Below are 57,671 nucleotides of genomic sequence, written 5' to 3' on the forward strand. Positions count from 1 at the left end.
GCGCTCGACCGTGCCCGCCCGCAGACGGACGGAGACTGATCGGACGGTGGGCCCCCACCGTCCGCCTCTCGAACTCGCCGCCGGTCAGGCCGCGCAGTCCCTGCACACCAGCACTCCACCCGCGTCACTGGCGAGCCGGCTGCGGTGGTGCACCAGGAAACAGCTCGAACACGTGAACTCGTCGGCCTGCTTCGGCACGACCCGCACCGACAGTTCCTCACCGGACAGATCCGCGCCGGGCAGTTCGAACGACTCCGCGGTGTCGGACTCGTCGACGTCGACAACAGCCGACTGAGCCTCGTTGCGTCGCGCCTTCAGTTCCTCCAGCGAATCCTCCGAAACCTCGTCGGACTCTGTTCGCCGCGGTGCGTCGTAGTCAGTTGCCATGTCGCCTTCCCCTCATCTTCTTCCGTGTATCCCGGCCCGTGCGACGCGTCGAACCGAGTGCCGGTCGACCGTCCACACGAAAACCGCCTCGGCGCAGACCACACCCTGCGGCTGCACAACGCTGCAGCGGATGGATACGTGCCCGGATACCAGGCTCCGGAAACATGATCTACGCCTCTTTTGTCATCTTCTGCCGACCCTCGTTCTGCATGCTTTGAACGACTGGGGCCGCCAGACAGTAGCCGAAGGAAGTACAAAAGACGTAACCGAATCGACCGATCGCGCAAATTGTCTGCTAATCGTCACCAACACCACAGCAAGCTGTGACATTCCACAACGGGGACGGGTTCGGGGTTATGACGCCGCAGGGATCTAAGGTAGGTGCCGAACCTGCGCCACGACGTGTGGCCGGGCCCTGTATCGGTGCGCTGGACGGGCGAAACGTTCGAAGCGCAGTTCGTAGGAGAGGTCGAGGCACACTGTGGTTTCACTGATCACCGAAGGCAGCCCGCTCGACGACAAGGGTCGTCCGTTCCGGCGGCGACGGGCGATGCCGATCCTCGTGGTGTTCGCGATCCTCGCCCTGCTCGGAGCCGTCGTGTGGATCGGCGTCCTCGGCGACGACGAGGACCTGGCCGCGACGGTCGACTGCAATCTTCCGCAACCGGCCGCGCAGCCGGTCGATCCCGCAGCCCCGCCGCCGCAGGCGCTGGGCGAGAGGGTCGACGGTTCGACGTTGCGGGACGTGGAGCCCGCCGCGCTGTCCGCCACGAAGGTGCGCGTGTTCAACGCCAACGGCGAGCACGGCCAGGCGGCGCAGGTGGCCGCGCAGCTGAGCGACTACGGGTTCGCGAGCGCACCCGATGTCCAGGCGGGCAACGACCCGATCTACGTCGACCAGAACATGCAGTGCCAGGGGCAGCTGCGGTTCGGCCCGAACGGCGCCGCCGCCGCGAGCGCGCTCTGGCTGGTGGCCCCGTGCGCGGAACTCATCCAGGACACCCGCACCGACGACACGGTCGATCTCGCCCTCGGAACCTATTTCCGCAAGATCTCGCCGAACGCCGACGCCGAGGAGGTTCTGCGGTCCCTGAAGGATCCGCCGTTCGGGACCCAGCCCGCACCTCTCGACATCGATCTCCTGAAGGCGGCGCGTACCGCCCGCTGCTGACCGCCGGTCACTCCTCCGGGATCGCCCTGTCCGCCCCGATCTCGGCGAACAGGGCGTCCAGCGCGTCCGCGATGCCGGGGGCCGCGGCCACCACCACCTCACCGTCCGCACTCGACGTGTGCGGCGACGGGATCCGCACGCGGGCGCCCGCCTCGGTCGCGATCAACGAGCCCGCCGCCCAGTCCCACGGGCTCAGCCCGTGTTCGAAATGGGCGTCGACACGGCCGGCCGCGACCATGCACAGGTCGAGGGCCGCCGAGCCGATCCGGCGGATGTCCCGCACCCTCGGCAGGATGTCGGCAATGAGGGCGCCCTGAACCTTGCGCCGGGCCGCGCCGTATCCGAATCCGGTGGCGAGCAACGCCATCGACACGTCGGTGACGGGGTTGCACCGCAGTGCGCTGACCCGTCCGTCGGCGTCGGTGAGGGTCGCCCCTCCGCCGCGCGCCGCCGCGTACGTCGACCGGGCCGCCACGTCGACCACGACCCCGGCGACGGACACTCCGTCGATCTGGGCGGCCACCGAGACGGCGTACGCGGGCACCCCGTACAGAAAGTTGACGGTGCCGTCGATCGGGTCGACGATCCAGCGCACGCCCGCGACGGAATCGCCCTCTCCCCCACCTTCTTCGCCGAGGATCGCGTCCTCGGAACGAAGCTCCGCGAGGCGGTCGCGGATGACCTGCTCGCTCTCGGTGTCGACGACGGTGACCGGGTCGGTGGGAGTGCTCTTCGACGCCACCGAGTCGCCGGATTCCGCTCGCGTCCCGACGATTCCGAACACCTCGGGCCGCCGTGCCCGGACGTGTGCGGCGGCCTCCTCGGCCACCGTGACGGCGACCTCGAGCAGTCGTCTGGGATCGGTGCCGACGTGGCCGGGCGCGGTGTCTGAACTCTGGGGTGCATGCACACACCCATCGGAACACACTTTCGCTGCCTCACACCACCGCTGACGGTCCGCGCTCCCCTTCCGGCGCCACAGCGTCGTCCGGTGTCATCACCCACCGAACCCGCCTCGACGCACTAGTGTGACGGGCAGCAGAAGCGCGCCCGGAGAACACGTCGTCGTCGACACGGAGGAGCACACGCCATGGCCAAAACGGGGTTCGGTGTCGACGTCGGAGGCAGCGGCGTCAAGGGTGGCGTCGTGGATCTCGAGACCGGAGAACTGATCGGCGACCGCATCAAGCTCCTCACCCCCCATCCGTCCACCCCGGAGGCGGTCGCGAAGACCGTCRCGGAGATCATCCGCCAGGCCGAATGGGACGGACCGGTCGGTATCACTCTGCCGAGCGTCGTCACCGGCGGCGTCGCACGATCCGCCGCGAACATCGACAAGGGGTGGATCGGGACCGACGCGCGCGCGCTGTTCTCGGACGCACTCGGCGGCAGGCGCGTCACCGTCCTCAACGACGCGGACGCGGCGGGGATGGCCGAGGACGCGCTCGGCGCGGGCAAGGACGCGAAGGGGGTCGTCATCCTCCTCACCTTCGGCACGGGCATCGGCTCGGCGATCCTCCACAACGGCGTACTGCTTCCCAACACCGAGTTCGGGCACATGGAGGTCGACGGCAAGGAGGCCGAGCACCGGGCGGCGTCCTCGGTGAAAGAGAAGAAGGATCTGTCGTACAAGGAGTGGGCCGCCGAGGTCAGCCGGGTGCTCACCCGGTTCGAGAACCTCCTGTGGCCGGATTTGTTCATCGCCGGCGGCGGAATCAGCCGCAAACACGAGAAGTGGATCCCCCATCTGACCAACAGGACACCCGTCGTACCTGCTGCGCTGCTCAACACGGCGGGAATCGTCGGTGCAGCGCTCGCGGTCGAAACGGGCATCGCTCCGTAACTATTTCGGATGGGTCGTTACAATGGAAGAGCCCGGCTGCGCGCCGGCGAAACCAGTAGACCTCTCCGCCGGATGACCACTCTGGCGTGACGCCGCACGACACCGTCACGAAAGGGCGTACGTGGCAGCCACCGATACACGTCAGACTGCTGATTCGACTTCAGAGTCAGGACCGGAAGCACCAGTCGCAGCGGCAGCCACCGGCACCGCTCCGGCAGCCGAGGCAGCTCCCGCGAAGAAGGCAGCGGCGAAGAAGGCCCCCGCCAAGAAGGCAGCAGCGAAGAAGGCCCCCGCCAAGAAGGCGGCGGCGAAGAAGGCGGGCGGCAAGAAGGCCACGGCCGGTAAGGGTGCGGACGGCGAGGACCTCGACGAGGATGCCGCCGACATGGAAGACATCGACATCACCGAGGGCGACCTCGCCGAGGTCGAGTCCGATGTCGTGGAGGTCGTCGCAGTCGGCGAGGACGAAGAGACCGAGGAGCCGTCCGAGAAGGACAAGGCGTCCGGCGACTTCGTGTGGGACGAGGAGGAGTCCGAAGCGCTCCGCCAGGCCCGCAAGGACGCCGAGCTGACCGCATCCGCAGACTCCGTCCGCGCCTACCTCAAGCAGATCGGCAAGGTCGCCCTCCTCAACGCCGAAGAGGAGGTCGAGCTCGCCAAGCGGATCGAGGCGGGGCTGTACGCGACCCAGATCATGCAGGAGCTGTCCGACTCCGGCGAGAAGCTCCCCGCCGCCCAGCGCCGGGACATGAGCTGGATCTGCCGCGACGGAAACCGCGCCAAGAACCACCTCCTGGAGGCCAACCTCCGGCTCGTCGTGTCGCTGGCCAAGCGCTACACCGGCCGCGGCATGGCGTTCCTGGACCTGATCCAGGAAGGCAACCTGGGCCTCATTCGTGCCGTCGAGAAGTTCGACTACACCAAGGGCTACAAGTTCTCGACCTACGCCACGTGGTGGATCCGCCAGGCCATCACCCGCGCGATGGCCGACCAGGCCCGCACCATCCGCATCCCGGTGCACATGGTCGAGGTCATCAACAAGCTCGGCCGCATCCAGCGTGAACTCCTGCAGGACCTGGGCCGTGAGCCCACGCCCGAAGAGCTCGCCAAGGAAATGGACATCACGCCCGAGAAGGTGCTGGAGATCCAGCAGTACGCGCGTGAACCCATCTCCCTCGACCAGACCATCGGCGACGAAGGCGACAGTCAGCTCGGCGACTTCATCGAGGACTCCGAGGCCGTCGTGGCCGTCGACGCCGTGTCCTTCACCCTGCTGCAGGACCAGCTCCAGTCGGTGCTCGAGACGCTCTCCGAGCGTGAAGCGGGCGTCGTGCGCCTGCGCTTCGGCCTGACCGACGGGCAGCCCCGCACCCTCGACGAGATCGGACAGGTCTACGGCGTCACGCGTGAGCGCATCCGCCAGATCGAGTCCAAGACCATGTCGAAGCTGCGCCACCCGTCGCGGTCGCAGGTGCTGCGCGACTACCTGGACTGACGCACAGACTGCGATGCCCCCGGACTCCGAGCGAGTCCGGGGGCATCGTCGTTCGTGCGCCGGGGCATCCGGCGGGCACCCGTCACGCGGTGGTGCGAACCCGGATCCAGGCGCCCGCCACCGGTTCGACCACCCGTGCCGCCACCGGGCCGATGACGGCCATCAGGAGCACGTACGCGGTGGCGAGTGCCACGAGTTCGCTCTCCACTGCGCCTGCCGACAACGCCAGCCCGGCGATGACGATCGAGAACTCGCCGCGCGCGATCAACGCGACCCCGGCGCGGGCCCGGCCCAGCCGCCCGACCCCTTGCTGTTTCGCCGCCCACGCACCGGTGACCATCTTCGTCAGCGCGGTGACGACGGCGAGCAGCACGGCCCAGCCGAGGACCGGCGGAATCGCCCGGGGATCGGTGTTGAGCCCGAACACGACGAAGAACATCGCCGCGAACAGATCGCGGAGCGGCTCGAGGACGCGGCTCGCGTTGTGGGCGGTGGTGCCGGAGATCGCGATCCCCAGGAGGAAGGCCCCGACCGCGGCCGAGACCTGCATCGCCGAGCTGATCCCCGCCACCAGAAGCGCGGCACCGAGCAGCTTCAGCAGCAGGGTCTCGCTGTCCGGGCTGTCCAGCAGCGCGGACACGTAGCGGCCGTACCGCAGCGCGATCACGAGGACGACGGAGATCACGACGAGGGAGATGCCCACCGCCTCGAGTCCACCGGCGAAACTGACGCCGGCGAGCAGGGCCGTCAGAATGGGCAGGTACACGGCCATCGCGAGGTCCTCGAACACCAGGATCGACAGCACGACCGGCGTTTCCCGGTTACCGAGCCGTCCCAGGTCGCTCAGCACCTTCGCGATGATGCCCGAGGACGAGATGTAGGTGACACCGGCCATCACGACGGCACCGGTGGTCCCCCACCCCAGCATCAGGGCGACGACCGCTCCGGGCGCGGCGTTCAGGACGGCGTCCACGACACCGGCCATCCACGACCGTCGCAGCCCGGTGACGAGTTCCGATGCGGTGTACTCGAGCCCCAGCAGAAGCAGGAGGAGGACCACCCCGATCTCGCTCGCGAGGTGGCTGAACTCGCTGATGTCGCCGAGGTTGACGAATCCGCCGCTGCCGAAGCAGAGGCCTCCGAGGAGATAGAACGGGATGGGCGACATCCCGAATTGAGCTGCCAGACGGCCCAGCAGGCCGAGCGCGAAGAACACCGCGCCCAGTTCGATGAGCGCGAGCGTGGTGGTGTTCACGGGTCTGTCAGCCGTTGGCCAGGAGCTTGGCTGACGCGTCCAGTCCGTCTGTGGTTCCGACGGCGACCAGCAGGTCGCCGGAGGTGAGCAGGAAGTCGGGCTTCGGTGACGGGTACACCTGGCCCGCCCTCATGACCGCGACGATCGAGACCCCGGTGCGCGTGCGCATCGCGGTGTCGCCGAGCGGGCGGCCGTCGAATCGGGAATCTTCCTTGATGTACAGCTGCTTGGTGCGGATGCCGGGCAGGTCCCGGTGTTCCTCCTCCAGCTGCGCCACCAGTTGCGGCGCTCCCAGCAGATTGCTGAGCACGGCCGCCTCCTCGGTGGTGAGCGGCACGGACGCGGCGCAGGCGTCGGGGTCGTCGGCCTTCGACACGATCAGGTCCGTGCGGCCGTCGCGATGGGTGATGACACCGATGCGGCGACCGGCGGCGAGTTCGAAGTCCTTACGCACCCCGATACCGGGTAGTGGCGTCACTTCAACGTTCATGCCTCCACGGTAGTCCGATGGGGGTGACCAACAGCGGAAGGCTCGCGTCAGCGCCGGGCCGGGAACGTGCCGTCGGCCTCGGGGAGGTACTCCTCGACGGCGGTGACCGCCGTGACGGGCAGCGGCCCGTACAGGTGCGGGAACAGCATCGACGCCGGATCGGCCGGCACGCCCGGCTCCCACTTCACCGGCGCACCGAGCGCGTCGGGGTCGAGTCTCAGGAGGACGAGGTCCGTGCGCCCGGCGAACAACCGGTTGGCGGGCAGATGCACCTGAGCGGGTGTGGAGAGGTGCACGAATCCGTCCGCGGCGTACGCGGCGGGCACGCGAGCGCCTTCGCGTTCCGCGGCGCGCCATTCGTCGCGGCTGCAGATGTGAACGAGTTGGTCTTCGGATTTCACACGGTGAGACTAGCGTCACGGCCGAAATCGAATCAGCTGTCAGCGAACTCGGACCGATCGGTCTGTTCGCATCGGCGCTCGTCACGTCGCTGTCGGCACGTTTCGGGCCGGTTTCGTGTGTGATGCAACACTGAGAAACGCCGTCGGGAACAACGCGTAAACCCCAAACGTCTGACAGAGTAGATCCACCGCGCCACCCCCGACGCGGCGGACCAAGGCCCCAGGCACTCGGCATCAGTCGAAAGCCAGTACGGAGGAGTCATGCCCGGAACACTGACCAGCCCCCCGTTGACCGCAGCCGACCGGTGCGACCGGTGCGGTGCGGGAGCCCGCGTTCGCGCGGTCCTTCCGACCGGAGGAGAGTTGCTCTTCTGCGGTCACCACGCCAACGAGCACGCAGACCGTCTTCGCGAGATGAACGCCACGATCGTGTCCGAAGCCGAAGCTGCAATCTGATACGTCAGCCCGGGTGACCCGTCCCAGGCTCACCTCTTTCAGCAACAAGAGACCGGCGAGTGCAGTGCACTCGCCGGTCTCTTGTGCGTTCGCGTCACGCGGTGACGGGGGTCACCACTGCCGCAGGGTGGAGATCCGCTCGGTGAGCTGCTCGACGGTGGCGATGGCCGTGGGCGGTCCCCCGCAGACCCGGCGGAGTTCGCCGTGGATCGTGCCGTGCGGCTTGCCCGTCCGGTGGTGGTGCATCGCGACGAGACTGTTCAATTCGCGGCGCAGTTGCGCGAGCTGCCCGGCGGCAGCCACCCGGTCCGCGACCTGTGGAACCGGCGTGTGCGCGGGCGCGGGCGCGGCGGGCTCCTGCTTGTCCAGCTGCTCCGACTGACGCTGACGCAGCAGGGCCCGCATCTGATCGGCGTCGAGCAGACCGGGCAGACCCAGGTAGTCGGCCTCCTCGTCGGATCCCGAGAACGTGGCCGTCCCGAAGGACGAGCCGTCGTAGATCACCTGATCGAGCTCGGCATCGGCACCGAGTGAGGTGAACGCCTTCTCCTCCTCGCCGAGTTCGTCCTTCTGCTTGTTCGCGTCGGCGAGCAGGTCGTCGTCGAAGCCGTCCTTCTCCCGGTGCGGCTTGCCGAGCACGTGGTCGCGCTGCGCCTCCAGCTGGCTGGCCAGGTCGAGGAGCACCGGCACCGACGGGAGGAACACGCTCGCGGTCTCACCCTTGCGGCGGGACCGCACGAAACGACCGATCGCCTGCGCGAAATAGAGCGGGGTCGACGCGCTGGTGGCGTACACGCCGACGGCCAGGCGGGGGACGTCGACGCCTTCCGACACCATGCGGACGGCGACCATCCACTTCTGGGTGCTCGCGCCGAACTCGGCGATCCGCTTGGACGCCGTCGGGTCGTCGGAGAGGACCACGACCGGGTCTTCGCCGGTGACCGCCTTCAGGGTCTGCGCGTAGGCACGGGCGACGGTCTGGTCGGTGGCGATCACCAGGCCGCCCGCGTCGGGCATGCCGCCGGTGCGCAACTGTCCGAGGCGGGTGTCGGCGGCGTGCAGGACCGCGGGAATCCAGTCACCCGACGGGTCCAGGGCGGTGCGCCACGCCCGGGCCGTCTGTTCCGCGCTGAGCGGCTCCCCGAGCCGCGCGGAGAACTCCTCGCCCGCATTGTTCCGCCAGCGTGCCTCGCCGGAGTACGCGAGGAACACGACGGGCCGGACGACGCCGTCCGCGAGCGCGTCCGAGTACCCGTAGGAGTGATCCGCCTTCGAGCGCATCAGACCCTCGYKGTCGGGTTCGTACGTCACGAACGGGATCGCGCTGTCGTCGCTGCGGAACGGCGTACCGGTCAGGGCCAGACGGCGGGTGGCGTCACCGAATGCCTCCCGGATGGCGTCACCCCAGCTCTTCGCGTCGCCACCGTGGTGGATCTCGTCGAGGATGACCAGCGTGCGCCGGCTCTCGGTGCGGACCCGGTGCTTGAACGGGTGGGAGGCGACCTGCGCGTACGTCACCACGACACCCTGATAGTCGCTGGACGTCTGCCCGGTCGAGTTCGAGAAGTACGAGTCCAGCGCGATGCCGTTGCGCGCCGCGGACTCCGCCCACTGGTGCTTGAGGTGCTCCGTCGGCGCGACCACCGTCACCTGGTCGACGGTCCGGTCGCGCAGCAACTCCGACGCGACGCGCAGCGCGAAGGTGGTCTTACCGGCGCCCGGCGTCGCGACCGCGAGGAAATCCTGCGGTCCGGTGGACAGGTACTTGGTCAGCGCACGACGCTGCCAGGCGCGCAGCGATCCCGCGGGCCTGGCTGGTTCGGTCTGTGCGAGGTAGGCCTCGGTACCCACGATCTGCGCGGCCTCGGTTTCCACTGTCGGCGCCGACTGGGAGCCCACTGTCTCAGCACTCACGGGCTGCCCTCCGCTGGCATGGCACTGTTTGCTCGCACTCCTCGGTATCGATCGACACATCCGGTCCAGACCCGAAGGCGCTGTCCGTCAAGGAGCCTAGCGCCCGGATCCGACGCGAACCGCATTCGCGAGTTCCGATACTGACAGATTTGTCGCGACACGAGGACAGCAGCGGTGGGCAACCGGGCGTGTCGTCAGGGATGCTGGAAACATCATGACCGAAACACCCTCGACAACACCGCAGAGTGGCGGTGATCCACCCCGGTCCGGGTGGCATCCGCTACGTCGCGCACTGAGCGTGATCGGTCGCACAGCGAGCAAGGCGTGGGACGATTCGATCTTCGGGAAGGCGGCCACGGCGGCCTTCTGGCAGACACTGTCGCTGCCCCCGCTCCTGCTCGGACTCCTCGGCATGCTCGGCTACGTCGGCGGGTGGTTCGGACCCGACACGGTCGACATCATCCAGTCGAAGATCATCAACTTCAGCGGGACCGTGTTCAGCGACAGCGTCGTCGAACAGATCATCCGCCCGACGGTCGGGGACGTCCTCCAACGGGGACGTCCCGAGATCGTGTCCCTGAGTTTCCTGCTGTCCCTCTGGGCGGGCTCGTCGGCCATCTCCACGTTCGTGGACTCGATCGTCGAGGCCCACGGCCAGCAGGAGGCGCGGCACCCCGTGTGGCAGCGCCTGTTCGCGCTGCTGCTCTACGTGATGTTCCTGATTCTCGCCGTGTTCACCCTGCCGCTGGTCGCGCTGGGGCCCACACTCGTCGGGAGGGTGCTCCCGGAGGCGTGGCGCACGATCGGGACGGAGATCGTCGACACGTTCTACTACCCCGGCGTGGGACTGCTGCTCATCGTCGGCCTGACGACGCTGTACAAGGTGGCGCTCCCCCGGTCGCTGCCCTGGCACCGGCTGCTCGGCGGCGCGCTCGTCGCGGGAGTGTTCTTCCTCGGCGCGAGCACCTGCCTGCGCCGCTACCTCTCGTGGGTGGCGGGAACCGGGTACACGTACGGGGCGCTGGCCACGCCGATCGCGTTCCTTCTGTTCACGTTCTTCCTGGGTTTCGCGGTGGTGCTCGGCGCCGAGTTCAACGCCACCGTGCAGGAGTTCTGGCCTGCCAGGGCGACCCGCATCGACCAGATGCGGGACTGGATCGCCGCGCAGGCCGAGAGTTCACCGTCGGCGGGTCCGGTGACCAGCCTCACACGCCGCATCGCCACCGGGCCGATCAAGGTCGTCGGCGACCGCAACCGTCCCGATCCGGCCGGGCAAGGGTCCGGGAACGACGAAAAGCCCGACGGCCCGGTACGAGAATCTCCCGAGCCACCGGGTGTGCGGCGAGCGCCGGCGAAGCCTCAGTCGCCCTTGCGCAATCCTTCGTAGATCTTCTTGCAGTCGGGGCAGACCGGCGATCCCGGCTTCGCGGATTTCGTCACCGGAAACACCTCGCCGCACAACGCGACGACGTGAGTGCCCATGACGGCGCTCTCCGCGATCTTGTTCTTCTTCACGTAATGGAAGAACTTGGGAGTGTCGTCATCGGTCGACTCGTCGGTGGTGACGTCGGGCCGTTCCTTGGTTTGAGTGCTCACCCCTCAATAATGCCGCAACCGGCCAGTGATCCCACCCCCCGTGTGCATTTGCCGCCCGACAGTGGAACAGTGGAGACATGGCACGAAGTGCAGGGTTCGGTGGGTCCCACGACGCCGGCTCACCGAGTAATCCGGTTCTCATCACCGAGGCAGCGCGATCCATCGAGGATCAACACCGTGCCCGTGTCCGCAAGTACCTGCTCATCATGTCGTTCCGGTTCCCGGCGCTGATCTTCGCGGCGGTGGCGTACGGCATCTGGGAGAACCCGTGGATCTCGATGGCGATCATCGGCGTGTCGATCCCGCTGCCGTGGATCGCGGTCCTCATCGCGAACGACCGGCCGCCGCGCACCAAGGACGAGCCCAGCCGGTACGACCACCGCGACTCGCCGTCCACGGCCCTTCCCGCGCCGCCGCACCACACGATCGAGGGCTGACGCCGTCGGGCGTCCTGCAACAATGCACGGGTGAACCGTGACGAACTGCTGTCGATCTGCCCATCTCTGCGTGCGGCCCTCCTCCGCAATCGGTACGACACGGACACCCTGCTCGATGCGCTCGGCCCCGAGGTCCACGCGGCGTTGAGCCGCAACGAACCGGTCCCGGTGCGCCGGGCCAGCGCGTCCTGCGGCGAACTCGGCACCCTGATCCGCCTGTTCCTGCTCACCGACGACTGTCCCGCCGGCGAGGTGGCCGAAGCGCTGGCCCCCCTCGCGGTCGACGACGCCCTCGCCGCAGGCCTGCTCGAATCCGAGGGCGACGTCGTCCGGGCCGCCCTCGACCTGCGGCCGCTGGACATCGGCGGCGGCAACCGCTGGGTGCTCTCCGACCTCGACGGCTCCCTCCGCCCCCGCGAGACGCCCGTCGACCACGTCATCGGCGTCGGGCACGCGTCGCTGTCGCTGCTGCAGGCCACCCCGACCGCACCGGTCGGGACGTTGCTCGACATCGGGACCGGGTGCGGCATCCAGGCCCTGCACGGCGCGTCCTACGCCGACGCGATCACGGCGACGGATCTGAACGTCCGGGCGGTGGACCTGGCGGCCGTCACGGCGGCGCTCAACGAGCAGGAGGTGGAACTGCTCGCCGGGTCGTGGTTCGAGCCGGTCGAGGGCCGCACGTTCGATCAGGTCGTGGCCAATCCGCCGTTCGTCGTGAGCCGCGCCACGGTGGGCCACACCTACCGCGACTCCGGCCTCGACCTCGACGGCGCGAGTGAACTGATGATCTCCCGCGTGGCCGACTACCTCGCGCCCGGCGGCACGGCGGCGCTGCTGGCGTCGTGGATCCACGTCGAGGGCGAGGACTGGCGTGCCCGGGTGGCGTCCTGGCTGCCGGCCCACGGGATCGACGCGTGGGTGGTGCAGCGGGACGTCGCGGACCCGGCCCTGTACGTCGGCACCTGGATGCGGGACGGCGGCCTCGACACCCGCGACCCGGCCACTGCCACGATCGCCGGGGACTGGCTGGACCACCTCGCGAGCGCGGACGTGGAGGGGGTCGGTTTCGGGTTCGTCTACCTGCGCCGGACCGACGCACCCACCGATCTGATGGCGGAAGACCTCACCCACGGCTTCACCGATCCGCTCGGCGCGGAGGCGCTCGCGTACTTCGATCGGGTGGCGTGGCTGCGCGACCACGACGTGCTCACCGCCCGGTTCCGCGTCGAGGAGAGCACCGCCCTGGAGCGGGTGTTCCTGCCCGGCGACGAGGGATGGACGCAGGTGGTCGCCCGGTTGCACCGGGGAAACGGCCCGGCGTGGCAGCACGAGGTCGACGATCTCGTCGCCTCGCTCGTCGCGGGCATGCGCGGCGACGGCCTCGTACTGGGCGAACTGATCGAACTCCTCGCCGCCGCGCACGGGGTCGACGCGGAAGAACTCGCGCAGTCGGCGGTGCCGCTCGTGCACGCCCTCGTCCGGCACGGACTGGTGCTCCCCGCGTAGCCGCCGGGTTCCCGATCCGTCCCCCTTATACGTGTTCTCAGCAACTTCTCAGGACCGAATCGAGGAACCCGCAGGTCACAGCCTCTTCGTAAATTACCGGCCGGGAACTTTCCCGGGCCGTCGGTGCGTTGATCCATATGAGACACCACCGATGAGGAGGCAAGTCATGACAAGCCCCAGCACCACTACTCGCATTCGCCCCAGCGCTGCCGATCTGGACGCCCAGAGCCCCGCTGCCGACCTGGTCCGCGTCTACCTGAACGGCATCGGCCGCACAGCGCTGCTGACGGCCGCAGACGAGGTGGAACTGTCCAAGCGAATCGAGGCTGGGCTGTACGCAGCGCACATCATGGAGACCGGGAAGCGCCTCTCCCCCGCCAAGAAGCGCGACCTCGCGACGGTCGTCCGGGAAGGACAGTCTGCCCGCGCGCACCTCCTCGAGGCCAACCTGCGGCTCGTCGTGTCGCTCGCGAAGCGGTACACCGGTCGCGGCATGCCCCTGCTGGACCTCATCCAGGAGGGCAACCTCGGCCTGATCCGCGCGATGGAGAAGTTCGACTACGCGAAGGGGTTCAAGTTCTCGACGTACGCCACCTGGTGGATTCGTCAGGCGATCACCCGCGGCATGGCCGACCAGAGCCGCACGATCCGGCTCCCAGTGCACCTCGTGGAGCAGGTCAACAAACTGGCCCGCATCAAGCGTGAACTGCATCAGCAACTCGGGCGTGAGGCGACCGACGACGAACTGGCCGAGGAATCGGGAATCCCGGCGCACAAGATCGCGGATCTCCTCGACCACAGCCGCGACCCGGTGAGCCTCGACATGCCGGTCGGCAACGACGAGGAAGCCCCGCTGGGCGACTTCATCGAGGATTCCGAGGCCACGTCCGCGGAGAACGCCGTGATCGCCGGCCTCCTGCACAGCGACGTGCGCACCGTGCTCGCCACCCTTGACGAACGTGAGCAGCAGGTCATCCGCCTGCGTTACGGACTCGACGACGGTCAGCCGCGCACCCTCGACCAGATCGGCAAGCTCTTCGGGCTCTCCCGCGAGCGTGTCCGTCAGATCGAGCGCGAGGTGATGGGCAAGCTGCGCCAGGGCGACCGCGCCGAGCGGCTGCGCTCCTACGCCAGCTGACCCCCAGTCCACCACCGATTCAGCGCCGGTGCCGGTCGTACGCGACCGGCACCGGCGCTGTGCCGTGCGGGGAGCTTCTGTCTGCGGGACCGTGTGTCGGGTCAGCGCAGCCGGCGGGGTCCGAGGTCGGCGACGCTGGGCTCAGGGCCGATCCGCACGCGCGAATCGGTGACCAGCGCGCCCTCGGCGGACGCGAGCACCGGTTCGCAGGCCAGTTCCCGCACCTCCGGCAGGTCGTCGGCGAGAGCGGAGATCCGCTGTACGAGGTCGACGAGGGCCGATTTGTTCACCGGCACCGCGCTGCGGTAGCCGGACAGCAGCGGCGCGGCCTTCGGTGCGTCGATCAGCTCCGCCGCGGCGTCCTCGGTGAGGGGCAGCACCCGGTAGGCGCGGTCACCGAGCAGGTCGGAGATCACGCCGGCGAGCCCGAACGAGATGAGCGAGCCGAACGACGGGTCGTCCTGCACGCCGACGACGCAGCCGATTCCCTTGGTGGCCATCCGCTGCACGTGGAGCAGGGGTTCACCGGATGCGGCGGCGAGGTCGCGGTAGGCCCAGCGGACCGAGTCCGGTCCGACGAGGTCGAGGCGGACGCCGCCGAGGTCGGGCCGGTGCCGCCACTGTTCCCCCGTCGCCTTCACCGCCACCGGGTATCCCAGTTCCTCGGCGGCCTGCACGGCCTCCTCCTCGGTGGTGGCGGACCGGAATTCCACGACGTCCACGCCGTAGCACGCGAGGAGTTGCGACGCCTCGAAGTCCGACAGCCAGCGTCCGGACGACGCCCCGAGCCAGCCGTCGACCAGCGCTTTCGCCCGCTCCGGATCGATTCCGTTGGGGCGCAAGACTTTCGAGGACGGCTTACTCTTCCAGGCCGAGTACCGCCAGGCCCGCGCCAGCGCCAGCGCCGCGCGTTCCGGACCCGGATAGGACGGCACCGAACCGCGCGTCGGATGCCCGTCCTCACCCCGGACCGCCAGGACGTCGGGCACACCCTCCGCCGCGAGGAACGTCGTGAGGACGGGTTTGTCGGCGTCCCGCACCGCTTCCCGCAGCGCCTGGGCATACGGTTCGGCGGGCACGGCGACCGGGGGAACGAACACGGCGATCACCGAATCGACGTCGAAGGACGCGAGCGCCGTCCGCACCGCCGTCGCGAATTCCTCGGGACCGGCCTGCGGGCCGAGGTCGACGGGGTCGCCGACCTGCAGACCCTCGCTGCGGGCCGCGTCGGCCGCCAGGACACCGAGCGCGGTGGAGTTCCCGACCACGGCGAGCCGGGGGCCTGCGGGCAGCGGCTGGTACCCGAACAGCAGCGCACAGTCGAACAGCTGCGAGATCGACCCGACCTGCACCACCCCGGCCTGCTCGAAGAGTGCACGCACGATCGAATCGTCCATCTCGCCGCCGCTGGCCGCCAGCGCGGGCGGGACGGCGTGCCGCCCACTCTTGACCGCGACGATCGGCTTGTTTCTCGCCACCCTCCGCGCGATGCGCGAGAACTTGCGGGGATTGCCGAAGCTCTCCAGATACAGCAGCACGACCTCGGTGGCCGGGTCCGAATCCCAGTACTGCAGCAGGTCGTTGCCGGAGACGTCGGCGCGGTTGCCTGCAGAGACGAACGCGGACAACCCGATTCGGCTCCGCGCGGCCTCGTCGAGGATGGCGATGCCGAGGGCGCCGGATTGGCAGAAGAATCCGACGTTGCCGGGGCTCGGCAGCACCGGCGCGAGGGTGGCGTTCAACGACACCTCTCGGTCGTTGTTGGCCACGCCGAGCGCGTTCGGACCGATCAGCCGCATCCCGTGTGCGCGGGCGGCGTGGACGAGGCGGCGCTCGGACTGCCGTCCGTCCATTCCGGTTTCACTGAATCCCGAGGACACGACGACGAGGGCCTTGACCCCCTTGTCCAGGCAGTCGTCGAGAACGGCGTTGATCGATTCGGCGGGGACGGCGACGACCGCGAGGTCCACCTCGTCGGGGATGTCCCGGACCGTCGGGTACGCCCGCACCCCGTGGACCGAACGGTGCTCGGCGTTGACCGGATACACCGGGCCGGTGAATCCGGCCCGCAGCAGGTTGGTCAGGACGGCGTTGCCGACCTTCGCCCGGTCGGTGGACGCGCCGATCACCGCGACCGAACGCGGACTGAGCACGTTGCGCATACTCCGCGCCTCGGCGGCCCGCTCGCGGGAATTGCGCACGGACACCATCGCTTCCGTGGGGTCGATCGCGAACTCGAGCCTGAGCACGCCGCCCTCGAAGCTGCGACTCACCTGATATCCCGCCTCACGGAAGACGGTCACCATGTTCCGGTTCTCCGCGAGGACCTCGGCGACGAACATCGTCAGACCGCTCTCCGCGGCCGCCGCGGCCAGGTGCTCGAGCAGGATCGGCCCGAGTCCGCGGCCCTGGTGCGCGTCGGCGACGACGAATGCCACCTCCGCGGATTTGCCGTCCCCCTCGCCGGTGAGCCGCTCGTACCGGCCGACGGCGATGATCTCGTCCCCCAGCAGCACCACGAACGCGACCCGGTCGTGGTGGTCGACCGTGGTGAAATGAACGACGTCCCGTTGCGACATGGTCGGGTAGGGACCGAAATACCGTAGATAGCGGGTGCGTTCGGACAGCTTGGAGTGGAACGCAACGAGTTTGTCGGCGTCCTCGGGCACGATCGGCCGCAGCGCGACCGCCCCGCCGTCCGCCGCGAGCACGTCGGCGACCCAGTGCCGCGGGTAGTTGTGCGCGGGGTCGGGTTTCCCCGTCGCCCCGGCACTACCCGACGACTCAGTGCTGCCCGTCTCCGCGCCGCCCGACGACTCCGTGGCGCCGGTCGTTTCGCTGTCGTCCGCCTGCTCAGTCACGGGGATCCTCCGGGTCGAGTCCGAGTAGCGGGAAGCAGGCGCGGCGGGTGGCGATGACGGCGGAGTCGATCCGCGTCAGTGCGCGGTCGACCGACGGAATCCCGGTTTCCGGTGTGCCACCGGGACCGTCCCACGGCAGGTAGTCGACCTCCCCGCCGTCGCCCATGGTGTCCGGCAGGTCGACGCTGGGCGCGAGGGCGTGAGCCCGCTCCTGCCAGGCCTCGGGCACGGCACGGGCCGTGTCGATCTCCCGGTCGAGCGCCGCGGCGATCAGGTGGGTCCACGCACGCGGAACGACCCGGACGAGGCCGTAACCGCCGCCGCCGACGGCGAGCCAGCGCCCCTCGGCGTAGCGGTCGGCGAGGTCGCGCATCGCGAGGAACGCGGCCCGCTGGCCGTCTACGGTCAGCGCGAGGTCGGCCAGCGGGTCCTCCCGGTGGCTGTCGACACCGCACTGACTGATCACGATCTGCGGCCGGAACGCGGCGAGGGCACCCGGCACGACGGCGTGGAAACCACGCAGCCACAACGCGTCGACGGTGCCGGGCAGCACGGGCAGGTTGATCGCCGTGCCCTCCCCCGATCCCTCGCCGACTTCGCTCGACCACCCCGTGTTGGGCCAGAGGGTTGCCGGGTGCTGGTGCAGCGAGATCGTCAGGACCCGCGGGTCGTTCGCGAACGCGTGCTGGACGCCGTCACCGTGGTGTGCGTCGACGTCGATGTAGGCGATCCGGTCGAAACCGTTGTCCAGCAGCCAGGAAACGGCTATGGCGACATCGTTGTACACACAGAAGCCGGAGGCCCAGTCGGGCATGGCGTGATGCATGCCGCCGCCGATGCTGACGGCGCGGCGGGTGCGGCCCGCGGCGATCTCCTGCGCCGCGGCGAGGGATCCGCCGGCGAGGATCGCGCTCGCCTCGTGCATCTGGGGGAAAACGGGATTGTCCTCCGTGCCGAGCCCGTGCGGTGCCTCCGCGCCGAGCACACCGGACGTCGCGGAGTGACCGGCCTGTTTGACCGCTTCGATGTACGCGGGAGTGTGGATCCTCAACAGATCTGCGTCCGAGGCGGCGGCGGGCCGCAACAGTTCGACTCCCTCCAGAGTCCCGAGGCTGCGCGCGAGCGACATGGTCAGCTCGAGCCGCGTGGGATTCATCGGATGGTCCGCACTCCACCGATAACTGAGATAGTCCGGACTCCACACGACTGCACGGTTCGATACCAGTGCAGCCGAATCCTCCCCGGAACTGAACGACGCGGTCATGGACTCACGCTACTGGTCCCCCGTGGAGGGTGTCAGCAGACCCCGCCGGACCGGCACCGACGCGCGGCGGGGACGGACGGCGCCGGTGCCGGGCAATCACCGGTAGAATCAACCGAGACGAAGGGGTGTGAGTGTGAAGGATCTGGTCGACACCACGGAGATGTACCTCCGGACGATCTATGACTTGGAAGAAGAGGGCGTCGTCCCACTTCGAGCACGTATTGCCGAACGACTCGAGCAGAGCGGTCCGACGGTCAGCCAGACCGTCGCCCGGATGGAACGTGACGGCCTTCTCCTGGTCGCCGGTGACCGCCACCTGGAACTGACGGAGAAGGGCCGCGAGCTTGCGGTGTCCGTGATGCGGAAGCACCGCCTGGCCGAACGACTCCTCGTGGACGTCATCGGTCTCCGGTGGGAAGAGGTTCACGCGGAGGCGTGCCGGTGGGAGCACGTCATGAGCGAGGAAGTGGAGCGGCGCCTGGTGGAGGTGCTCAACAACCCCACCACCTCGCCGTACGGCAACCCGATTCCGGGACTGGCTCTGCTTGGGCTGGACCGCCCGGTCGACCCCCCGGAGACGCTCATCCGCCTCACGGACGTGCCGCCCGGCAAGCCGACCGCGGTCGTCGTCCGCCGTCTCGCCGAGCACGTCCAGTCGGATCCGGACGTCATCGGACAGTTGCGTGAGGCGGGCGTCGTTCCGGACGCGCGCGTCACCGTCGAGACCAAGCCCGGGTCGGTCACGATCACGGTGCCCGGCCACAGCGGGTTCGATCTGTCCGAGGAGATGGCGCACGCCGTCCAGGTGAAGCAGGTTCAGGGATAGTCGATGAAACTTCTGGTCACCGGCGGCGCCGGCTATGTCGGCAGCGTCTGCAGCACGGTCCTGCTCGAACGAGGACACGAGGTCGTCGTCATCGACGACCTGTCGACGGGTAATGCCGACGCGGTGCCGCTCGGTGCCGAGTTCATCGAGGGCGACGTCGCGGACGTGGCGGCGGAGGTGCTGGGCACGAGCGGCACTCCCCGGTTCGACGGGGTGCTGCACTTCGCCGCGCAGTCGCTCGTCGGCGAGTCGGTCCAGTACCCGGAAAAGTACTGGCGCGGCAACGTCGTCACCACGCTCGAACTCCTCGAGGCCATGCGGCACTCGGGGACGCAGAAACTCGTGTTCTCGTCGACGGCCGCGACGTACGGCGAACCGGAGCACTCGCCGATCACGGAGGCCGATCCGACGCGTCCCACCAACCCGTACGGGGCGACGAAGCTCGCGATCGACCATGCCATCACCTCGTACTCGGTGGCGCATTCGCTCGCGGCGACCAGCCTGCGGTATTTCAACGTCGCGGGAGCGTACAAGTCGGCCGGCGAGAACCGGGTCGTCGAAACGCATTTGATTCCTCTCGTGCTCCAGGTGGCGCTCGGCCAGCGGGAGAAGATCTCGATCTTCGGAACCGACTGGCCCACCCCGGACGGAACGGCGATCCGCGACTACATCCATGTGCTCGACCTCGCCGAGGCGCACGTGCTGGCCTTGGAGTCGTCGATCGAGGGCAGGCACCGCATCTACAATCTCGGTAGCGGCGCGGGTTTCAGTGTGCGCGAAGTCATCTCGGCGTGCGCGCGGGTCACCGGGCTCCCCATCGCGGTCGAGGACGCGCCGCGCCGGGCAGGCGATCCCGCCGTGCTCGTCGCGTCGAGTGATCGTGCGATCGCGGAACTCGGGTGGCGGCCGGAGCACACGGACCTCGACGAGATCGTCGCCGACGCCTGGACCTACCTGCAGGAGCTGGGCGACCGGTCGCACGCGGCACGTCGTTGACGCGGGCTCAGCCGGCGAGCGGCGGGGGCAGCACGACACCGACCGCGCTCGCGCGTTCGTAACCGACGTCGGCCAGTCCCCGCACCTCGGCCGGCCGCATTCCGCTGTGCAGTGCACCGTCCAGCAGGGTGGCCAGCCTGTGCCCCGGCTCCGAGTCCAGCGCGGCGGCCAATGCGATGCCGGCGAACGGCCCGTCCCCCCGCAGGTAGGCGCTGTAGCCGAGCAGCGCCGCCGGGTTCGCGCGTTCCGGGTCGGGAAGGTTGCGGGCCAGGAGAATCCACAGTTGCTCGGCATCGTCGGCGTACGGGCCCACGGCGAGTGCGAGCACGCTGTCCCGGACGGTGACGTTGTCCAGTGCGAGCGCGAGTTCCGCGTACTCCGGCGCGAGGAGCCTCTCACCGGACGACACCCGCGCCACGTGTGTCAGCACCAGTTCGAGCTCGAGTCGGTGGCAGCGATCCGGCATGGGCGACCGCTCGGCCAGTTGCCTTCGCAGAAGCGACGACGGGCGGCCACGTTCGATGAGGGCGGCAATCTGCATCCGTTCGAGCACCGGCCCCACCTCGATCGTGGCCTCCATCTCCTCGCGCGAGGCGCGGATGGGCTTGCCCTCGAGGACCCGCGCGAGCGCGACGCGGGACGACGCCGGATCGGACTGGACACCGTAATTGCCGCCGAAGAAGCTGAACCATGCACCGCCCGAAGCGATCTCCGCCGTGAGGAAGACGTCGAGAAGGTCGGTCGGCGTGAATTCGAGGAGCTCCTCGAATTCGTCGACGATCGCGGACAATTCGTCGAGGCAGAGCGCGGACGGGCCGGTGACACGGTCGTCGACGAGAACCAGGATCACCCCGCCGGCGCGGTCGCGCTCACAGACGGTGGCGAACTGGCCCAGCGCCGCGCACATCGTCGGGCTCGGCCCTCCGGCACCTCCGAGGACCAGGTCATGTCTCATGACGGCGCCGACCGACGAGTTGCGCTTCCCGGTCAGGCACACCGCCACGATCGACCGGGCCGGCCGGAATCCGAGCAGTGCGGGAATCGAGGCGAGGAGGTCGTCCGGAGCGGACAGCGTGACCGTGTGCTGCTGCGGGGGCGGTTCCCCGCCGGGATCGTCGGAGAAGCCGGAACCGTGGGGCAATGCGGGTGTCGTCATGCCCCAGACTCTGTCGGGTCGACCCCGCGGGGGCCGGCGGGCGAGCTGGGCAAACACAGAGGGCTGTGGATGGGCGACGGGTTGTGGACAACCCGGCCGCCGCGCCGGGCGGACGCGCCGTTCGTCCGAGAAGTCGTCGGAGCCCTGTGCTAGGGCCCGCTCAGCTGTTCTGCACCTTCTGCACGGCGGCGGTGAACACTTCGTCGAGCGCGACGGTGTCGGCCTTCGCATCGCCGAACGACATGAAGGTCGCGGACACCCGCACGTCGCCCACCTGCGCGATCAGCGTCACCATCGACTGGGTGACCTGTTCGCTCCCGGTGCCGGATTTGACGGTCCGCCGCAGCGCGAGGGTGTCGTCCGCCCGGACGGGAGGGGCCGGAGTGATCTCGGTGGTGACGGTGGACTCGGCCCCGTTGTCCGTCACGGTGACCTCACCGCACCTCTTCGTCTGTTCCGCCAGGTCGTCGAGGGGTGTATCGGTCCTGGCGAGCTCGACCGAGATCGTCGAGCGGCTCGCATTGTCGGTACCGACCGCCATGACCGTGCCGGTCGGTCCGTAGTCCTGTGCAGGCGGCGCACAGTCCGCGGGGTCGACCACCGCGCCCTGCGGAACCCCCGTCAGGTCGGGCGCCGCCATCGACACGGCCTGAGCGGGCAGGACGATCGCCTCGTAACGGGCGGGGAAGTCGGCCGGATCGACCAGCAGCTTCGACAGTCCCTTTCCGGACGGCGAACCCGCCACGATGGTGGTGCTCGGCTGCGGTTCACCGGAGACGGTCGAGGCACACCCGGCGAGAATCGCTGCCGCGGCCAGCGCGACCACCGGGGCGACGGCCGTCCGTACCGCTGTGCGCCGAGATGTCACCGTCGTCCTCCCGTGTCGGATGTACCCTCTCCGCCACTCTGCCACGCCGGCACACCGACAGCGGGGAGGCTGCGGCTCAGCTGCCGCGGGCGATCCATTCCTCCAGATGCGGGGCCTCGGTGCCGATGGTGGTGCCGTCGCCGTGCCCGGTGCGGACCGTCGTCGACGCCGGCAGCGCGAACAGGCGATCGCGAATGGATCCGATGATCGTCGGGAAGTCCGAGTAGGAGCGCCCGGTGGCTCCCGGACCGCCCGAGAACAGGGTGTCGCCGCTGAACAACTCCCCCACCTCCGGCAGATACAGGCAGCAGGAACCGGGAGAATGCCCGGGCGTGTGGAGCACGCGGAGGTCGGTCCCGGCCACCGCGATCTCCTGCCCGTCCTCGATCGGCGTGTAGGCGACGGCGGGGTGCGTCTGCTGCCACAACACGTCGTCGGCCGCATGGAGGAAGAGCGGGGCGTCCAGTGCCGCGGACAGTTCGGGGGCCACGGTGACGTGGTCGTTGTGACCGTGGGTGCAGACGATCGCCCGGACGCGCCTGCCGCCGACGGCCGCGACGATCGGGGCGGCGGTATGAGCTGCGTCGATCACCACGACTTCGGCGTCGTCACCGACGATCCACACGTTGTTGTCGACGTCCCAGGTGCCACCGTCGAGGCTGAAGGTGCCGGAGGTGACCACTCGGTCGATGCGCACGCTCACGACTCGACCTTCGATCGCCGTATCGCTCGTACCCGTATCGCTCGTACCCGTGTCGACATCGCGCACCTCCAGGGTCGTCCGTCTCGGATCGTGCCGTTCCTCACATTGCCACAGACCGTGCGCGGGATCTCGCTGTGGGCGAACACCGGAGGCCGTCCGGCGGGAATTATCGGTCGCGCGTGGCGTGTTCCCCCAGAGCAGGGCCTCCGAGAGCAAAGTCCGACGTATCGATGCCGGAGACGATAGGGGACACTGGAGGCCAGGCACGAAGGAGAAGAGGTCTGTAATGGACGAACAGTCGAAGATGTACGAGCTGGAGTTCCCGGCACCGCAGCTGTCCTCCGCGGACGGGCAGGGACCCGTGCTGATCCATGGACTCGAGGGCTTCTCCGACGCAGGCCACGCCGTCAAACTCGCCACGACGCATCTCCGCGAGAGTCTCGAGAGCGAACTCGTCGCCTCCTTCGCGGTCGACGAGCTCGTGGACTACCGCTCCCGTCGGCCCACGATGACGTTCAAGGCCGATCACTTCTCGGACTACGACCAGCCCGAGCTGAACCTGTATGCGCTGAAGGACACGGCGGGTACCCCGTTCCTGCTGCTGGCCGGCATGGAGCCCGATCTGCGCTGGGAGCGGTTCACGACGGCGGTGCGCCTGCTGGCCGAGCAGCTCGGTGTGCGCCGGACCGTGGGCATCAACGCCATCCCGATGGCCATCCCGCACACCCGCCCGCTCGGTGTGACCGCACATTCCACCAACAAGGACCTGATCAAGGACCACCAGCGCTGGTCGGGTGAATTGCAGGTGCCGGGCAGCGCGTCCTCGCTGATCGAGTTGCGGATGGCGCAGCACGGGCACGAGTCGGTGGGATTCTCGGTTCACGTTCCCCACTACCTGGCTCAGACGGACTACCCGGGGGCGGCGGAAACCCTCCTCGAGAATGTGAGTGACGTCACCGACCTGGATCTGCCACTGGCCGCGCTCGGCGAGGCCGCCGCCCGCGTCCGCGAACAGGTCGACGAGCACATCGCAGGTAACGACGAGGTACAAACCGTCGTCCACGCCCTGGAACGTCAGTACGATGCCTACGTAACGGCTCAAGAACAGCAATCCACGCTCCTGGCCAGCGAGGAAGACCTGCCGAGTGGCGACGAACTCGGTGCGGAATTCGAGCGTTTCCTGGCCGAACAGGCGATGCAGGACGGCGAGAGCGGCAACTCCGAGGAGGAGGGCGGATCACAGGGCGGGGCCTGACCGGGTAGCGGTTTGTGCGGTCGCCCTCCCGGCACTGTGCGACCGCACGGTCCAGTTGTTCGGCCGGGACCCGTGCAATAGCGTCGAGACCAAGCCGATGATTGAGCTGTCAACATTCGGGAAGTGCACCTAGTTCAGGAGGCGACATGAGCGACAACCGCATTCGTAAGCTCAGGCCTGTTCCGGACGCCGAAACCCGCATGATGTTCCGCACCATCCACGGCTACCGTCGCGCGTTCCGCATGGCGGGCGAGGGTCCCGCGCTGCTGCTGATCCACGGCATCGGCGACAACTCGTCCACGTGGACCGAGATCATCCCGCATCTCGCCAAGAACTACACCGTCATCGCCCCCGACCTGCTGGGTCACGGACGCTCCGACAAGCCGCGGGCCGACTACTCGGTGGCGGCGTACGCCAACGGCATGCGCGACCTGCTGTCCACCCTGGGCATCGACAAGGTCACCGTCGTCGGTCACTCGCTGGGCGGCGGTGTCGCCATGCAGTTCTCCTACCAGTTCCCGCAGATGGTCGACCGCCTCGTCCTGGTGTCGGCAGGCGGCGTCACCAAGGACGTCCACCCGCTGCTGCGGCTCGCGTCCGTCCCGGTGGTCAACGAGGCGCTGAAGCTGCTGCGCATTCCCGGCGCGATGCCCACCGTGCGGCTGGTGGGGAACGTGCTGAGTCAGCTGAACGGCACGCGCCTGCGCCCCGGTGCGATGCTCCACGACACACCCGACCTGGTGCGGGTACTCGCGGAGCTGTACGACCCCACCGCGTACGAGGCGTACCTGCGCACCCTCCGCGCGGTCGTCGACTGGCGCGGGCAGGTCGTCACGATGCTCGACCGATGTTATCTGACCGAGAACCTCCCGGTGCAGCTCATCTGGGGTGATCAGGACGCCGTCATTCCGGTGAGCCACGCCCACCTCGCGCACGCGGCGATGCCCGGCTCCCACCTCGAGATCTTCCGCGGCGCAGGACATTTCCCGTTCCGCGACGACCCGATGCGGTTCCTGCGCACCATCGAGAAGTTCCTGTCCGGAACCCATCCCCTGCAGTTCGACGAGGCGAAGTGGCGGCAGATGCTCGTCACCGGGGTCGGTGAGAGCACCATCACCGGCAGCGCGTCCACCCGCATGGCGGTTCTCGACGCGATGGGATCGGACGAACGCAGCGCGACATAGGCCCGGCAGCGGCGCACGGCCGTCCGGCTAGCCTGTAGCAGTGCTTCTCTCCGACCTGCTCCCCGAGAACGCGGATTCCGATTCCGTTTTCGACGCCTTCACCTCCTGGACCGAAGAACGAGGACTGACGCTCTATCCCGCCCAGGAAGAATCCGTCATGGAGCTGGTGTCCGGGGCCAATGTGATCCTGGCGACGCCCACCGGATCCGGTAAGTCGATGGTGGCGGTCGGCGCCCACTTCTACGCCATGGCCACCGGCAAGCGCACGTTCTACACGGCCCCGATCAAAGCCCTTGTCAGCGAGAAGTTCTTCGCTCTGTGCGAGGTGTTCGGCGCCGAGAACGTCGGCATGATGACCGGCGACGCCGCCGTCAACTCGCGGGCACCGATCATCTGCGCGACCGCCGAGATCGTCGCGAACCTCGCGCTGCGCGAGGGCCCCGACTCCGACATCGGCCAGGTCGTGATGGACGAGTTCCACTTCTACTCCGAACCCGACCGCGGCTGGGCGTGGCAGGTCCCCCTCGTCGAACTCCCCCACGCCCAGTTCCTGCTCATGTCGGCCACCCTCGGGGAGGTCGACTTCTTCTCGTCCGACCTCACCCGCCGGACCGGGCGGCCCACCACCGTCGTGGCGGGCACCGAGCGTCCCGTTCCGCTGATGTTCTCGTACGCGACGACACCCGTGAGCGAGACGATCGAGGAACTGGTGACCACCAATCAGGCCCCGGTGTACGTCGTCCACTTCACCCAGGCCGCCGCCCTGGAACGAGCGCAGGCCCTGACGAGCGTCAACTTCTGTTCGCGCGAGGAGAAGGACGCCATCGCCGACGCCCTCGGCGGGTTCCGGTTCACCACCGGATTCGGCAAGACGCTCTCACGTCTGGTCCGGCACGGCATCGGCGTCCACCACGCGGGCATGCTGCCGAAATACCGGCGCCTCATCGAGAAACTGGCGCAGGACGGTCTGCTGAAGGTCATCTGCGGCACCGACACGCTCGGCGTGGGGATCAACGTCCCCATCCGCACCGTGCTGCTGACCGGGCTGACCAAGTTCGACGGCACCCGCACGCGGCATCTGCGGGCCCGCGAGTTCCACCAGATCGCGGGACGTGCGGGACGCGCCGGCTACGACACCCTGGGCACCGTGGTGGTGCAGGCCCCCGAACACGAGGTCGAGAATCTGCGGGCGCTGGCCAAGGCGGGCGACGACCCGAAGAAACGCCGCAAGGTGCAGCGCAAGAAGGCGCCGGACGGATTCGTGTCGTGGGGCGAGGCCACGTTCGATCGCCTCGTCGCCGCATCGCCGGAACCGCTCGTGTCGAGGTTCTCCGTGTCGAACTCCATGCTGCTCAACGTCATCGCACGGCCGGGTAACTGCTTCGAGTCCATGCGGCACCTCCTCGAAGACAACCACGAGCCGCGGCCGGCGCAGCGCAAGCACATCCTCAAGGCGCTGTCGCTGTACCGGGGGCTGATCGACGCCGGTGTGGTGCAGCGACTCGACGAGCCCGACGCCGACGGCCGGATGGCCCGGCTCACGATGGAACTCCAGCGGGACTTCGCACTCAACCAACCGCTGTCGCCGTTCGCGCTGGCGGCCCTCGAACTCCTCGACGTCGAATCCGATTCCTATGCACTGGATGTGGTGTCGGTGATCGAGTCGACCCTCGACGACCCCCGGCAGGTGCTCATGGCGCAGCAGCACTTCGCCCGCGGCGAGGCGGTCTCGCAGATGAAGGCCGACGGGATCGAATACGAGGAACGCATGGAGTTGCTCGAGGAGGTCACCTGGCCCAAGCCTCTCGCGGACCTGTTGTTCCCGGCGTTCGAGATGTACCGGGGTGGGCATCCGTGGATCACGGAGTTCGCGCTGTCGCCCAAGTCGGTCGTGCGGGACATGGTCGAGCGGGCCATGACGTTCGCCGAAATGGTCAGCCACTACGGTCTGGCCCGTTCGGAAGGCCTCGTGCTGCGGTATCTCGCGGACGCGTATCGCGCACTGCGCCAGACCGTTCCGACCGAGGCCCGGACGGAGGAACTCGACGACCTCATCGAGTGGCTGGGTGAGCTGATCCGTCAGGTCGATTCGAGCCTGCTCGACGAGTGGGAATCACTCACCGACCCCGGTGCCGAGGGCGACGACCAGCAGGTCGCGTTCGGCGCCGACGTGCCGCGCCCGATCTCCGCGAACACGCGGGCATTCCGGGTGATGGTGCGCAATGCCATGTTCCGGCGCATCGACCTCGCCTCGCGGCGGCGGTGGGCCGAGTTGGAGGGGCTGGACGACGGCATCGACGCCGAGGAGTGGGAGGACCAGCTCCAGCCGTACTTCGACGAATACGACTCGCTCGGCACCGGACCCTCGGCGCGCGGCCCCCAGCTGTTCCAGGTGGAGACCGCGCCCGAGCTGTGGCGGGTCCGGCAGGTCCTCGAGGACCCGCAGGGTGATCACGGGTGGGCGCTGACGGCGGTCGTGGACCTCCCCGAGTCCGACGCGGCCGGTGAAGTGATCTTCGACGAGCTCAGCATCGTCGAGGGATAGCGGTCACGAACGCGGCCGGCGGGGCTGATCACGCCGTGCCGCGTTCTTCTCCTTGATGCGGACGGTCTCCTTGCGGACCTCGGCCTGGGTGGCGCGCTCCTGCTGCAGCCATTCGGGGCGATCCGCCATGAGGGCGTCGATCTGCTCGGTGGTGAGCGCCTCGGTGATGCCGCCGCGCGCGAGGCCCGCGATGGACACCCCCAGCTTCGCCGCGACCACCGGACGCGGGTGCGGGCCGTTGCGGCGCAGCTCGAGCAGCCACTCCGGCGGATCGCTCTGCAGTGCGCCGAGCTCGTCGCGGGAGACGACACCCTCCTGGAACTCCGCGGGGGTGGCCTCGAGGTACACACCCAGCTTCTTCGCCGCGGTGGCGGGCTTCATAGTCTGAGGGCTCTTGTGCGACGTCATGGTGTCAAGAGTAACGAGCGTGTGCGGTGCCGTTGACCACGCCCGGTAGCCTGACGGAGTGACAGACGCGGATGCATCCCCTCCCTTCCGGCTCGCGTATGTCCCGGGCGTGACCCCCACCAAGTGGGTACGGATCTGGGCCGAACGGCTGCCCGACGTCCCCCTCACCCTCGTCCCCGTGTCCGCCTCGGACGCACCCGATCAGTTGCGTGGCCGGAGTGCGGACGTGGGCCTGGTGCGGCTGCCGATCGACCGGACCGGTCTCAGCGCCATCCCGCTGTACACCGAGATCCCGGTGGTCGTGGCACCGAAGGACCACGTCGTGGCGGCGGTGGACGAGGTGTCGATCGCGGATCTGGCCGACGAGATCATCCAGCACCCCCTCGACGACGTCCTCGTGTGGGACCGGCTGCCGGGACTGCCTGCCGCGGACCGTCCGGCCACGACGGCCGACGCGATCGAACTGGTCGCCGCGGGGGTCGGGCTGCTGGTCGTCCCGCAGTCGCTCGCCCGGCTCCACCACCGCAAGGACCTCGTCTACCGGACGGTGTCGGACGGCCCGGAGTCGCGGATCGCGTTGTCGTGGCCCGAGGACGAGACCACCGAACTGGTGGAGGAGTTCATCGGCATCGTCCGGGGTCGCACCGTCAACAGCTCCCGGGGTCGCACCCCGGCGGCGGCCGAGCCGAGGAAGAAGCGTCCCGCCGCGGCGGCCGCACGACAGAAACCGGCCACGGGGACGCGGACGCCGCGCTCCGGCACCGGAGCCAAGGGCGGCAAGCCCAAAGGTGGCAAGAAGGGCAAACCGCGTCGGCGGTCCTGACACTCCCCGGCCGTCAGGCGGGGGTGCCCACCGGCGCCGTCTTCGTGAACAGGCGCGCGAGTTGCCCGTAGTCGTCCGCGCGGGCACTGGACGACCGGAACACGAGGCCGATCGTGCGACCGGGCGCGGGAGCGGCGAAGCGGGCCGTCGCGAGCGGACCCCGTCCGGTCTCCACCTGGACGGCGGATTCCGGCACCAGGGTCACGCCGAGTCCGCCGGCGACGCACTGCACCACCGTCGACAGCGACGTGGCGCGGGTGTCGCCCGCCACCGGATGCGCATCCACCGAACGGCACAGATCGAGGGTCTGGTCGCGCAGGCAGTGCCCCTCGTCGAGCAGCAGGAGAGGAAGCTCGTCCAGCATCGGCGGCGAGATGTCGGTGCGACCGGCCAGCGGGTGCCCCTTCGGGACGACCATCACGAAATCTTCTGTGTACAAGGGGATGTCGACGAGACCGCTGACACCGCTCGGCAGGGCCAGCACTGCGACGTCGAGTGAACCCACACGCAGCGCCTCGAGAAGTCGCGCCGTCTGGTCCTCGATGACCTGCGGCTCCAGTGCGGGCATCTCCTCGCGCAGCGCCGGCAGCAGCGCCGGCAGCACGTAGGGGGCGACGGTGGGAATGAGCCCGATCCGCAGGGGCCCGGCCAACCGGTCGCCGACACCCGCGGCCGTCGCGACGAAACCGTCCGCGGCCTCGAGGATCACCTTGGCCTGACCGAGGAGCCGCTCCCCCGCCGCGGTGACGAGGACGCGCCGGGTGCTGCGCTCGATGAGCTGCACACCGAGCCCGTTCTCCAGGGCGGCCAGCGACTGCGACAGTGTGGGTTGGCTCACACTCAATCGTGCTGCCGCCGTGCCGAAATGGCGGTACTCCGCGACTGCCACGAACGCACGCAGCTGCGACAGTGTGGGTTGATAACTCTGATCGGCCATGCCTATCAGCCTAATGCTTTCCATCGCCTCGGCCTTTTGGACGGGTTCCTGCACAATGCAGGAACGCCCGGAGCGATAGGGTGCGTCAATGCCCATCCACGTAGACGTCGTCCGGGTGTTCACCGACGACAAAGGACGCCACGGCAATCCGCTCGGCATCGTCGACTCCTCGGCCGTCCCGCCCGAGGACCGGCAGTCCGTCGCTCRCACACTCGGATACAGCGAGACGATCTTCGTCGACATCCCCGGGCCCGACGACGAGCACGCGCGCGCCCAGATCTTCACCCCCACCACCGAACTGCCCTTCGCCGGACATCCCACCGTCGGACTGTCCTGGTGGTTGCACGAGCGCGGTGCCGCGGTCACCACACTCGACGTCCCTGCGGGCCCCGTCACCACCCGGCGTTCCGGCGCGATCACCTGGGTGCGGGCCCGGCCCGAGTGGGCGCCGGAGTTCTCGCTGTACCCCATGGACAGCGTCCGCGAGGTCCAGGCCGCCGACCCGAAGAAGTTCGGGGCCGGGCACCACTACCTGTGGGCGTGGACCGACAAGGTCGAGCATTCGATCCGGTCGCGAATGTTCGCCCCCGACATGGGCATCACCGAGGACGAGGCCACCGGAGCCGCCGCCGTCCGGATCACCGCGCACCTGCGGCACGCCCTCCTGATCACCCAGGGCAAAGGGTCCGAACTGCGCACAACGTACGACCCCGCCGGCTGGATCGAGGTCGGCGGACGGGTACACCCCGAGAAGTCACGCACCCTCTGACGTCGGCCGCCTTCCCCGCCCCGCGGCGAGGTCGGCCTCGCTCAGGCTGACCTCGATCTCCCGGCCCAGCGTCACACCGGGAGCGAGCGGAAGCCGGTCGCCGCTCCAGAACTTGCCGGGGTCGTACCAGTTGGTGCGCCTGCGACCGCTGATCAGACCCATCTCCTCGTACGTCTGCGCGACCACCTCGGCGCAATAGGCGCTTTCGAGGCTCGCCGACTGCTCCCGGCGACGGCGCGACCCGGGCAGGCGCCCGCCGAACCACCGCGACGCGAGTCTCGCGGTGGACGGGAACGGCGTTCCGTCGAGCCGCGCGATCGCCCGCATCAACGCGTCCTCCTGCTGCGGCGTCGCGGGTTCGGCGAGCTGACGCAGCCATCCCCGCTGCCCGTACCGCGCACCCCACACCTGGACCGCGGCGCGCAGGTCGTGGAGTTGCACACCACGCTGGAAGCGGCCCGTCCACATGTCCTGCAACGAATGCCCGAGCTCGGCGTGCCACATCAGCGGCGGAAGGTCCTCGAGCACCACCGACATGCCGACGTGGTTGACCGGACTGTTCGTCAGCGTCTGGATGGCCCTGTCGGCCGGGGACTCTCCGCGGAAGATCCAGATGTCGCCGGTGCGGGTGACCTCGACCGCGGTGTCGAGGTCGATGGTGGAACGGTGTCGTCGTGCGTCCGTGTGCCGTGGCGCGTCCATGGGCCCTAGCCTAGAAGGATGCGACTGCATGGCAGGCAATGGTGGAAACTTCTCGGACTCGCCGGTGTGGTGGGTGTCGCCGCGACCGGGGTCGTCGCGGTCCGCGCGGATCGGCACCGCAAGGCGTACACGCCCGACGAGGTGCGGGCCCGTCTGCACGAGCGCTACACCCGCGCGTACGCCGCGCACGACGGGCAGCAGGAGATCGCGCTGGCGTCGCCGACGTGGCGGGACCGGGTCACCGGCGCCCTGCACCGCATCCGCAGGCGGGGCGCCGGCCAAGATCAGCCCAGCGCCCGGCGGAACCCGTCCGCGAGCTGAGCGACCTGATCGTCCGTCATCACGAACGACGGCGAGATCTGCATGGCGCCCTGACCGGCGGCGCGGCCCGAGATGCCGAACTCACGCAACGTGTTCACGAACGGGAGTGCCTCCGCAGGATCGGCCAACTGCACGGCCGCGACCGCACCGAGACCGCTGCGCACTTCTTCGACCCGCGGGTGGTCGGCGAGGGGCGCGAGGTGCACGTGCAACGAGGACTCGAGCCGCTTCGACTCCGCCAGCAGGTTTTCGCGCTCGATGATGTCGAGGTTGGCGAGTGCGGCCGCGGCGGCACCCGCGTGCCCACCGTAGGTGTAGCCGTGCCGCCACCACACCCCGCCGGCGAAGAACGGCTCGGCCACCCGCGGGGCGATGAACACCGCACCCATCGGGACGTACCCGGACGTGAGACCCTTCGCCGTCGTCATCATGTCGGGCTGCAGATCGAATCGCGTCGACGCGAACCACTCGCCGCCGATGCGGCCGAATCCCGTCACCACTTCGTCGACCACGAACAGGATGTCGTGCTCGCGGCAGATGTCGCGGACCTCCGCGAGGTACCCCTCCGGCGGCAGGTACACGCCGCCCGCGCCGATGACGGGTTCGCAGAAGAACGCGGCGATCGTGTCGGCACCCACCTTCTCGATCAGCTCGAGCAGGCTCTTGGCGTCGTTCCAGGCGACTGTCGCGGCGTCGGCCATCAGCTCGCCGTAGCCCTCGCGGTTGACGGGAATACCCGCCAGCGCAGTGCCCGCGACGTGCATCCCGTGGTAGGCCTTCTGACGGCCGACCACGATCGTCTTGGCCGGCTTGCCCATTTCGTGCCAGTAGCGGCGGGCGAGTTTGGCCGCCGTGTCCACCGAATCCGAGCCACCCGAGGTGAGGAAGATCTTGCTGCCCGGCACCGGCGCGATGGTGGCGAGCCGATCGGCCAGGGTCGCGGTGGTCTCGGGAACGAAGTCACCGAAGTTCGAGAAGTGCGCCATCGTCCGCAACTGCTCCGCGACGGCGTCCGCGATCTCCGCACGCCCGTGCCCGACGTTGGTGAACCACAGACCCGCAGTCGCATCGAGGTAGCGGTTGCCACGGTTGTCCCAGATGTACGCGCCCTCGCCGCGAGACACCACGAAGGCGCCCTTCCGTTCCACCGCGCCCATATCCGCGAATCCGTGCCACAGTGCCGACGCCATGCTCATCCCTTCGTGAAACCCCACCCCAGGCGACTATGCCACGGCGCCCCGGCTCGGATCCGGCCGCGTCACTTCTGCACGAGTGCGGTGGGGTGCGCTTCCGTGTCGACACCCGGTATCCCACGACCGCGGATGGACGCGCCGGCCGTCTCGGCCACGAAGTACAGCGCGACGAGACCGATCCCGCACGCGGCCATCATGTAGAACGCCGGCATCAGCGAGTTGCCCGTCCATTCGATGAGCAGTTCGTTGACCGCCGGGGCAGTGCCACCGAACAACGACGTCGACACGTTGTACGCGATGGCGAAACCCGCAAACCGCACGTGTGTCGGGAACATCGCCGGGAAGGTCGCCGAGATCGTGGACAGCTGCAGCACGTACAGCAACCCGAGAACCGCGAACGCCAGGATCGCCCATCCGAAACCCTGACGCATCAGCAGATACATCGGGACGGCGAACACGATCAATCCCACGAGTGAGCCGTACCATAACGGTTTTCGGCCCACCCGGTCCGACAACCCGCCCGCGAACGGAATGACGGCCATCATCACGAGTTGCCCCACGATGAACAACGTCAGCGATGCGGTGGACGACAGGCCGATCTGCGTTTCCAGATAGGTCGGCATGTAGCTCAGCAGGGTGTAGTTGGTGACGTTCAACGCGATGACGAGTCCGCCGAGCAGCAGCAACGGCTTCCAGTACTCGGTGATCAGGTCCTTGAACTCGTGGGTCGTCCCCGACTCCACCGCGCCTTCCGCGTCCAGTTCCCGGAAGACGGGTGTCTCCTCGAGCTTGGTCCGCAGGTAGAGGCCGATCAGGCCCATCGGCCCGGCGATCAGGAACGGGATACGCCAGCCCCAGGTGGACATGAACGGATCGCTGGAGAACAACTCCACCGCCAGAACCACGATCGCGCCGAGCGCGTACCCGCCGAGGGTGCCGAACTCGAGGAAACTTCCGCAGAAGCCGCGCTTGCGGTCCGGCGAGTACTCGGCCATGAACGTTGCCGCGCCGCCGTATTCGCCGCCGGTCGAGAAGCCCTGGATCATGCGCAGCAGCACCAGCAGCAGCGGCGCCCAGAAACCGATGACGTCGTAGCTCGGCACGAGGCCGACGCAGAACGTCGCACCCGCCATCAGGATGATCGTCAGAGCGAGGACCTGGCGACGGCCGAGCCGGTCACCCAGCGGACCCCACACGAGACCGCCGAGCGGTCGCACGACGAACGACACCGCGAACACGAGCAGCGCGTAGAGGGTGGCCGAACCGGTGTCGCCGGGGAAGAACGCGGCCGAGATGTACGACACCGTGAACGCGTACACACCGTAGTCGAACCATTCGGTGGCGTTTCCCATCGCCGACGCCGCGATCGCGCGTCGGAGAACACCTGGTGGGAGCGTTTCCTGCTCGGCTGACGCATCCGCAGATGCCATAGATCCCGCCTCCTGAGGCCGGTGTTCGCGTGCCCTCATTGTGTCCCGAGTGACACGTGTTGTCGTCGCTTTGCTGTTTACACGGACACCGAGTACCCGCCCGGGACGGTGATCAGTCGCCGATGCGCGGGTAACCGCAACCCATGACCAGCCGAATCATCGCCATTACCGTCGACTGCCGGGACTCGGAATCACTGGCACGATTCTGGTGCGAGGCCCTGGGCTACCCGTCGACCCGCCGGTGGATGGACGCATACGGCCGCGAGTACGTCGAAGCGAGCGCACCGGGGTCGACGTCACTGCTCTTCCAGCCCGTCGACGACCGGAAGTCCGGGAAGAACCGCCTGCACCTCGACATCGCACCGTCGTCCGGATCCCGCGACGACGAGGTGCGGCGGCTGCTCTCCCTCGGCGCCCACCGCCTGAGCGACGACCCGAACGTTCCCTGGGTGGTCCTCGCCGACCCGGAGGGCAACGAATTCTGCGTGTTACCGGAACGTGGGGCCGACGACGGGACGACCGCGTAGCCCCCGCCACCAGGCGGCAGGCCCGCCGTGGGCGAGCCAGTGCCGCACGTGGTCCACGTAGTCCGTGGCCACCCGCACCCACTCGCTCCAGGCACTCGGTGTGGGCAGGGTTTCGACGGAACGGATCAGGAGACGATCGATCGCGTCCGTGACCAGCTGCGCCCGCTCCAGCTGCACCATGTGTCCCGCACCGGGCACCTTCACCAGTTCCGCGTCCGGCAGATGCCCGGCGATGGCCTTCGAATACCGGAACGGGGTCAGCAGGTCGCGGTCGCCGCACACGACGAGCGTCTCGATCGGTGCCAGCAACGGCACCGCCGCCGTCTCGTCGTGGTTCTTGAACGACGGCAGGAAGTCGACGAGCGTCTTGAGCGAGGTGTCGTTGATCATCTGCTCGGAGTGCCACATGATCGCCGGGCTGATGCTGCGGTCACCGAACGACGCCGACCTCAGGATCGGCGCCAGCACCCGCTTGCTCGCGCCGCGACCGCTCTGGACCACCCGGGGCAGGTGACGGGCCGCGGTGCTGAAACCGGCGACGACGGGCGTGTTGAGGGTGCGCGCGAGCCCCACGTCACCCAGCTTCTCCGCCGCGGTGGCGATCAGCCCCACCCCGACGATGCGAGATCCGATCAGATCGGGATTCCGGCCGACGTACGAGAGGACGGCCATGCCGCCCATCGAGTGGCCGACCAGCACGATCGGCCCCTCCGGCACCAGCGCCCGGATCACGGCGTCGACGTCCTGCGCGAGATGCGGGATCGTGCACGTGTCCCGCCGCGGCACCCCGGAGTTGCCGTGGCCGCGCAGATCGAAGAACACCATGCGGATCGTCGAGCCCCACGTCTCCTCGAGCTGAACCCGCTGGAAGTGCCAGCCGGTCATCCGGTTGCAGAACCCATGGACGAACACCACGGTCAGCGGGGCGAACGCTGGACCCACCTCGCGCACCGCGAGGGGGACCCCGTCGTCGGCGGCGACGACACTGCCGCGGTCGCGGGTGAGCAGGTCGAAGGTCTCCCCTGCGAACTCGTCGAACATAGTCTCCCAGCCGTTGCCGAAGTCACGGATGATCGCGTGGACGCCTGTCGTGTGGAGGATAGCGCGGCCCGCGAATCGGCTGCGCGAGGCTTCGCCGCTACCGGTCCTCGCCGTACCGGCGGCGCGCACCGAGACGGCCCACCGCGTTCACGGCGAGCGCCATCAACGCCATGGCCAGCAGCAACACGACCGCGGTGACGGCCAGCTGGACGTACCCCTGGTTCCGGGGGTCCAGGAACGGATACGGGTACCAGTCGACGATCGGGCCGCGGATCAGGGAGTACGCGCCGTACACGGCCGGGAAGATCAGCCAGCCGAGGCTCTGGGCGTCGGAGATCCGCACCCGGGACGGGGCGAGCACCCAGTCGAGCAGCAGGACGAGCGGCAGCAGCCGGTGCAGGGCCGTGTTGATCCAGCCGTCCTGCAGCATGACGTCGATGTTCGCCAGCAGCACCGCATACACGATTCCGGTGATGACCATGTACAGCGTCGTCGCACCGCGGAACAGCTGCCAGCGCCGCGACTGCGGATCCCGGATCGCGCCGATCAGCAGGACGACGACAGCGAGGATGTTGCTCTCGATGGTGAAATAGCTGAGGTAGTCGGCCGTCGAGAAGTCGTCGCTGCCGACGTTGCGGAGCGGAATCCACAGCAACGCGACCAGCCCGTAGGCGGCGAACCCCGCCCGCAGAACCCGAACGATCCCCTGACCTCGCAGCTCCGTGACGACGGCGGCGTCCATCCGCCGATATTCGCACACGGGCGGGCGCGGCACAGGGCGATCCACCGGGTTGGCTAGGCTGGGGTCCAGCATGTCCACCACAGCACCCAGCCGGCAGGAACTGAAGAACAGCCTCGGCGAACTCACTCTGCGCGACGAACACCGGCTCCGCCGGCGACTCGACCGTGCCCGCACGCCCGACGCCCTCGCCTCCCTGTCCGACGAGATCGACGCCGCGCGCGGCCGCGTCACCCGAAGACTCGACAGCGTCCCCGCCATCGAGTACCCTGACGCACTGCCGGTGAGCCGGCGCCGCGACGACATCGCGAAGGCGATCGCCGAGAATCAGGTCGTCATCGTGGCCGGTGAGACGGGATCCGGCAAGACGACGCAGATCCCGAAGATCTGCCTCGAACTCGGCCGCGGCGTCCGCGGTCTCATCGGACACACCCAGCCCCGCCGTCTGGCGGCGCGGACGGTCGCCGAGCGCATCGCCGAGGAACTCCACAGCGAACTCGGTGAGACCGTCGGCTACACCGTGCGATTCACCGACCAGGTGTCGGACGGCACGCTGGTGAAGCTGATGACCGACGGAATCCTGCTCGCCGAGATCCAGCGCGACCGGATGCTTCGCCGGTACGACACCCTCATCATCGACGAGGCGCACGAACGCAGCCTCAACATCGACTTCATCCTCGGATACCTGCGCCAGCTCCTCCCCCGCAGGCCCGATCTGAAAGTGATCATCACGTCGGCGACGATCGACCCGGAACGCTTCGCGGAACACTTCGCCGCCGACGGCGTGCCCGCGCCGATCGTCGAGGTGTCCGGGCGCACGTTCCCCGTCGAGATGCGGTACCGCCCGCTCACGGTGGAAGTCGGCGAGCAGACATTCGACCGCGACCCCGTCGACGCGGTGTGCGAGGCCGTCGAAGAGCTCTCCGGCGAGGGCGACGGCGACATCCTCGTCTTCCTCTCCGGCGAACGGGAGATCCGCGACACCGCCGACGCCCTCCGCGACCGCAGACTGCGCGGCACCGAGATCGTGCCTCTGTACGCGCGACTGTCGGCAGCGGAGCAGCACAAGGTGTTCACCCCCCACACCGGGCGGCGGGTCGTGCTGTCGACGAACGTCGCCGAAACGTCGCTCACCGTGCCCGGCATCCGGTACGTCGTCGACCCGGGCACCGCCCGCATCTCCCGCTACTCGGTGCGCACCAAGGTGCAACGCCTGCCGATCGAACCTATCTCGCAGGCCTCCGCCCGCCAGCGTTCCGGTCGTTGCGGCCGTGTCGCCGAAGGCATCTGCATCCGCCTCTACTCCGAGGAGGACTTCGAGTCGAGGCCCGCGTTCACCGAGCCGGAGATCCTGCGCACCAACCTCGCGTCCGTCATCCTGCAGATGACGGCGCTCGGACTCGGCGACGTCGCCGCGTTCCCGTTCGTGCAGCCGCCGGACCCGCGGGCCGTCCGCGACGGCATCGGCCTGCTCGAGGAACTCGGCGCGATCGAACGGAAAGCCCAGAACGAGCAGCCCGTCCTCACCCCGGTCGGACGGGAACTCGCGCAGATCCCCGTCGATCCGCGCATGGCCCGGATGCTCGTCGAGGCGCACCGCAACGGCTGCCTGTCCGAGGTGCTCGTCATCGTCGCCGCACTCTCCATCCAGGACGTGCGCGAACGTCCCGCCGAGTTCCAGCAGGCGGCCGACGAGAAGCACGCCCGGTTCGCCGTGGAGAATTCCGACTTCCTCGCCTTCCTCGAACTGTGGAAGTACCTGCGCGAGCAGCGGAACGAGTTGTCGTCCAACCAGTTCCGCAAGATGTGCCGAAACGAGTTCCTGCACTGGCTGCGCATCCGCGAATGGCAGGACCTGCACGGTCAACTCCGCCAGATCACCCGGGGACTCGGCTGGGAGACCACCGGCGCCCCGGCAGGCGAGGCGGCCATCCACCAGTCGCTCCTCGCCGGTCTGCTGTCACACATCGGGCTGCGCGAGGGTGACAAACGGGACTTCCTCGGGGCACGCGGAAGCCGATTCGCGGTCTTCCCCGGCTCGAGCCTGTTCAAGAAGCCACCGCGATGGGTGATGGCCGCCGAACTGGTCGAGACGTCCCGGCTGTGGGCGCGGATGTCGGCCAGGATCGAACCCGAATGGGCCGAGAAGCTGGCGCCGCACCTCGTGAAACGCACCTACTCCGAACCGCACTGGTCGTCGAAACGCGGCGCCGCCATGGCCTACGAACGCGTGACGCTGTACGGGATCCCCCTCGTCGCCGGCCGTGCGGTCACCTACAGCACCATCGACCCCGAGACGTCCCGGGACCTGTTCATCCGCCATGCCCTGGTGCAGGGCGAATGGCAGACCCAGCACAAGTTCTTCCACGCCAACCGCGCACTCCTGGAAGACGTCGAGGAACTCGAGCACCGCGCCCGCAGGCGCGACATCCTCGTCGACGACGACACGCTCTACGACTTCTACGACCAGCGCGTCGGCCCGGAGGCGGTCTCCGCCCGGCATTTCGACTCCTGGTGGAAAGTCGCCCGCCGCAAGAATCCGGACCTGCTCACGTTCACCCAGTCGACGGTCGTCAACGCCGATTCGGCCGCGGTACTCGGCGGCGAATACCCCGACGCCTGGCGTCAGGGCGACATGCAGGTCCCGCTCACCTACCAGTTCGAACCCGGCAACGAAGACGACGGCGTCACCGCCCGCATCCCGATCGCCCTGCTCGCGGGGCTGCGCGCCGTCGGCTTCGACTGGCTGGTCCCCGGCATGCGTGTCGAACTCGTCACCGCACTGATCAAGACGCTCCCGAAGACCCTTCGCCGACAGGTGGTTCCGGCACCCGACTTCGCTGCCGCCGCACTGGCCGCGGTGAAACCGCGCTCCGAACCGCTCACCGCGGCGATGGCACGCGAACTGTCGCGGCTCGGTGCCTGCCGCATCGACCCCAAGGATTTCGACGTCACCGCCCTCCCCGACCACCTGCGCATGACGTTCGTCGCCGTGGACGAGAAAGGTGCCGTCCTCGGGCGGCACAAGGACCTCGTGTCGCTGCGCAAGTCGCTCGCACCCCGCGTCCAGGTGGAAGTGGCGAAGGCGGCGTCGAACTCGGAGCGGCCCCCCGCACTCACGTGGACCCCCGCGACCCTCGGTTCCCTCGAGGCCACCGTCACGCGCGAACTCGGCGGTCAGAAGGTCACCGGCTACCCCGCGCTGGTCCCGGAGGGTGACGGTGTCGCCGTCCGCGTCCTCAGCACCGCCGCCGCCCAGCGAGCCGCGATGCGCGACGGAACGCGACGACTGCTACTGGCCGCCGTTCCCACCCAGGCGAAGACGGTGACATCCGGTCTGGGCAACGCGCAGCGGCTGGCGCTCGGGCAGAACCCCGACGGCAGCCTCGACGCCCTGATCGACGACTGCCGCACCGCCGCCGCGAATCAGTTGATCGCCGCACACGGCACCCCGGTACGCACGCCGCAGGAATTCGACGCCCTCGTCGCGAAGGCACGCGCGGAGATGGCCCGGAACGTGGCGGTACTCGTGCGACTCGTGTCGCCGGTGCTCGAAGCGGACCACCGGCTCGCCGTCGTGCTGGAACGCGCCACCGGCGAGGCCGCCGACGACGTGCGGGAACAACGGCAGTCGCTGCTGTTTCCCGGATTCGTCGCCGACATCGGCGCCACCCGCCTCCGCGAACTGCCCCGCTACCTCGCTGCCGCGGTCGCACGACTGGAAGCCCTGCCCGGGAGCGCACCGCGCGACCAGAAGGGGATGGATGCCCTCGACCGGGTGTACGCCGGATACGAACGGATGCTCGCCGGCCTGCCGGAAGAACGGCAGCACTCACCCGAGGTCGACGCGATTCACTGGATGATCGAGGAACTGCGCGTCAGCCTGTTCGCTCAAACACTCGGAACCCCGGTCCCGGTCTCCGAGAAGCGGGTACTGAGCGCCATGCAGAAGGTGCGCTGACGCGCAGGGCAATGCAAGAAATGCGCGGACGCGCAGGCTCAGGCGTCGTCGCGGGATTCGCGGTGTTCGCGTAGCTCTTTGATCTCGCGCGCGAAGTCCTCTGCTGAGCTGAACGACCGGTACACGGACGCGAACCGCAGGTACGCAACCTCGTCGAGGTCACGAAGGGGACCGAGGATGGCGAGGCCCACCTCGTTGCTCGGGATCTCCGCGGAACCCGATGCGCGGACCGCGTCCTCGACCTGCTGGGCAAGGAGATTCAGTGCGTCATTGTCGACCTGCCGGCCCTGGCAGGCACGGCGGACACCCCGCACCACCTTCTCCCGGCTGAACGGTTCGGTGACCCCACTGCGCTTGACCACCGACAGGACGGCGGTCTCGACGGTGGTGAACCGTCGACCACACTCCGGGCACGAACGGCGGCGGCGGATGGCCTGTCCCTCGTCGGCTTCGCGCGAATCGACCACACGTGAATCGGGGTGCCGGCAGAACGGGCAGTGCATGGCGATTCCTTCGTCGTAGCCGTCGTGGCCGCAACTGTTCGCCTCCCCCGATGGCGAACCGACGAAAACGGATTCACGCAGCGGATGCACGATCTCGACGCGACCACACGCGGTGGTGGGACTGACAGCCTCCGAGACTACTCGGCCGCCCGGCGGGACAGTCATGCAGAGCCACCCCCGTCACCGGGTCGCGGAAGACGGGACGATCAGACTCTGGCCCGGATGCAACGCCGAATTGGACATGGCATTGAGCTCCATGATCCGCTCGACCACCTGTGCTACCGGCATTTCCGGCGCGATCCGCGCAGCGACCGCGGCCAGGCTCTCGCCCTGCTGCACCTGCACGACCTCCGTGGCCGCCGAATTGCTCACACTGCCGCCGGTGGCCAGCTGCGCCACCCCGGCGAGCCCGCACAACACACCGGCGGTGATCACGACACCGGCGAGCACCGTCCGCCAGCCGACATCGTTCGCCCCGCGTTCGTGGTCGGCGCGGGAGACGCCGGTGTGGGTGGGCCGGTACGCGACGGCGCCGGACGACGGACGTCGCAACTCCCCGTCGGTGCGCCGGCGACACGGTTCGGTGCGGTACGACCGTGCGGCGCCGGAACGGACGACACCCCGCTCGAGTGCCTGCCGGTTCAGCACTGCCTGCCGATGGAGAACTGCGTTGCTCATCGGTACCTCCGCTGCTCGTATCCATGTCGGACTCTTGATGCCGGACTCTTGATGCCGGGCTCTTGATGTCGAGAACTGCTGTCGAAAACTGAGGTCGAGAACCGTTGCCGTACCCGCTGCCGAACCGGTGGGTACCAGATCCGGACCGGTGTTCGATCACGCGTTCGAAAGAACACATGTTCGATTTCTACCACGGCCCTCCGACAAAGTCTCTACTTCTCGCGACACATGTCGAACAGATGTTTGAAACTCCGAGGAAAGCGGGATAGATTCGTGTCACGCGGCACAGCAGTCACATGCGACCCATACCGAGAAGATCGACACACAGACGGAGGCACCTCGCCATGAAGGACGACAGCTCGACCGACGGTTCGACTCCACGTGTGAGCGGTGGCTCCGCCGCCGGGTTGACCGACCGGCAGCGCCGCGTCCTCGAGGTGATCCGCACGTCCGTCAACGAGCGCGGTTACCCGCCGAGCATCCGCGAGATCGGCGACGCCGTGGGGCTCACCTCCACGTCGTCCGTCGCCCATCAGCTGCGGACGCTGGAGCGGAAGGGTTTCCTCCGCCGGGATCCGAACCGTCCGCGCGCCGTCGACGTGCGCGGTCTCGACGAGGTCGCGGCGGGCGTCGCCGCGAACGCCGGGACCACTGTCGAGTTGGCAGCGGTCAAGTCCGGTACCGACGGCACACCCCTGCCGGAGCCCACGTTCGTCCCGGTCCTCGGCCGGATCGCCGCCGGTGGCCCGATTCTCGCCGAGGAAGCCGTCGAAGACGTCTTCCCGCTCCCCCGTGAACTCGTGGGCCAGGGTTCGCTGTTCCTGCTCAAGGTCGTCGGCGAATCGATGATCGACGCCGCGATCTGCGACGGCGACTGGGTGGTGGTCCGGCAGCAGAACGTGGCGGACAACGGGGACATCGTGGCAGCGATGATCGACGGCGAAGCCACCGTCAAGACGTTCAAGCGCACCGACAACGAGGTGTGGCTGATGCCGCACAACCCGCTGTTCGATCCGATCCCCGGCAACGATGCGGCCATTCTGGGCAAGGTCGTCACCGTCATGCGCAAGATCTAGTCACTGCCGGCGGCAGACACGAGTGGGGCCCCACGGCGATCGCCGTGGAGCCCCACTCGCATCCACCCCGGTACGGCCGGAGGCCGGAGTTCGTTGCAGATACGCAGGTCGTGCCTCGTCAGAGATTGAGTCCGCGACCGATGATTTCCTTCATGATCTCGGTGGTCCCGCCATAGATGGTCTGGACACGAGAATCCATGTACGCCTTCGCGATCGGATACTCCTTCATGTACCCGTAGCCGCCGTGCAGCTGCAGACACCGGTCGATCAGCCGGACCTGCGCCTCGGTGGTCCACCACTTGGCCATCGCCGCTTCCTGCACCGACAGCTTCTCGTCGTTGAGCAGTTCGATGAACTTGTCGACGAGGACCCGGACGGCCGTCGTCTCCGTGGCGAGTTCGGCGAGTACGAAGCGCGTGTTCTGGAAGCTGCCGATCGACTTTCCGAAGGCCTTCCGGTCGCGGCAGTACTGGATCGTCATGTCCAGCGCCGATTCCATTGCGGCGGCGGCCACCACGGCGATCGACAACCGCTCCTGCGGGAGGTTCTTCATCAGGTAGAGGAAGCCCATGCCTTCCTCACCGAGGAGGTTGGTGGCGGGGACGCGTACGTCGGTGAAGCTCAACTCCGCGGTGTCCTGTGCCTTCATCCCGATCTTGTCGAGGTTGCGGCCGCGTTCGAAGCCCGGCATGTCCCGTTCGACCACCAGGAGGCTGAATCCCTGCGCTCCCTTGTCGGGATCGGTACATGCGACGACGATCACGAGGTCGGCGTTGATGCCGTTGGTGATGAAGGTCTTGGAACCGTTGAGAACCCAGTCGTTGCCGTCGCGTACGGCGCGCGTCTTGATGCCCTGCAGGTCGCTGCCGGTCCCCGGTTCGGTCATCGCGATCGCCGTGATCAGCTCACCCGACGCGAAGCCGGGCAGCCACCGCCGCTTCTGCTCGTCGTTGCTCAGTTCGAGCAGGTACGGTGCGACGACGTCGTTGTGCAGGGTGAAGCCGATGCCGCTGTACCCGCCACGTGTCGTCTCCTCGGTGATGATCGCGTTGTACCGGAAGTCGCGCACGCCGCCGCCGCCGAATTCCTCCGGCACGGCCATGCCGAGGAAGCCCTGCTTTCCGGCCTCCACCCACAGGCTGCGGTCGACGATGTTCTGCTCTTCCCACTTGGCGTGGTTCGGCTCGGCGTGCTGTGCGAGAAACTTGCGGTACGACTCCCGGAACAGTTCGTGCTCCGGTTCGAACAGGGTGCGCTCCACGCCGACTCCTCGTATCAACTGTCTGTTACGTCTCGTTCGAGATACGTCTGGTTCGACGGTAGAGGCGGGGAACTACGGGGTGAATGACCCAGGTGATCGGGATTCGTGACCCATCCGGTCACCGGTGTCAGCGCTTGCGGAACCCCGCGAGCCAGCGCATCACCGGGTAGGCGACGAGGATGCCCACCGAACCCCACGCAATGCCGCCGAGTTCCACCGATCCGATCGTCAAAGTCAGGTCGCCGATGCCGGCGACGAGCGCGGCGGCGACCACAGTGAGATTCACGGGGTCGGTGAAGTCGACCTCGGCGTCCATCCAGATGCGCACACCGAGGACGCCGATCAGTCCGTACAGCACGAGAGTGGCGCCGCCGATGACACCGTTAGGCACGGTGAACACGAGGGCTCCGAACTTCGGTGAGAACGCGAGAACCACGGCCGTGGCGGCCGCGACCCAGTAGGCAGCGGTGGAGTACACCCGCGTCGCGGCCATCACGCCGATGTTCTCGGCGTAGGTGGTGGTGCCGGACCCGCCACCGAACCCGGCGAGGGTGGTGGCCAGTCCGTCCGCGACGAGCGCATTGCCGGCGACGTCGTCGAGGGACCGACCCGTCATGGCCGACACCGCCTTGACGTGGCCGACGTTCTCGGCGATCAGGACGATCACCACCGGCAGGGTCAGCGCGATCACGGACCATTCGAACGTCGGTCCCCGCAGTTCGGGCACACCGAACCAGGCCGCGTCCCGCAGTGCCGTCACCCGCTCCTCCGCGAGACCGCCGATCACGGCGGCGAACACCCAGCCGACGACGACGCCGACGAGGATGCCGAGGCGGCCCAGCAACCCCGGGCCGAGGACGGTCACGAGCAGGATCGCGAGCAGGGTGACCCCGGCGATCAGTGGTTGTGACTCGAACGAATCCACCGCGGTGGGTGCGAGATTGAGCCCGATCAGCGCCACCACGGCGCCGGTGACGACCGGCGGCATCACCGCGTCGATGACCCGCGACCCGGCCAGTTTCACCGCGACACCGATGACGAGCAGCAGCAGACCTGCGGCCGCGACACCGCCGAGTTGCGCTGCGGGACCGGAACTCTGCGACGCCGTCAGCGGCGCGATGAATGCGAACGACGACCCCAGGTAGCTGGGGATGCGTCCGCGTGTGATGAGCAGGAACAGGGCCGTCCCGATACCCGAGAACAGCAGGGTCGTGGTGACCGGGAACCCGGTGATCGTCGGCACCAGGAGGGTGGCGCCGAACATCGCGATGACGTGCTGCATCCCGATTCCGACTGTGCGCGGCCAGGTGAGGCGCTCGCCGGGAGCGACCACCTCGCCCTCGCTGATCCGCCTGCCGTCGCCGTGCAGCGTCCACCCGAACGCGCGCGTGGTAGCGGACGGGCCGTCAGAGCCGCCGACCGGACCGTCGGGGGCGTCTGTTTCTCTTTTCGTCACAGTTCGCCAATAGTAGGCACGATCTGGGAGTTTCGCGCCGCCGGGACCGGATCCACCGATTCGGCGACATTCACCCCGCGCGCTCGATTGCCTACTCGTTCGCTCCACGGCAACAGTCGTGCGTAAACCGACAAGACACCGACGTTCCGATCGACGCATGATGAGTGACGTCGCTCACACAGCGGTGGCCGATTCGAGTGGCCGCCCGCCGGATCCCAGCGATACTGCGCGATGCCGCGCTGCTGCGTACTCGACCCACAGGAGACGAACATCATGGCCATTGACTTCACGTTGACCCCACAGCAGCGTGAGCTCCAACTCTCGGCCCGCGATTTCGCCGGTAAGGCATTGGCAGACGTCGGCAAGACGATTCGCCATCTGCCCACGGCCGAAGAGAGATTCCTCGCCACCCGCCCTGCCTACGAAGACGTTGTCGCACAGGGGTGGCTTCGCAAGGTCATCCCCGCGCCCGCGGGCGGAGAGGGTAACGGGATGGTCGACCTGGCGTTGATCGCCGAGGAGTTCTACGCAGTCGATGCGAACGTGTCGCTGACGCTGTTCGCCTCACTACTCGGGCTGCTCCCCGTCCTCAACGCCGGCAGCCCCGACCAAGTCCAGCAGACATTGCGCCCCTTCCTGTCCGGCACCGGCGCCCCGCTCGCCGCCTTCTGCCACAGCGAGCCGGGCGGGATCGCCAACTTCGACGAACCTGTGCCGGCTGAAGGGACCCGCACCACCGCGGTACTCGACGGCGATCAGTGGGTGATCAACGGCGCGAAGCAATGGATCAGCAGCGCAACCGGCTGGGACTCGAAGGGCGCGGACATTCTCACGGTGGTGTGCCGCACCGATCCAAATCCCCAGACCCGAGCGGCCGCCGACCACTCGCTGTCCGTCCTTCTCGTGCCTACACCCGACCATGGCTTCGTATCCGACGAGAACTTCGAGACGATGGGCCACCGAGGGCATCTCACCCCGCGCTTCCACTTCGAAAATGTTCGGGTTCCGCGCGAGAACGTCCTCGGCGAGGTCGGCGGCGGCAAGGCCTTGGTCGAGGCGAGTTTCGCCGGCACCGCTGCCCTCGTCGGAATCTTCGGCGTGGGACTCATGCGTTCAGCCTTCGACTTCACCCTCGCGTTCGCCAAGCGTGAGCGGCGCGCCGGCCGGGTGCCGATAATCGAACATCAGGCGGTCGGGTATGCGCTCGCCGACGCGAAGATCGCGATCGAGACCGCCCGGTACCTGAGCTGGAAGGCCTGCAATGCTCTCGACCACGAACTGCCCAGTGCCCTCGAACTGGCTGTGCAGGCGAAGATCTACGGCTCCGAGACCGCGGTGAAGGTCATCACCGACCTCATGCGCGTCGTCGGTATCGACAGTTACAACCACAACCTGCCTCTCGCAGGGCTCCTGCAAGACGCGATCGTGCTGCCGCTGTTCGACGGCGGAAATATGGGAGTTCGCCGGCGCCAGCTCCACAGCCTGCTCGCGTCACCGGACTACGACTCACTCGACACAGTGACGACCTGAGAGCTGGGCTCGAGGACGGAATTCCTCGAGCCCATCGGGCGGTGAGTGGCCGGAATCCGGCGGTCGACTACGCGCCCAACACTCGTACCGCCGCGGCCCGCGCCTCCGCGGGATCGCTCGTGGCGAGCACGTCCTCGGCGGCCCGGCGGCAGTCGTCCAGCGTGACCGATCCCACCTTCGCCCCCACACCGGACACGGCGGCGCCCGCGCAGGACAGCGACGTGACACCGAGTCCGATCAGGACGCAGGCGAGCAGCGGGTCGGCGGCAGCCTCGCCGCAGACGCCGACCGGTTTGCCCGCCGCGACGCCGGCCTCGGCCGTGCGCGCGACGAGCGCGAGAACGGCCGGCTGCCAGGGGTCGGTGAGCGACGCCAGATCGGACGACATCCGGTCGGCGGCCATCGTGTACTGCGCGAGGTCGTTCGTGCCGATGGACAGGAAGTCGACGTGACGCAGGAGGCGGTCAGCTAGTAGCGCCGCGGCAGGCACCTCGACCATGACCCCGGGCACGAGACCGCGGGCGCGGACCTCGGCCGCGAACGATTCAGCCTCGGCGGGAGTCGAAATCATCGGCGCCATCACCCACGGCTGCGACTGCGTCTGCTTCGCCGCGGCGGCGACGGCGTCGAGTTGCCTGCTGAGGATGCCCGGGTTCTGTTCGGCGATGCGGATGCCGCGGACCCCGAGCGCGGGGTTCGCCTCGTCGGCGTGGTTGGCGAAGCGCAGCGGCTTGTCCGATCCCGCGTCGAGGGTCCGGATCACCACTTTCCGGCCCGCGAACGCGTCGAGCACCTCGCCGTAGATCTCGGCCTGCTCATCGACGCCGGGCTCGGAATCGCGGTCCAGGAAGCACAACTCGGTGCGGAACAGTCCGACGCCCTCGGCGGCGGTCCCGGACGCCGACCGCGCCCCGGCCCCGTCCTGCACGTTGGCCAGAATCGAGACGGCGTGCCCGTCGCTGGTGCGGCCCGGCCCTTCCCAGGACTGGATGCGAAGCCGTTCGGCGCGCCCGTGCTCCACGGCTGCGCGGGCCTCGACGGGGTCCGGTTCCATCACGAGTTCGCCCGCCGAGCCGTCGAGGAGGACGGGGGTGCCCGAGACGACGGATTCGAGATCACGCACCGCGACGACACACGGGATGCCCAGCTGCCGCGAGATGATCGCGGTGTGGCTCGTCGGGCCGCCGAGAACCGTCACGAGTCCGACGATCAGCTCGGGATCGAGACCGGCGGTGTCGGCGGGCGCGAGGTCCTGGGCGCAGAGGATCGACGGGGTCGTGGGCACGGGGATGCCCGGCTCGGGCAGGCCGAGGAGTTCGGAGACGACGCGGTCGCGGATGTCGCGCAGGTCGGTCACGCGTTCGGCCATCAGCCCACCCATCTTGGTGAACAGGGTGACGAACTGCTCGGTGGCCTCCGCTGCCGCCTCCCCGGCCGGGGTTCCGCCGGCGATCAGCTTCTGCGCCGCACCGAGCCAGCCGCGGTCTGCGGCCATCGCCGCGTTCGCCTGCAGCACCTCTGCCGCGGCGCCGGAGACGCTCGCCGCGCGGTCGCGGAGTCGCTGCGACACCACGGCGGCCGCTTCCTCGAAGCGGACCTTCTCCGCGTCGCGCGACGCCTCGTCGATCCGGGCGGATCCGGGTGCGACCTCCGGCCGCGGGGCCGGCCAGATCACCGGCGCGTAGGCAATGCCCGGTACCACCGGCGTACCTCGCACGATTTCACGGTCTTCGGTCATCGGGTCCTCCTGGCCGGCTCGTTCTGTCGTCACACAATCGGAAATGCGAATCGACTATGTGACGGAGATTACTCTCAACTCTTGACATGTCAACACACTCGGGCGTAAAACAACATGACACAACATTTCGTGTGATGCAGACCATAACGGATCTCGTCACCGAACACTTCATCGACGAGAACAGGAACGGGGTCACGGTGTATCCGGAAGAACGCCAGCAAGCGGTCACCACGCTGATCTCGCAGCGGGGGCGCATGTCGGTCGCCGACCTCTCCGACACCTTCGGCGTCACCACCGAGACCGTGCGCCGCGACCTCGCGCTGCTCGAACGCCTCGGCCACATCCGTCGCGTGCACGGCGGCGCGGTCCCTGCCGGTTCCCTCACCGTCACCGAACCCGGCATGACGGAGCGCGATCACACCCGCGCCGAGCAGAAGGATCGGATCGCCAAGCGCGCCGCCGCCTACCTGCCGCCGTCCGGTGGCAGCGTGCTGTTCGACGCGGGAACCACCACCGGGCGCATCATCCCGGAACTGCCGTCCGATCTGGACCTCACCGTGATCACCAACTCGGTGCCGATCGCGGCCCGGCTCGCCGGACTCAATTCCGTGACCCTCCACATGCTCGGCGGCCGGGTCCGCGGGATCACGCAGGCCGCCGTCGGCGAGGAGGCGCTGCGCATCCTCGACGTCCTCCGCGTCGACGTCGCGTTCATCGGCACCAATGCGCTCAGCGTCGGCCACGGCCTGTCCACACCGGACACCGAGGAGGCCGCCGTGAAGCGTGCGATGGTCCGCTGCGCCAATCACGTCGTAGTGGTCGCCGACTCGTCGAAGGTCGGCCGTGAGCACCTCGTGAGCTTCGCCCCCATCCACAGCGTCGACATCCTCGTCACCGACGCCGACATCACGCCCGCAGACCGAGCCCACTTCCACGACCAGGGAATCGAGGTGGTGATCGCATGATCGTCACGCTGACCGCCAATCCGAGCATCGACCGCACCGTCAACCTGCTCGGGCGCCTCGAACGGGGAACCGTCCTGCGCGCAGCCGCGACCCACAGCGACCCGGGAGGCAAGGGCGTCAACGTCGCCCGCGCGCTCACGTCCGCCGGCGTCAACGCAGTTGCGGTGCTGCCCGGCAACGCGGGCGACCCCCTGCTCACCGCCCTGTCCGAGCACGGGATCGAGCACGTGACCGTGGCGACGTCCGGTTCGGCACGCACGAACATCACCATCACCGAACCCGACGGCACCACCACCAAGATCAACGAACCCGGTGTCACGATGTCGGCCGGATCCCTCGCCGATCTGCAGTCGGAGATCATCGAACGCGGGTCCCGGGCCGAATGGGTGGTGCTGTCCGGTTCCCTACCCCCGGGCATCCCCACCGACTGGTACGCCACGCTCGTCGAGGCGCTGCGTTCGGCCTCGTGCCGGGTCGCCGTCGACACCTCGGACGCCCCGCTGCTCGCACTCGCGGACCGGTTCCCGGCGGCCTGCCCCGACCTCGTGAAACCGAACAGCGAGGAACTCGCGCAACTCACCGGCGCCGACGGGCACCTGCTCGAGGAGTCCGCGCTGCGGGGAGACCCGACGGCCACCGCCCACGCGGGCAGGCAACTCGTGGACCGTGGGGTCGAAGCCGTCCTCGCCACGCTCGGCGCCGCGGGCGCCGTTCTCGTGACGGAGGCCGGCGCCTGGTGGGCCACGCCACCACCGATCGTCGCCCGCAGCACCGTCGGCGCCGGCGACTCCTCGCTGGCGGGCTACCTGGCAGCGCAGATCTCCGGCGCGTCGCCCGCGGACTGCCTCCGATCCGCCGTTGCCTACGGCAGCGCGGCGGCCGCCCTCCCGGGCACCACCCTGCCGACCCCCGAACACGTCGACATCGACGCCGTCACCGTCACCGCCCTCAGCTCCCCCGCCCCCGATCCGGCCTGAACCAGAAGGAAACACCATGTCTCACTCGACACCCGACCGCGATTCGGGGCCGCAGATCATCAGCGAAGATCTGATCTCCCTGGACACCGACCTCGGAGCCTCCAAGGAGGACGTGATCTCCGCGCTCTCCCAGCGTCTCGCGGACGCCGGTCGCGCCACCGAAGCGGACGCTCTCCGCGATGCCGCGCTGGCGCGTGAATCACAATCGGCGACAGGACTTCCCGGCGGGATCGCGATCCCGCACTGCCGCTCGGAGGCCGTCGTGGCGGCGTCTCTCGGATTCGCCCGGCTCGCCCCGAAGGTCGACTTCGGCGCCCCCGACGGACCCGCCGATCTGGTGTTCCTCATCGCCGCACCCGAGGGTGCGGGCGCGGAGCACATGAAGCTGCTGTCCTCGCTCGCCCGGGCGCTGGTACGCCCGGCCTTCGTCGGCGCCCTGCGTGATGCGAAGACCCCCGCCGAGATCGTCACCCTGGTCAACGACGTCCTGGCCCCCGCGCCCGCCGCCGCACCTGCTGCCGCGACGGCCACTGCAGCACCCGCCGCCGCTGCGGCCGCGGCTGCTGCCCCGGCTCCGGCAACGACGCCCGAACCGGTCGCCCCGGAGAAGGAACCGGAGCCCGAGGCGGGGCCGAAGCACATCGTCGCGGTCACGGCCTGCCCGACCGGCATCGCCCACACGTACATGGCGGCCGACTCGCTCGTCGCCGCCGGCGAACGCGCGGGCGTCGTCGTTCACGTGGAGACGCAGGGTTCGAGCGGAAGTACACCGCTGGCACCCGGAGTGATCGCGGGCGCGTCCGCCGTCATCTTCGCCACCGACGTCGGGGTGAAGGGCAAGGAACGCTTCGCAGGCAAGCCGGTGGTGGCGTCGGGCGTCAAGCGCGCGATCAACGAACCCGACACCATGATCACCGAGGCGCTGCGCGCGGGCATGAACCCGTCCGCGGCGACCGTGGACGCGGGGAGCGCGGGCAGTGCCGCGGACGAGCCGGCCGGGTCGGTCGGCTGGGGCACCCACCTGCGTCAGGTGCTGCTCACCGGTGTCAGTTACATGATCCCGTTCGTCGCCGCGGGTGGTCTGCTGATCGCCCTCGGGTTCCTGCTCGGCGGCTACGAGATCTCCGGTCCCGCGGAGGACATCGTCCTCAACAACTCCCTCGGCCAACTCCCCGACGGTGGCCTGACGACGTACCTGGGCGCCGTGCTGTTCCAGCTGGGTTCGCTGGCGTTCAGCTTCCTCGTCCCCGCGCTGGCCGGTTACATCGCCTTCGCGATCGCCGACCGGCCCGGTCTGGCGCCGGGCTTCACCGCGGGTGCGGTGGCGGTCTTCGTCGGCGGCGGATTCATCGGAGGCCTCGTCGGCGGTCTGATCGCCGGTATCGTCGCGCTGTGKATCAGCCGGATCCCGGTGCCGCAGTGGTTGCGCGGCCTGATGCCCGTGGTGATCATCCCGCTGTTCGCGACGCTGATCGTCGGCGCACTCATGTTCCTGGTCCTCGGCCGACCGCTCGCCGCGATCACGAACGGCCTGACGGACTGGCTCAACGGACTGTCCGGCAGCTCCGTCATCTTCCTCGGCATCATCCTCGGACTGATGATGTGCTTCGACCTCGGAGGCCCGGTCAACAAGGCCGCATACGCGTTCGCGGTGGCCGGCCTCAACGTCAACGACCCCGCCTCGCTGCGGATCATGGCGGCCGTGATGGCTGCGGGCATGGTCCCGCCGCTGGCGATGGCCCTCGCATCGACCGTCCTGCGTCCCAGCCTGTTCAGCGAGGCGGAACGGGAGAACGGCAAGGCGGCCTGGCTCCTCGGCTCGGCGTTCATCTCGGAAGGCGCCATTCCGTTCGCCGCCGCAGACCMGCTGCGCGTCATCCCCTCGATGATGGCCGGCGGCGCCGTCACCGGCGCCCTGATCATGGCGTTCGACGTCACCCTCAGCGCACCGCACGGCGGAATCTTCGTCTTCTTCGCCATCGGCAACCTGCTGTGGTTCCTGGTGTCGCTGGCCGCCGGTGTCGTCGTCGCCGCCCTGTGCGTCGTCGGTGCGAAGGAATTCATCAAGCCCGGCGCGTCCGACGCCGAACTCGACCCCGACGTTGCGACAGTCGCAGCGTAAGAGAAACAGATCGACCCGCTCGACCCGCACCAACCCCACCGACAGAGGAGAGAGTCCATGCCCAGCACCACAGTCGCCGTCGGTTCGTCCATCGGCCTGCACGCCCGTCCCGCCGCCGTCATCGCCGAAGCGGTTGCCGCCGCCGGTGTGCCCGTCACGCTGGCCGTGGCGGACAGTGAACCCGTGGACGCCGGTTCCGCACTGCTCATCATGACGCTCGGCGCCACCAAGGGCACCGACGTCACCGTGACCAGCGACGACGCCGACGCCGTCGAGAAGGTCGCGCAGCTCGTGGCGGCCGATCTCGACGCCTGACCGGTACCCGGCCCGTCAGCTGGTGAGCCCCAGCTGACGGCCGGTCCAGTCCATCTCGCGTTCGAGTGCCGCACTCCAGGTGGCGCCCTCGTGGCCACCGGGAAGCTCGTAGTACCGCACGTTCAGACCGGCCGCCCGCGCGGCAGCGAACATCCGCTGCTGCTGCGGGCGGTATTCGTCGTCGGCGGCCCCGGCCACGAACACCCCGGTCAACTCCGGGAACTGTCGTGTCTTCAGCACGTCAGCCGGATTGACCGCCGCGAACGCGTGCTCGTCGCCGCCGAATGTCGCCGCGACCGTCCCCGCGTGATCGCCGAGCGAGGGCTCGTCCTGACCGAGGAAATCGAGGAAGGTCGGGAAGATCCGCGGATAGTTCACCGCCAGCTGGATCGAGCAGGTCCCGCCGTAGGAGAATCCGCCGATCGCCCACTGTGCCGGATCGTGCGACACCTGCAGGGACGTCTCGATCCAGGCGGGCACGTCGCGGGCCACGTAGGTGGCGGCGTTGCCGAGCGCCGAATCGAGGCACAGCGGATTCGCGTCCTGCGAGCCCAGCGCGTCGATCACCACGACGACCGGTGCGAGTCCGTCGTGCCGTGCGGCATACGCGTCCACGGTGGATCCCAGTCGTCCGCTGCTGAACCAGTCCTGGGGCCGCCCCGGCTGTCCCGCGATCATCACCAGGACGGGGAGCACCGCCCGGGGCGACGTCAGGTACGCCGGCGGCAGGTACAGCACGGCCGGCCGGGCCGCGAATCCGGATTCGGTGCCCGGGATCTCCACTTCCGTCACCACACCGGAGCCGGGTGTGCGCACCGGACGTGTCCACGCCGAGTCCAGCGGGGTCCCCGACTGCACCGCGTCCTCGAACCCGGGGACGTCACCGAACGACACCGGCTGCACGCTCGTCGGTGGACGGTGCCCCACCAGCGAGCCGACGGTCGGGAAGACGCCGACCTCCGCGTTGACCTGGCCCACCGCCGCGGCCGCGGCTGCGGCAGCCGCGACAGCGATCACCCCGGCCCGCCGGACTCCGGGTTTCCGGAGCAGGAGCGCCGCGGCGAAGACGAGGATTCCGACGGCGAGCCAGATCCAGATGTACCCGGTGAGGGGTATCTGGTTGGGCAGCGGACGGTACGCCGCCCACACGGCGCCTCCGATCACGGCGGTCACGGGCACCGCGACCGCCGCTGCGCCGACGACCGGACGTCTGGCGGAACGAGTCACTGCGAGCAACACGACGAGGCCCACCATCACGGCCGCCGTCGACGCGGCCCGGGCGCGACCGTGCTCGAGCGACAGGTGGGCGATACGCGACAACAACTCGTGGGCCTGCACAGCGCACAGTATTCACACCGCGTCACCCACCGAAAGAATCAGGCTCGCAACATTTCTCGCAAATCAGACCTATCGGGCACGACGGCGGACGAGAGAGCCGGCGACCACGGCGAGCACGACCACGCCGCCGGCGACGCCGATCCCCCACGCCGTTCCCGGCGACTGCGTCGACGCCTCGTCCGAAACGGCCTGGGCACGGGCCTGATCCTGCACCCTCGACACCGCCCCGAGCAGCACCCGAATCGGTGGAACGGGTCCCTCCCGGGCCTCGGAGGCGATCAACAGGTCGCCGTTCTCTGTGAACGCGACCGACTCCCCCTGCGGCTGCTCCGGCACGTGGGCGCGCACGGCGGGTCCGGCCGCGAACGCCGCCGCCAGGTCGCCGTCCGGGGCGGAGAACAGGAACACATCGGAGTAGCTGCGCACGGCGGCGACGGTCCCGTCGGCGGACACGGCCCCGCCGGTGAACATCGTCGAATGCACGGCCGGGGCCGTGGTGCCGCTGCCGGTGGTCGCGTCGTCGACGCCGTTCGTCGCCGAGACGTCCAGCGTTCCGACCTTCTCCAGCGGGGTCGGGCCGGGGCTCGCGAGATCGCCCACGGCGACACCCCCGACGGGCCGGTACACGTTGCCCGCCCCGAACACTTCCTTCGTGACGATCAGCGGGGTGCCGTCGCGCTGGACGAGGACGGTCTCGGCATCGTGGGGGCCGTCCGGATACGTCAGCCGATGCAGTTCTCCCGCGCCCGTATCACGGTCCATCGCGATCAACGCCACCGTCTCGCGCCGGCGTCCGTTGTCGCCGGTGTCGGCCAGCCACAGCCGGCCGTCGGAGCCGGAGGCCATGTCCTCGACGTCGTACGGATCGACCGGCAGCGGAAGCCAGCGCTGTACGGCGCAGTTCCCGTCCATCACCGCGACCGCGCGGTCGGACCCGCTGTCGCCGACCGCGTAGAGCAGCCCGCCGGCCGACACGAGCCCCGACAGCTCCTCGAGCGAGGCCTCGTCCGGGGTGCCGACCGCGGAATCGTCGGGAGTGCACAGCGGACCGAACTCCGACGCGTCGACGGCGGTCTGGTCGCGGAAGAACGGCTCGGCGAATCCGGTTCCCGCCGCGGCGAGCGGTGCGCACGTCGCGAGCACGGCGACCGCCACGCGGGCGGACCACCGTGAGCGGTCAGGCACTGCCGCTGTACTCGACCAGTGCCGACGCCAGCGCTTCGGGCACCCGCGCGTGGACGCGTGTGCCGTCCTCCTCGTGGGAGGAGTCGAGGATCTGACCGTCCGAGTGGATCCGGGCCATCAGATCGCCCCGGTTGTACGGGAGGAGAACGCTGACCTCGATCTCCGGGCGGACCAGGACGTCGCTCAGATGTGCACGCAACTCGGCGATGCCCTCCCCGGTCCGGGCGGAGACGAACGACGCACCGGGCAGCAGGCCACGCAGCTGGGTCAAGGTGACCGGGTCGGCGGCGTCGATCTTGTTCACCACGATGAGCTCGGGCGGTGCCGCGGCGTCGTTCTCCCGGATCACCTCGGTGATCACCTCGTGGACGGCCTTGATCTGATCCGTGGGCAGCGGATCGGAACCGTCGACGACGTGCAGCAGCAGATCCGCGTCCGTCACTTCCTCGAGCGTCGAGCGGAACGCCTCGATCAGCTGCGTCGGCAGATGCCGCACGAACCCGACGGTGTCGGTGAGGACGTATTCGCGGCCGTCGTCCAGCGCCGCCCGGCGGGTGGTGGGATCGAGGGTGGCGAACAGCGCGTTCTGCACCAGCACCCCGGACCCGGTCAACGCGTTGAGCAGGCTCGACTTGCCGGCGTTCGTGTAGCCGACGATCGCGATGGACGGGGTCTCGCTGCGCAGTCGCCTGGTGCGTTTGGTGTCGCGGGCGGCCTTCATGCCCTTGATCTCGCGACGCAGCTTGGCCATCCGCTCACGGATACGACGGCGGTCCGTCTCGATCTTGGTCTCACCGGGACCACGCAGACCCACGCCGCCGTTGCTTCCGGCGCGACCACCCGCCTGCCGGGACATCGATTCACCCCAGCCACGCAGTCGGGGCAGCATGTATTCCATCTGGGCCAGCGCCACCTGCGCCTTGCCCTCCCTGGACGTGGCGTGCTGGGCGAAGATGTCGAGGATGAGGGCGGTCCGGTCGATGACCTTGACCTTGACGACCTTCTCCAGCGCGGTGAGCTGCGCGGGGGTGAGTTCACCGTCGCAGATGACGGTGTCGGCGCCGGTCGAGAGGACGACCTCGCGGAGTTCCTCGGCCTTGCCGGAACCGATGTAGGTGGCCGCGTCGGGTTTGTCCCGCCGCTGGACGAGGCCCTCGAGGACTTCCGATCCGGCGGTCTCGGCCAGTGCGGCGAGCTCGGCCATGCTGGATTCGGCCTGCGCCGCGGTTCCCTGGGTCCAGACACCGACGAGCACCACGCGTTCGAGGCGCAACTGCCGGTATTCGACTTCGGTGACGTCTGTGAGCTCGGTGGAGAGCCCGGCAACCCGGCGCAGCGCGCTGCGGTCCTCGAGTTGCATCTCGCCGACCGAAGGGCGCCCGTCGTCGTAGGCGAACTCAGTGGAGTCGGAGATCGGCGATTCTTCTGTGCGATGTGTTTTCGTCATACACCCTCATGATCCCACGGAATGTCGAGGGCGTGCACGTGCATTTCGCGCAGGGCGATCAGGCAAGGCCGTTCCACCAGTTGTCGTCGAGGTTCCCGGACGCCACCAGGACGGACGGTCCGCGCAACGTCGCCCGGCCGCCGGACAGCGCGACCGTGACCTGACCTCCGGGAATGCGGACATTCACCTCACCGGAATCGGCGCCGTCGAAGCGCAGCGCGGCGGTGGCCGCGGCCACCGTGCCGGTGCCGCACGACCGGGTCTCGCCGACCCCGCGCTCGTGCACCCGCATGTCCACGGCGCCGGAATCGATGCGGGTGAGGATCTCCACGTTGACGCCGTGCGGGAAGAAACCGGGATCGAAGCCGGGTGCGGCCGTCAGGTCGAGGGCCGACAGGGAGGCCGCCGTGAGATGCGCGTCGACACACGCCAGGTGCGGATTGCCGACGTCGATGCCGATGCCGTTGAACACTTTGCCG

Annotated in this window: 52 protein-coding genes (1 of these 52 running past the window's edge); 24 read left to right on the forward strand and 28 right to left on the reverse strand. The window is 68.7% G+C overall.

The features are described 5' to 3' along the window. Window positions 1-84: 84 nt before the first annotated feature. Complete coding sequence (locus AC1DWT_RS09275; RefSeq protein WP_005240850.1) at window positions 85-387, reverse strand: DUF4193 domain-containing protein; 303 nt, start codon at window positions 385-387, stop codon at window positions 85-87. A 481-nt stretch (window positions 388-868) separates the two neighbouring features. Between AC1DWT_RS09275 and cei the strand changes: the two genes are divergently transcribed. Continuing rightward, window positions 869-1,558: an envelope integrity protein Cei gene (cei, locus tag AC1DWT_RS09280; RefSeq protein WP_206015381.1), complete on the forward strand. Its 690-nt coding sequence runs from the start codon at window positions 869-871 to the stop codon at window positions 1,556-1,558. Window positions 1,559-1,565: 7 nt separating this feature from the next. Here cei and AC1DWT_RS09285 read toward each other — a convergent pair whose 3' ends face one another. Then, window positions 1,566-2,468, reverse strand: coding sequence for an inositol monophosphatase family protein (locus tag AC1DWT_RS09285; protein WP_206015380.1), 903 nt, complete (start codon window positions 2,466-2,468; stop codon window positions 1,566-1,568). 180 nt (window positions 2,469-2,648) lie between these two features. Here AC1DWT_RS09285 and ppgK point away from each other — a divergent pair, with 180 nt between their 5' ends. Together ppgK and AC1DWT_RS09295 are read left to right on the forward strand one after the other, a co-directional pair. Beyond that, window positions 2,649-3,401 carry a polyphosphate--glucose phosphotransferase gene (gene ppgK / locus AC1DWT_RS09290; protein ID WP_477920318.1) on the forward strand — a complete coding sequence of 251 codons (753 nt, stop codon included), beginning with the start codon at window positions 2,649-2,651 and terminating at the stop codon, window positions 3,399-3,401. Window positions 3,402-3,522: 121 nt separating this feature from the next. After that, the gene (locus AC1DWT_RS09295) at window positions 3,523-4,896 is read left to right on the forward strand and encodes an RNA polymerase sigma factor (RefSeq protein WP_072942348.1); all 1,374 of its coding nucleotides are present in this window, start codon (window positions 3,523-3,525) and stop codon (window positions 4,894-4,896) included. Window positions 4,897-4,978: 82 nt separating this feature from the next. On the opposite strand, the gene AC1DWT_RS09300 is transcribed toward AC1DWT_RS09295, so the two are convergent. From AC1DWT_RS09300 to AC1DWT_RS09310, 3 genes are read right to left on the reverse strand one after another with little or no spacing between them, the layout of a single operon-like run. After that, complete coding sequence (locus AC1DWT_RS09300) at window positions 4,979-6,151, reverse strand: cation:proton antiporter (protein WP_072942350.1); 1,173 nt, start codon at window positions 6,149-6,151, stop codon at window positions 4,979-4,981. Window positions 6,152-6,158: 7 nt separating this feature from the next. Next, window positions 6,159-6,641 carry a cation:proton antiporter regulatory subunit gene (locus AC1DWT_RS09305; protein ID WP_005240833.1) on the reverse strand — a complete coding sequence of 161 codons (483 nt, stop codon included), beginning with the start codon at window positions 6,639-6,641 and terminating at the stop codon, window positions 6,159-6,161. A gap of 47 nt (window positions 6,642-6,688) precedes the next feature. Then, on the reverse strand, window positions 6,689-7,042 hold the full coding sequence (locus tag AC1DWT_RS09310) for a DUF952 domain-containing protein (protein ID WP_095860673.1): 354 nt from the start codon (window positions 7,040-7,042) through the stop codon (window positions 6,689-6,691). A gap of 261 nt (window positions 7,043-7,303) precedes the next feature. On the opposite strand from AC1DWT_RS09310, the gene AC1DWT_RS09315 reads away from it, so the two are divergent. Then, the gene (locus AC1DWT_RS09315; protein ID WP_005240831.1) at window positions 7,304-7,498 is read left to right on the forward strand and encodes a DUF7455 domain-containing protein; all 195 of its coding nucleotides are present in this window, start codon (window positions 7,304-7,306) and stop codon (window positions 7,496-7,498) included. A gap of 111 nt (window positions 7,499-7,609) precedes the next feature. On the opposite strand, the gene AC1DWT_RS09320 is transcribed toward AC1DWT_RS09315, so the two are convergent. Beyond that, complete coding sequence (locus tag AC1DWT_RS09320) at window positions 7,610-9,373, reverse strand: DEAD/DEAH box helicase (protein ID WP_477920372.1); 1,764 nt, start codon at window positions 9,371-9,373, stop codon at window positions 7,610-7,612. A gap of 253 nt (window positions 9,374-9,626) precedes the next feature. On the opposite strand from AC1DWT_RS09320, the gene AC1DWT_RS09325 reads away from it, so the two are divergent. Beyond that, entirely contained in the window at window positions 9,627-10,799 is a 1,173-nt protein-coding gene (locus tag AC1DWT_RS09325) for a YihY/virulence factor BrkB family protein (RefSeq protein ID WP_206015379.1), read from the forward strand. Here AC1DWT_RS09325 and AC1DWT_RS09330 read toward each other — a convergent pair. Next, window positions 10,772-11,008: a DUF3039 domain-containing protein gene (locus AC1DWT_RS09330; protein ID WP_005240826.1), complete on the reverse strand. Its 237-nt coding sequence runs from the start codon at window positions 11,006-11,008 to the stop codon at window positions 10,772-10,774. The two genes, AC1DWT_RS09325 and AC1DWT_RS09330, sit on opposite strands and share 28 nt — an antisense overlap. A gap of 77 nt (window positions 11,009-11,085) precedes the next feature. Here AC1DWT_RS09330 and AC1DWT_RS09335 point away from each other — a divergent pair, with 77 nt between their 5' ends. The 3 genes from AC1DWT_RS09335 (at window position 11,086) to AC1DWT_RS09345 (ending at window position 14,092) form a co-directional block, all read left to right on the forward strand. Beyond that, window positions 11,086-11,445 carry a DUF3099 domain-containing protein gene (locus AC1DWT_RS09335; protein ID WP_072942357.1) on the forward strand — a complete coding sequence of 120 codons (360 nt, stop codon included), beginning with the start codon at window positions 11,086-11,088 and terminating at the stop codon, window positions 11,443-11,445. Window positions 11,446-11,475: 30 nt separating this feature from the next. Continuing rightward, entirely contained in the window at window positions 11,476-12,954 is a 1,479-nt protein-coding gene (locus AC1DWT_RS09340) for a DUF7782 domain-containing protein (protein ID WP_206015378.1), read from the forward strand. 166 nt (window positions 12,955-13,120) lie between these two features. Continuing rightward, a complete protein-coding gene (locus AC1DWT_RS09345) occupies window positions 13,121-14,092 on the forward strand; it encodes a sigma-70 family RNA polymerase sigma factor (RefSeq protein ID WP_206015377.1) in 972 nt (323 codons plus the stop codon). 101 nt (window positions 14,093-14,193) lie between these two features. On the opposite strand, the gene AC1DWT_RS09350 is transcribed toward AC1DWT_RS09345, so the two are convergent. Together AC1DWT_RS09350 and AC1DWT_RS09355 are read right to left on the reverse strand one after the other, a co-directional pair. Then, window positions 14,194-16,953 (reverse strand): bifunctional acetate--CoA ligase family protein/GNAT family N-acetyltransferase, encoded by a 2,760-nt coding sequence (locus tag AC1DWT_RS09350; protein WP_206015376.1) that lies wholly within the window; start codon window positions 16,951-16,953, stop codon window positions 14,194-14,196. Beyond that, entirely contained in the window at window positions 16,946-18,217 is a 1,272-nt protein-coding gene (locus tag AC1DWT_RS09355; protein WP_072942360.1) for an acetoin utilization protein AcuC, read from the reverse strand. The genes AC1DWT_RS09350 and AC1DWT_RS09355 overlap by 8 nt, the downstream gene beginning before the upstream one ends. Window positions 18,218-18,350: 133 nt before the next feature. Between AC1DWT_RS09355 and AC1DWT_RS09360 the strand changes: the two genes are divergently transcribed. Both AC1DWT_RS09360 and galE read left to right on the forward strand, forming a co-directional pair. Next, window positions 18,351-19,043, forward strand: a complete 693-nt coding sequence (locus AC1DWT_RS09360; protein WP_015890477.1) for an iron-dependent transcriptional repressor DtxR — start codon at window positions 18,351-18,353, stop codon at window positions 19,041-19,043. A gap of 3 nt (window positions 19,044-19,046) precedes the next feature. After that, on the forward strand, window positions 19,047-20,039 hold the full coding sequence (gene galE, locus AC1DWT_RS09365) for a UDP-glucose 4-epimerase GalE (RefSeq protein ID WP_072942361.1): 993 nt from the start codon (window positions 19,047-19,049) through the stop codon (window positions 20,037-20,039). A 7-nt stretch (window positions 20,040-20,046) separates the two neighbouring features. Here the strand turns inward: galE and AC1DWT_RS09370 are convergent, their stop codons facing one another. The 3 genes from AC1DWT_RS09370 to AC1DWT_RS09380 all read right to left on the reverse strand — a co-directional run bounded on the left by AC1DWT_RS09370 (window position 20,047) and on the right by AC1DWT_RS09380 (window position 22,766). Next, window positions 20,047-21,195: a DUF4192 domain-containing protein gene (locus AC1DWT_RS09370; RefSeq protein ID WP_206015375.1), complete on the reverse strand. Its 1,149-nt coding sequence runs from the start codon at window positions 21,193-21,195 to the stop codon at window positions 20,047-20,049. Between the two features lie 160 nt (window positions 21,196-21,355). Next, window positions 21,356-22,021 (reverse strand): DUF5642 family protein, encoded by a 666-nt coding sequence (locus AC1DWT_RS09375; protein WP_206016257.1) that lies wholly within the window; start codon window positions 22,019-22,021, stop codon window positions 21,356-21,358. A gap of 118 nt (window positions 22,022-22,139) precedes the next feature. Then, window positions 22,140-22,766, reverse strand: a complete 627-nt coding sequence (locus AC1DWT_RS09380; protein WP_095860678.1) for an MBL fold metallo-hydrolase — start codon at window positions 22,764-22,766, stop codon at window positions 22,140-22,142. Window positions 22,767-23,052: 286 nt separating this feature from the next. Between AC1DWT_RS09380 and AC1DWT_RS09385 the strand changes: the two genes are divergently transcribed. The 3 genes from AC1DWT_RS09385 to AC1DWT_RS09395 all read left to right on the forward strand — a co-directional run bounded on the left by AC1DWT_RS09385 (window position 23,053) and on the right by AC1DWT_RS09395 (window position 27,750). Further along, a complete protein-coding gene (locus tag AC1DWT_RS09385; RefSeq protein WP_095860679.1) occupies window positions 23,053-24,021 on the forward strand; it encodes a proteasome assembly chaperone family protein in 969 nt (322 codons plus the stop codon). Window positions 24,022-24,167: 146 nt separating this feature from the next. Further along, complete coding sequence (locus tag AC1DWT_RS09390; RefSeq protein ID WP_206015374.1) at window positions 24,168-25,205, forward strand: alpha/beta fold hydrolase; 1,038 nt, start codon at window positions 24,168-24,170, stop codon at window positions 25,203-25,205. 40 nt (window positions 25,206-25,245) lie between these two features. Beyond that, entirely contained in the window at window positions 25,246-27,750 is a 2,505-nt protein-coding gene (locus tag AC1DWT_RS09395; protein WP_072942366.1) for a DEAD/DEAH box helicase, read from the forward strand. Between the two features lie 3 nt (window positions 27,751-27,753). Here the strand turns inward: AC1DWT_RS09395 and AC1DWT_RS09400 are convergent, their stop codons facing one another. Next, a complete protein-coding gene (locus tag AC1DWT_RS09400) occupies window positions 27,754-28,158 on the reverse strand; it encodes a DUF5997 family protein (RefSeq protein WP_072942367.1) in 405 nt (134 codons plus the stop codon). Window positions 28,159-28,216: 58 nt separating this feature from the next. Here AC1DWT_RS09400 and AC1DWT_RS09405 point away from each other — a divergent pair, with 58 nt between their 5' ends. Further along, the gene (locus AC1DWT_RS09405) at window positions 28,217-28,981 is read left to right on the forward strand and encodes a LysR family substrate-binding domain-containing protein (RefSeq protein ID WP_206015373.1); all 765 of its coding nucleotides are present in this window, start codon (window positions 28,217-28,219) and stop codon (window positions 28,979-28,981) included. Between the two features lie 13 nt (window positions 28,982-28,994). On the opposite strand, the gene AC1DWT_RS09410 is transcribed toward AC1DWT_RS09405, so the two are convergent. Beyond that, on the reverse strand, window positions 28,995-29,918 hold the full coding sequence (locus AC1DWT_RS09410) for a hydrogen peroxide-inducible genes activator (protein ID WP_072942370.1): 924 nt from the start codon (window positions 29,916-29,918) through the stop codon (window positions 28,995-28,997). Between the two features lie 88 nt (window positions 29,919-30,006). Here AC1DWT_RS09410 and AC1DWT_RS09415 point away from each other — a divergent pair, with 88 nt between their 5' ends. After that, window positions 30,007-30,687 (forward strand): PhzF family phenazine biosynthesis protein, encoded by a 681-nt coding sequence (locus tag AC1DWT_RS09415; protein ID WP_477920328.1) that lies wholly within the window; start codon window positions 30,007-30,009, stop codon window positions 30,685-30,687. On the opposite strand, the gene AC1DWT_RS09420 is transcribed toward AC1DWT_RS09415, so the two are convergent. Beyond that, on the reverse strand, window positions 30,673-31,389 hold the full coding sequence (locus tag AC1DWT_RS09420) for a C40 family peptidase (RefSeq protein ID WP_095860683.1): 717 nt from the start codon (window positions 31,387-31,389) through the stop codon (window positions 30,673-30,675). The two genes, AC1DWT_RS09415 and AC1DWT_RS09420, sit on opposite strands and share 15 nt — an antisense overlap. 18 nt (window positions 31,390-31,407) lie before the next feature. Between AC1DWT_RS09420 and AC1DWT_RS09425 the strand changes: the two genes are divergently transcribed. Then, complete coding sequence (locus tag AC1DWT_RS09425; protein WP_072942376.1) at window positions 31,408-31,710, forward strand: hypothetical protein; 303 nt, start codon at window positions 31,408-31,410, stop codon at window positions 31,708-31,710. Here AC1DWT_RS09425 and AC1DWT_RS09430 read toward each other — a convergent pair. Further along, entirely contained in the window at window positions 31,674-32,906 is a 1,233-nt protein-coding gene (locus tag AC1DWT_RS09430) for an aminotransferase family protein (RefSeq protein ID WP_206016256.1), read from the reverse strand. The genes AC1DWT_RS09425 and AC1DWT_RS09430 overlap by 37 nt on opposite strands. 62 nt (window positions 32,907-32,968) lie before the next feature. Then, window positions 32,969-34,333 carry an MFS transporter gene (locus AC1DWT_RS09435; protein ID WP_072942379.1) on the reverse strand — a complete coding sequence of 455 codons (1,365 nt, stop codon included), beginning with the start codon at window positions 34,331-34,333 and terminating at the stop codon, window positions 32,969-32,971. Window positions 34,334-34,476: 143 nt separating this feature from the next. On the opposite strand from AC1DWT_RS09435, the gene AC1DWT_RS09440 reads away from it, so the two are divergent. After that, the gene (locus AC1DWT_RS09440; protein WP_072942381.1) at window positions 34,477-34,860 is read left to right on the forward strand and encodes a VOC family protein; all 384 of its coding nucleotides are present in this window, start codon (window positions 34,477-34,479) and stop codon (window positions 34,858-34,860) included. On the opposite strand, the gene AC1DWT_RS09445 is transcribed toward AC1DWT_RS09440, so the two are convergent. Together AC1DWT_RS09445 and AC1DWT_RS09450 are read right to left on the reverse strand one after the other, a co-directional pair. Then, a complete protein-coding gene (locus AC1DWT_RS09445; RefSeq protein ID WP_072942461.1) occupies window positions 34,822-35,901 on the reverse strand; it encodes an alpha/beta fold hydrolase in 1,080 nt (359 codons plus the stop codon). The genes AC1DWT_RS09440 and AC1DWT_RS09445 overlap by 39 nt on opposite strands. Window positions 35,902-35,998: 97 nt before the next feature. Continuing rightward, complete coding sequence (locus AC1DWT_RS09450) at window positions 35,999-36,643, reverse strand: Pr6Pr family membrane protein (protein ID WP_072942382.1); 645 nt, start codon at window positions 36,641-36,643, stop codon at window positions 35,999-36,001. Between the two features lie 70 nt (window positions 36,644-36,713). Between AC1DWT_RS09450 and hrpA the strand changes: the two genes are divergently transcribed. After that, window positions 36,714-40,601, forward strand: a complete 3,888-nt coding sequence (gene hrpA / locus AC1DWT_RS09455; protein WP_206015372.1) for an ATP-dependent RNA helicase HrpA — start codon at window positions 36,714-36,716, stop codon at window positions 40,599-40,601. A gap of 38 nt (window positions 40,602-40,639) precedes the next feature. Here hrpA and nrdR read toward each other — a convergent pair whose 3' ends face one another. After that, window positions 40,640-41,104: a transcriptional regulator NrdR gene (gene nrdR, locus AC1DWT_RS09460; protein ID WP_015890458.1), complete on the reverse strand. Its 465-nt coding sequence runs from the start codon at window positions 41,102-41,104 to the stop codon at window positions 40,640-40,642. 180 nt (window positions 41,105-41,284) lie between these two features. Beyond that, complete coding sequence (locus tag AC1DWT_RS09465) at window positions 41,285-41,782, reverse strand: LysM peptidoglycan-binding domain-containing protein (RefSeq protein ID WP_206015371.1); 498 nt, start codon at window positions 41,780-41,782, stop codon at window positions 41,285-41,287. Window positions 41,783-42,126: 344 nt separating this feature from the next. Between AC1DWT_RS09465 and lexA the strand changes: the two genes are divergently transcribed. Continuing rightward, complete coding sequence (lexA, locus tag AC1DWT_RS09470; RefSeq protein ID WP_072942388.1) at window positions 42,127-42,858, forward strand: transcriptional repressor LexA; 732 nt, start codon at window positions 42,127-42,129, stop codon at window positions 42,856-42,858. A 118-nt stretch (window positions 42,859-42,976) separates the two neighbouring features. Here lexA and AC1DWT_RS09475 read toward each other — a convergent pair whose 3' ends face one another. Together AC1DWT_RS09475 and AC1DWT_RS09480 are read right to left on the reverse strand one after the other, a co-directional pair. Next, the gene (locus AC1DWT_RS09475) at window positions 42,977-44,119 is read right to left on the reverse strand and encodes an acyl-CoA dehydrogenase family protein (protein ID WP_206015370.1); all 1,143 of its coding nucleotides are present in this window, start codon (window positions 44,117-44,119) and stop codon (window positions 42,977-42,979) included. A 127-nt stretch (window positions 44,120-44,246) separates the two neighbouring features. After that, window positions 44,247-45,575, reverse strand: coding sequence for a uracil-xanthine permease family protein (locus AC1DWT_RS09480; RefSeq protein WP_241031563.1), 1,329 nt, complete (start codon window positions 45,573-45,575; stop codon window positions 44,247-44,249). 273 nt (window positions 45,576-45,848) lie between these two features. On the opposite strand from AC1DWT_RS09480, the gene AC1DWT_RS09485 reads away from it, so the two are divergent. After that, window positions 45,849-47,105, forward strand: coding sequence for an acyl-CoA dehydrogenase family protein (locus AC1DWT_RS09485; RefSeq protein WP_206015369.1), 1,257 nt, complete (start codon window positions 45,849-45,851; stop codon window positions 47,103-47,105). 67 nt (window positions 47,106-47,172) lie between these two features. Here AC1DWT_RS09485 and ptsP read toward each other — a convergent pair whose 3' ends face one another. Further along, a complete protein-coding gene (gene ptsP / locus AC1DWT_RS09490) occupies window positions 47,173-48,843 on the reverse strand; it encodes a phosphoenolpyruvate--protein phosphotransferase (protein ID WP_206015368.1) in 1,671 nt (556 codons plus the stop codon). 197 nt (window positions 48,844-49,040) lie between these two features. Here ptsP and AC1DWT_RS09495 point away from each other — a divergent pair, with 197 nt between their 5' ends. The 4 genes from AC1DWT_RS09495 to AC1DWT_RS09510 are packed head-to-tail and all read left to right on the forward strand — an operon-like array spanning window position 49,041 to window position 53,222. Continuing rightward, window positions 49,041-49,808 carry a DeoR/GlpR family DNA-binding transcription regulator gene (locus AC1DWT_RS09495; RefSeq protein ID WP_072942464.1) on the forward strand — a complete coding sequence of 256 codons (768 nt, stop codon included), beginning with the start codon at window positions 49,041-49,043 and terminating at the stop codon, window positions 49,806-49,808. Further along, window positions 49,805-50,785 carry a 1-phosphofructokinase gene (gene pfkB, locus AC1DWT_RS09500; RefSeq protein WP_072942393.1) on the forward strand — a complete coding sequence of 327 codons (981 nt, stop codon included), beginning with the start codon at window positions 49,805-49,807 and terminating at the stop codon, window positions 50,783-50,785. Before AC1DWT_RS09495 ends, pfkB begins: the two co-directional genes overlap by 4 nt. A 16-nt stretch (window positions 50,786-50,801) precedes the next feature. Beyond that, window positions 50,802-52,907 (forward strand): PTS fructose transporter subunit IIABC, encoded by a 2,106-nt coding sequence (locus AC1DWT_RS09505; protein ID WP_477920334.1) that lies wholly within the window; start codon window positions 50,802-50,804, stop codon window positions 52,905-52,907. A gap of 57 nt (window positions 52,908-52,964) precedes the next feature. Beyond that, window positions 52,965-53,222 (forward strand): HPr family phosphocarrier protein, encoded by a 258-nt coding sequence (locus AC1DWT_RS09510; RefSeq protein WP_005240765.1) that lies wholly within the window; start codon window positions 52,965-52,967, stop codon window positions 53,220-53,222. A gap of 15 nt (window positions 53,223-53,237) precedes the next feature. Here the strand turns inward: AC1DWT_RS09510 and AC1DWT_RS09515 are convergent, their stop codons facing one another. From AC1DWT_RS09515 to dapF, 4 genes are all read right to left on the reverse strand, one after another. Beyond that, a complete protein-coding gene (locus AC1DWT_RS09515; protein ID WP_095860690.1) occupies window positions 53,238-54,560 on the reverse strand; it encodes an alpha/beta hydrolase in 1,323 nt (440 codons plus the stop codon). Window positions 54,561-54,629: 69 nt separating this feature from the next. Next, window positions 54,630-55,745, reverse strand: a complete 1,116-nt coding sequence (locus AC1DWT_RS09520; RefSeq protein ID WP_206015367.1) for a hypothetical protein — start codon at window positions 55,743-55,745, stop codon at window positions 54,630-54,632. Next, window positions 55,738-57,192, reverse strand: coding sequence for a GTPase HflX (gene hflX, locus AC1DWT_RS09525; RefSeq protein WP_072942400.1), 1,455 nt, complete (start codon window positions 57,190-57,192; stop codon window positions 55,738-55,740). The genes AC1DWT_RS09520 and hflX overlap by 8 nt, the downstream gene beginning before the upstream one ends. Window positions 57,193-57,250: 58 nt before the next feature. After that, window positions 57,251-57,671: the 3' portion of a diaminopimelate epimerase gene (gene dapF / locus AC1DWT_RS09530; protein WP_206015366.1), read on the reverse strand. 449 nt of this gene lie beyond the right edge of the window; only the last 421 of its 870 coding nucleotides appear in the window; its start codon lies beyond the right edge, outside the window; the stop codon is at window positions 57,251-57,253.

It is taken from the genome of Rhodococcus sp. P4_B6, from assembly GCF_056402215.1.

Excerpts from the sequence above, each read along its gene's own strand:
- lexA (WP_072942388.1), top strand. The coding sequence starts at position 42,127 with ATGAAGGACGACAGCTCGACCGACGGTTCGACTCCACGTGTGAGCGGT.
- AC1DWT_RS09345 (WP_206015377.1), top strand. The coding sequence starts at position 13,121 with ATGACAAGCCCCAGCACCACTACTCGCATTCGCCCCAGCGCTGCCGAT.
- AC1DWT_RS09440 (WP_072942381.1), top strand. The coding sequence starts at position 34,477 with ATGACCAGCCGAATCATCGCCATTACCGTCGACTGCCGGGACTCGGAA.
- AC1DWT_RS09485 (WP_206015369.1), top strand. The coding sequence starts at position 45,849 with ATGGCCATTGACTTCACGTTGACCCCACAGCAGCGTGAGCTCCAACTC.
- hrpA (WP_206015372.1), top strand. The coding sequence starts at position 36,714 with ATGTCCACCACAGCACCCAGCCGGCAGGAACTGAAGAACAGCCTCGGC.
- AC1DWT_RS09425 (WP_072942376.1), top strand. The coding sequence starts at position 31,408 with ATGCGACTGCATGGCAGGCAATGGTGGAAACTTCTCGGACTCGCCGGT.
- AC1DWT_RS09315 (WP_005240831.1), top strand. The coding sequence starts at position 7,304 with ATGCCCGGAACACTGACCAGCCCCCCGTTGACCGCAGCCGACCGGTGC.
- ptsP (WP_206015368.1), bottom strand. The coding sequence starts at position 48,843 with ATGACCGAAGACCGTGAAATCGTGCGAGGTACGCCGGTGGTACCGGGC.
- AC1DWT_RS09435 (WP_072942379.1), bottom strand. The coding sequence starts at position 34,333 with ATGGCATCTGCGGATGCGTCAGCCGAGCAGGAAACGCTCCCACCAGGT.
- AC1DWT_RS09445 (WP_072942461.1), bottom strand. The coding sequence starts at position 35,901 with ATGTTCGACGAGTTCGCAGGGGAGACCTTCGACCTGCTCACCCGCGAC.
- AC1DWT_RS09370 (WP_206015375.1), bottom strand. The coding sequence starts at position 21,195 with ATGACGACACCCGCATTGCCCCACGGTTCCGGCTTCTCCGACGATCCC.
- galE (WP_072942361.1), top strand. The coding sequence starts at position 19,047 with ATGAAACTTCTGGTCACCGGCGGCGCCGGCTATGTCGGCAGCGTCTGC.
- AC1DWT_RS09410 (WP_072942370.1), bottom strand. The coding sequence starts at position 29,918 with ATGGCCGATCAGAGTTATCAACCCACACTGTCGCAGCTGCGTGCGTTC.
- AC1DWT_RS09430 (WP_206016256.1), bottom strand. The coding sequence starts at position 32,906 with ATGAGCATGGCGTCGGCACTGTGGCACGGATTCGCGGATATGGGCGCG.
- pfkB (WP_072942393.1), top strand. The coding sequence starts at position 49,805 with ATGATCGTCACGCTGACCGCCAATCCGAGCATCGACCGCACCGTCAAC.
- hflX (WP_072942400.1), bottom strand. The coding sequence starts at position 57,192 with ATGACGAAAACACATCGCACAGAAGAATCGCCGATCTCCGACTCCACT.
- AC1DWT_RS09465 (WP_206015371.1), bottom strand. The coding sequence starts at position 41,782 with ATGAGCAACGCAGTTCTCCATCGGCAGGCAGTGCTGAACCGGCAGGCA.
- AC1DWT_RS09355 (WP_072942360.1), bottom strand. The coding sequence starts at position 18,217 with ATGACCGCGTCGTTCAGTTCCGGGGAGGATTCGGCTGCACTGGTATCG.
- AC1DWT_RS09510 (WP_005240765.1), top strand. The coding sequence starts at position 52,965 with ATGCCCAGCACCACAGTCGCCGTCGGTTCGTCCATCGGCCTGCACGCC.
- AC1DWT_RS09385 (WP_095860679.1), top strand. The coding sequence starts at position 23,053 with ATGGACGAACAGTCGAAGATGTACGAGCTGGAGTTCCCGGCACCGCAG.
- AC1DWT_RS09325 (WP_206015379.1), top strand. The coding sequence starts at position 9,627 with ATGACCGAAACACCCTCGACAACACCGCAGAGTGGCGGTGATCCACCC.
- AC1DWT_RS09335 (WP_072942357.1), top strand. The coding sequence starts at position 11,086 with ATGGCACGAAGTGCAGGGTTCGGTGGGTCCCACGACGCCGGCTCACCG.
- AC1DWT_RS09450 (WP_072942382.1), bottom strand. The coding sequence starts at position 36,643 with ATGGACGCCGCCGTCGTCACGGAGCTGCGAGGTCAGGGGATCGTTCGG.
- AC1DWT_RS09400 (WP_072942367.1), bottom strand. The coding sequence starts at position 28,158 with ATGACGTCGCACAAGAGCCCTCAGACTATGAAGCCCGCCACCGCGGCG.
- nrdR (WP_015890458.1), bottom strand. The coding sequence starts at position 41,104 with ATGCACTGCCCGTTCTGCCGGCACCCCGATTCACGTGTGGTCGATTCG.
- AC1DWT_RS09420 (WP_095860683.1), bottom strand. The coding sequence starts at position 31,389 with ATGGACGCGCCACGGCACACGGACGCACGACGACACCGTTCCACCATC.
- AC1DWT_RS09390 (WP_206015374.1), top strand. The coding sequence starts at position 24,168 with ATGAGCGACAACCGCATTCGTAAGCTCAGGCCTGTTCCGGACGCCGAA.
- AC1DWT_RS09275 (WP_005240850.1), bottom strand. The coding sequence starts at position 387 with ATGGCAACTGACTACGACGCACCGCGGCGAACAGAGTCCGACGAGGTT.
- AC1DWT_RS09305 (WP_005240833.1), bottom strand. The coding sequence starts at position 6,641 with ATGAACGTTGAAGTGACGCCACTACCCGGTATCGGGGTGCGTAAGGAC.